The 56,835-nt window shown below is 62.6% G+C and carries 50 protein-coding genes and 5 pseudogenes (1 of these 55 only partly in view); 35 read left to right on the top strand and 20 right to left on the bottom strand.

Features of this window, described 5'->3' with window-relative positions; genetic code table 11:
• The 4 genes from GWG65_RS17390 to GWG65_RS17375 all read left to right on the top strand — a co-directional run.
• Positions 1-1,317 carry the final stretch of a winged helix-turn-helix domain-containing protein gene (locus GWG65_RS17390; RefSeq protein WP_275196902.1) on the top strand. It extends 1,515 nt beyond the left edge of the window, so only the last 1,317 of its 2,832 coding nucleotides appear in the window; its start codon lies off the left edge, out of view; it ends in the stop codon at positions 1,315-1,317.
• Positions 1,318-1,602: 285 nt separating this feature from the next.
• Positions 1,603-2,142 carry a hypothetical protein gene (locus GWG65_RS17385; protein WP_275196776.1) on the top strand — a complete coding sequence of 180 codons (540 nt, stop codon included), beginning with the start codon at positions 1,603-1,605 and terminating at the stop codon, positions 2,140-2,142.
• A 155-nt stretch (positions 2,143-2,297) separates the two neighbouring features.
• Positions 2,298-3,515 (top strand): HlyD family secretion protein, encoded by a 1,218-nt coding sequence (locus tag GWG65_RS17380; RefSeq protein ID WP_275196775.1) that lies wholly within the window; start codon positions 2,298-2,300, stop codon positions 3,513-3,515.
• A 4-nt stretch (positions 3,516-3,519) separates the two neighbouring features.
• Positions 3,520-5,139 carry a DHA2 family efflux MFS transporter permease subunit gene (locus GWG65_RS17375; RefSeq protein WP_275196774.1) on the top strand — a complete coding sequence of 540 codons (1,620 nt, stop codon included), beginning with the start codon at positions 3,520-3,522 and terminating at the stop codon, positions 5,137-5,139.
• Positions 5,140-5,169: 30 nt separating this feature from the next.
• Here GWG65_RS17375 and GWG65_RS17370 read toward each other — a convergent pair whose 3' ends face one another.
• A complete protein-coding gene (locus GWG65_RS17370; protein ID WP_275196773.1) occupies positions 5,170-6,063 on the bottom strand; it encodes a LysR family transcriptional regulator in 894 nt (297 codons plus the stop codon).
• A 251-nt stretch (positions 6,064-6,314) separates the two neighbouring features.
• Here GWG65_RS17370 and GWG65_RS17365 point away from each other — a divergent pair, with 251 nt between their 5' ends.
• The 4 genes from GWG65_RS17365 (at position 6,315) to GWG65_RS17350 (ending at position 9,806) form a co-directional block, all read left to right on the top strand.
• The gene (locus GWG65_RS17365; RefSeq protein ID WP_275196772.1) at positions 6,315-7,295 is read left to right on the top strand and encodes a carbon-nitrogen hydrolase family protein; all 981 of its coding nucleotides are present in this window, start codon (positions 6,315-6,317) and stop codon (positions 7,293-7,295) included.
• Positions 7,296-7,324: 29 nt separating this feature from the next.
• Entirely contained in the window at positions 7,325-8,242 is a 918-nt protein-coding gene (locus GWG65_RS17360) for an NAD(P)H-binding protein (protein WP_275196771.1), read from the top strand.
• Positions 8,243-8,409: 167 nt separating this feature from the next.
• Complete coding sequence (locus GWG65_RS17355; protein WP_275196770.1) at positions 8,410-8,811, top strand: hypothetical protein; 402 nt, start codon at positions 8,410-8,412, stop codon at positions 8,809-8,811.
• Positions 8,812-8,837: 26 nt separating this feature from the next.
• The gene (locus GWG65_RS17350; RefSeq protein WP_275196769.1) at positions 8,838-9,806 is read left to right on the top strand and encodes an MBL fold metallo-hydrolase; all 969 of its coding nucleotides are present in this window, start codon (positions 8,838-8,840) and stop codon (positions 9,804-9,806) included.
• A gap of 343 nt (positions 9,807-10,149) precedes the next feature.
• On the opposite strand, the pseudogene GWG65_RS17345 reads toward GWG65_RS17350, so the two are convergent.
• The 3 genes and pseudogenes from GWG65_RS17345 to GWG65_RS17335 all read right to left on the bottom strand — a co-directional run.
• Positions 10,150-10,343: pseudogene (locus GWG65_RS17345) on the bottom strand (Ku protein); the annotation flags it as partial.
• A 295-nt stretch (positions 10,344-10,638) separates the two neighbouring features.
• A pseudogene (locus GWG65_RS17340) lies at positions 10,639-10,764 on the bottom strand (hypothetical protein); the annotation flags it as partial.
• A 99-nt stretch (positions 10,765-10,863) separates the two neighbouring features.
• Positions 10,864-12,378 carry a CYTH and CHAD domain-containing protein gene (locus tag GWG65_RS17335; protein WP_275196768.1) on the bottom strand — a complete coding sequence of 505 codons (1,515 nt, stop codon included), beginning with the start codon at positions 12,376-12,378 and terminating at the stop codon, positions 10,864-10,866.
• A 619-nt stretch (positions 12,379-12,997) separates the two neighbouring features.
• On the opposite strand from GWG65_RS17335, the gene GWG65_RS17330 reads away from it, so the two are divergent.
• Together GWG65_RS17330 and GWG65_RS17325 are read left to right on the top strand one after the other, a co-directional pair.
• Positions 12,998-13,594, top strand: a complete 597-nt coding sequence (locus GWG65_RS17330) for a DUF308 domain-containing protein (RefSeq protein ID WP_275196767.1) — start codon at positions 12,998-13,000, stop codon at positions 13,592-13,594.
• A gap of 146 nt (positions 13,595-13,740) precedes the next feature.
• Positions 13,741-14,187, top strand: coding sequence for a hypothetical protein (locus GWG65_RS17325; protein ID WP_275196766.1), 447 nt, complete (start codon positions 13,741-13,743; stop codon positions 14,185-14,187).
• Here the strand turns inward: GWG65_RS17325 and GWG65_RS17320 are convergent.
• Positions 14,184-14,363, bottom strand: coding sequence for a hypothetical protein (locus tag GWG65_RS17320; protein ID WP_275196765.1), 180 nt, complete (start codon positions 14,361-14,363; stop codon positions 14,184-14,186). The two genes, GWG65_RS17325 and GWG65_RS17320, sit on opposite strands and share 4 nt — an antisense overlap.
• 254 nt (positions 14,364-14,617) lie before the next feature.
• Here GWG65_RS17320 and GWG65_RS17315 point away from each other — a divergent pair, with 254 nt between their 5' ends.
• Entirely contained in the window at positions 14,618-14,785 is a 168-nt protein-coding gene (locus tag GWG65_RS17315) for a hypothetical protein (protein WP_275196764.1), read from the top strand.
• A 135-nt stretch (positions 14,786-14,920) separates the two neighbouring features.
• On the opposite strand, the gene arsH is transcribed toward GWG65_RS17315, so the two are convergent.
• The 3 genes from arsH to pstS all read right to left on the bottom strand — a co-directional run bounded on the left by arsH (position 14,921) and on the right by pstS (position 17,206).
• The gene (gene arsH / locus GWG65_RS17310) at positions 14,921-15,637 is read right to left on the bottom strand and encodes an arsenical resistance protein ArsH (protein WP_275196901.1); all 717 of its coding nucleotides are present in this window, start codon (positions 15,635-15,637) and stop codon (positions 14,921-14,923) included.
• A gap of 16 nt (positions 15,638-15,653) precedes the next feature.
• Positions 15,654-16,007, bottom strand: coding sequence for a metalloregulator ArsR/SmtB family transcription factor (locus tag GWG65_RS17305; protein ID WP_275196763.1), 354 nt, complete (start codon positions 16,005-16,007; stop codon positions 15,654-15,656).
• A gap of 185 nt (positions 16,008-16,192) precedes the next feature.
• Entirely contained in the window at positions 16,193-17,206 is a 1,014-nt protein-coding gene (gene pstS, locus GWG65_RS17300) for a phosphate ABC transporter substrate-binding protein PstS (protein WP_275196762.1), read from the bottom strand.
• Between the two features lie 141 nt (positions 17,207-17,347).
• Between pstS and GWG65_RS17295 the strand changes: the two genes are divergently transcribed.
• The 4 genes from GWG65_RS17295 (at position 17,348) to arsC (ending at position 19,941) form a co-directional block, all read left to right on the top strand.
• Entirely contained in the window at positions 17,348-18,217 is an 870-nt protein-coding gene (locus GWG65_RS17295) for a helix-turn-helix domain-containing protein (RefSeq protein ID WP_275196761.1), read from the top strand.
• A 97-nt stretch (positions 18,218-18,314) separates the two neighbouring features.
• Positions 18,315-18,842, top strand: a complete 528-nt coding sequence (locus GWG65_RS17290; protein WP_275196760.1) for an arsenate reductase ArsC — start codon at positions 18,315-18,317, stop codon at positions 18,840-18,842.
• Positions 18,842-19,543, top strand: a complete 702-nt coding sequence (locus tag GWG65_RS17285; RefSeq protein ID WP_275196759.1) for an MIP/aquaporin family protein — start codon at positions 18,842-18,844, stop codon at positions 19,541-19,543. Before GWG65_RS17290 ends, GWG65_RS17285 begins: the two co-directional genes overlap by 1 nt.
• Complete coding sequence (gene arsC / locus GWG65_RS17280) at positions 19,540-19,941, top strand: arsenate reductase (glutaredoxin) (protein WP_275196758.1); 402 nt, start codon at positions 19,540-19,542, stop codon at positions 19,939-19,941. Before GWG65_RS17285 ends, arsC begins: the two co-directional genes overlap by 4 nt.
• A gap of 912 nt (positions 19,942-20,853) precedes the next feature.
• On the opposite strand, the gene GWG65_RS17275 is transcribed toward arsC, so the two are convergent.
• On the bottom strand, positions 20,854-23,466 hold the full coding sequence (locus tag GWG65_RS17275) for an arsenate reductase (azurin) large subunit (RefSeq protein WP_275196757.1): 2,613 nt from the start codon (positions 23,464-23,466) through the stop codon (positions 20,854-20,856).
• 15 nt (positions 23,467-23,481) lie between these two features.
• Entirely contained in the window at positions 23,482-24,003 is a 522-nt protein-coding gene (locus tag GWG65_RS17270) for an arsenate reductase (azurin) small subunit (RefSeq protein ID WP_275196756.1), read from the bottom strand.
• Positions 24,004-24,232: 229 nt separating this feature from the next.
• Here GWG65_RS17270 and GWG65_RS17265 point away from each other — a divergent pair, with 229 nt between their 5' ends.
• Both GWG65_RS17265 and GWG65_RS17260 read left to right on the top strand, forming a co-directional pair.
• Complete coding sequence (locus GWG65_RS17265) at positions 24,233-24,679, top strand: metalloregulator ArsR/SmtB family transcription factor (RefSeq protein WP_275196755.1); 447 nt, start codon at positions 24,233-24,235, stop codon at positions 24,677-24,679.
• Positions 24,680-24,683: 4 nt separating this feature from the next.
• Entirely contained in the window at positions 24,684-25,004 is a 321-nt protein-coding gene (locus tag GWG65_RS17260; RefSeq protein ID WP_275196754.1) for a hypothetical protein, read from the top strand.
• Between the two features lie 1,177 nt (positions 25,005-26,181).
• On the opposite strand, the pseudogene GWG65_RS17255 reads toward GWG65_RS17260, so the two are convergent.
• Together GWG65_RS17255 and GWG65_RS17250 are read right to left on the bottom strand one after the other, a co-directional pair.
• A pseudogene (locus GWG65_RS17255) lies at positions 26,182-26,684 on the bottom strand (DUF1775 domain-containing protein).
• A 64-nt stretch (positions 26,685-26,748) separates the two neighbouring features.
• A complete protein-coding gene (locus GWG65_RS17250) occupies positions 26,749-27,138 on the bottom strand; it encodes a TonB-dependent receptor (protein WP_275196753.1) in 390 nt (129 codons plus the stop codon).
• A 1,024-nt stretch (positions 27,139-28,162) separates the two neighbouring features.
• Between GWG65_RS17250 and GWG65_RS17245 the strand changes: the two genes are divergently transcribed.
• The 9 genes from GWG65_RS17245 to GWG65_RS17205 all read left to right on the top strand — a co-directional run bounded on the left by GWG65_RS17245 (position 28,163) and on the right by GWG65_RS17205 (position 40,360).
• On the top strand, positions 28,163-28,339 hold the full coding sequence (locus GWG65_RS17245; RefSeq protein ID WP_275196752.1) for a hypothetical protein: 177 nt from the start codon (positions 28,163-28,165) through the stop codon (positions 28,337-28,339).
• Positions 28,340-28,545: 206 nt separating this feature from the next.
• The gene (locus tag GWG65_RS17240) at positions 28,546-29,505 is read left to right on the top strand and encodes a DUF3991 and toprim domain-containing protein (RefSeq protein WP_275196751.1); all 960 of its coding nucleotides are present in this window, start codon (positions 28,546-28,548) and stop codon (positions 29,503-29,505) included.
• Positions 29,506-29,702: 197 nt separating this feature from the next.
• Entirely contained in the window at positions 29,703-30,308 is a 606-nt protein-coding gene (locus GWG65_RS17235; protein WP_275196750.1) for a DUF1419 domain-containing protein, read from the top strand.
• 168 nt (positions 30,309-30,476) lie between these two features.
• Positions 30,477-35,579: an N-6 DNA methylase gene (locus tag GWG65_RS17230; protein WP_275196749.1), complete on the top strand. Its 5,103-nt coding sequence runs from the start codon at positions 30,477-30,479 to the stop codon at positions 35,577-35,579.
• Positions 35,580-35,826: 247 nt separating this feature from the next.
• The gene (locus GWG65_RS17225; protein ID WP_275196748.1) at positions 35,827-37,512 is read left to right on the top strand and encodes a ParB/RepB/Spo0J family partition protein; all 1,686 of its coding nucleotides are present in this window, start codon (positions 35,827-35,829) and stop codon (positions 37,510-37,512) included.
• An 89-nt stretch (positions 37,513-37,601) separates the two neighbouring features.
• Complete coding sequence (locus GWG65_RS17220) at positions 37,602-38,078, top strand: hypothetical protein (protein WP_275196747.1); 477 nt, start codon at positions 37,602-37,604, stop codon at positions 38,076-38,078.
• A complete protein-coding gene (locus GWG65_RS17215) occupies positions 38,075-38,968 on the top strand; it encodes a hypothetical protein (protein ID WP_275196746.1) in 894 nt (297 codons plus the stop codon). The genes GWG65_RS17220 and GWG65_RS17215 overlap by 4 nt, the downstream gene beginning before the upstream one ends.
• Positions 38,965-39,378, top strand: coding sequence for a hypothetical protein (locus GWG65_RS17210; RefSeq protein WP_275196745.1), 414 nt, complete (start codon positions 38,965-38,967; stop codon positions 39,376-39,378). The genes GWG65_RS17215 and GWG65_RS17210 overlap by 4 nt, the downstream gene beginning before the upstream one ends.
• A 394-nt stretch (positions 39,379-39,772) precedes the next feature.
• Complete coding sequence (locus GWG65_RS17205; RefSeq protein WP_275196744.1) at positions 39,773-40,360, top strand: hypothetical protein; 588 nt, start codon at positions 39,773-39,775, stop codon at positions 40,358-40,360.
• Positions 40,361-40,393: 33 nt separating this feature from the next.
• Here GWG65_RS17205 and GWG65_RS17200 read toward each other — a convergent pair whose 3' ends face one another.
• A complete protein-coding gene (locus GWG65_RS17200) occupies positions 40,394-40,615 on the bottom strand; it encodes a hypothetical protein (RefSeq protein WP_275196743.1) in 222 nt (73 codons plus the stop codon).
• A gap of 82 nt (positions 40,616-40,697) precedes the next feature.
• On the opposite strand from GWG65_RS17200, the gene GWG65_RS17195 reads away from it, so the two are divergent.
• Positions 40,698-41,624 carry a zincin-like metallopeptidase domain-containing protein gene (locus GWG65_RS17195; protein ID WP_275196742.1) on the top strand — a complete coding sequence of 309 codons (927 nt, stop codon included), beginning with the start codon at positions 40,698-40,700 and terminating at the stop codon, positions 41,622-41,624.
• A 655-nt stretch (positions 41,625-42,279) separates the two neighbouring features.
• A complete protein-coding gene (locus tag GWG65_RS17190; RefSeq protein ID WP_009859453.1) occupies positions 42,280-42,597 on the top strand; it encodes a DUF736 domain-containing protein in 318 nt (105 codons plus the stop codon).
• A gap of 206 nt (positions 42,598-42,803) precedes the next feature.
• Here the strand turns inward: GWG65_RS17190 and GWG65_RS17185 are convergent, their stop codons facing one another.
• Together GWG65_RS17185 and GWG65_RS17180 are read right to left on the bottom strand one after the other, a co-directional pair.
• Complete coding sequence (locus tag GWG65_RS17185; RefSeq protein WP_275196741.1) at positions 42,804-43,718, bottom strand: nucleotidyl transferase AbiEii/AbiGii toxin family protein; 915 nt, start codon at positions 43,716-43,718, stop codon at positions 42,804-42,806.
• On the bottom strand, positions 43,715-44,452 hold the full coding sequence (locus tag GWG65_RS17180; RefSeq protein ID WP_275196740.1) for a type IV toxin-antitoxin system AbiEi family antitoxin domain-containing protein: 738 nt from the start codon (positions 44,450-44,452) through the stop codon (positions 43,715-43,717). The genes GWG65_RS17185 and GWG65_RS17180 overlap by 4 nt, the downstream gene beginning before the upstream one ends.
• 246 nt (positions 44,453-44,698) lie before the next feature.
• Between GWG65_RS17180 and GWG65_RS17175 the strand changes: the two are divergent.
• Positions 44,699-44,965: pseudogene (locus GWG65_RS17175) on the top strand (DUF2285 domain-containing protein); the annotation flags it as partial.
• A 17-nt stretch (positions 44,966-44,982) separates the two neighbouring features.
• Here GWG65_RS17175 and GWG65_RS17170 read toward each other — a convergent pair.
• The 3 genes from GWG65_RS17170 to GWG65_RS17160 form a co-directional block, all read right to left on the bottom strand.
• Positions 44,983-46,122 carry an RHE_PE00001 family protein gene (locus tag GWG65_RS17170; protein WP_342760647.1) on the bottom strand — a complete coding sequence of 380 codons (1,140 nt, stop codon included), beginning with the start codon at positions 46,120-46,122 and terminating at the stop codon, positions 44,983-44,985.
• A gap of 235 nt (positions 46,123-46,357) precedes the next feature.
• The gene (locus GWG65_RS17165) at positions 46,358-46,753 is read right to left on the bottom strand and encodes a type II toxin-antitoxin system VapC family toxin (protein ID WP_275196739.1); all 396 of its coding nucleotides are present in this window, start codon (positions 46,751-46,753) and stop codon (positions 46,358-46,360) included.
• Positions 46,753-46,998, bottom strand: coding sequence for a type II toxin-antitoxin system VapB family antitoxin (locus GWG65_RS17160; RefSeq protein WP_028152781.1), 246 nt, complete (start codon positions 46,996-46,998; stop codon positions 46,753-46,755). Before GWG65_RS17160 ends, GWG65_RS17165 begins: the two co-directional genes overlap by 1 nt.
• 1,747 nt (positions 46,999-48,745) lie before the next feature.
• On the opposite strand from GWG65_RS17160, the gene repA reads away from it, so the two are divergent.
• From repA to GWG65_RS17140, 4 genes are all read left to right on the top strand, one after another.
• The gene (gene repA, locus GWG65_RS17155; protein ID WP_009859460.1) at positions 48,746-49,960 is read left to right on the top strand and encodes a plasmid partitioning protein RepA; all 1,215 of its coding nucleotides are present in this window, start codon (positions 48,746-48,748) and stop codon (positions 49,958-49,960) included.
• The gene (repB, locus tag GWG65_RS17150; RefSeq protein ID WP_275196738.1) at positions 49,957-50,976 is read left to right on the top strand and encodes a plasmid partitioning protein RepB; all 1,020 of its coding nucleotides are present in this window, start codon (positions 49,957-49,959) and stop codon (positions 50,974-50,976) included. The genes repA and repB overlap by 4 nt, the downstream gene beginning before the upstream one ends.
• A gap of 197 nt (positions 50,977-51,173) precedes the next feature.
• Positions 51,174-52,406, top strand: a complete 1,233-nt coding sequence (repC, locus tag GWG65_RS17145) for a plasmid replication protein RepC (protein WP_275196737.1) — start codon at positions 51,174-51,176, stop codon at positions 52,404-52,406.
• A gap of 109 nt (positions 52,407-52,515) precedes the next feature.
• Positions 52,516-52,935, top strand: coding sequence for a hypothetical protein (locus GWG65_RS17140; protein WP_275196736.1), 420 nt, complete (start codon positions 52,516-52,518; stop codon positions 52,933-52,935).
• 141 nt (positions 52,936-53,076) lie between these two features.
• Here the strand turns inward: GWG65_RS17140 and GWG65_RS17135 are convergent, their stop codons facing one another.
• Positions 53,077-53,277, bottom strand: coding sequence for a hypothetical protein (locus GWG65_RS17135; RefSeq protein WP_085398278.1), 201 nt, complete (start codon positions 53,275-53,277; stop codon positions 53,077-53,079).
• 134 nt (positions 53,278-53,411) lie between these two features.
• Here GWG65_RS17135 and GWG65_RS17130 point away from each other — a divergent pair, with 134 nt between their 5' ends.
• The gene (locus GWG65_RS17130) at positions 53,412-53,594 is read left to right on the top strand and encodes a hypothetical protein (RefSeq protein WP_275196735.1); all 183 of its coding nucleotides are present in this window, start codon (positions 53,412-53,414) and stop codon (positions 53,592-53,594) included.
• 817 nt (positions 53,595-54,411) lie between these two features.
• On the opposite strand, the gene ltrA is transcribed toward GWG65_RS17130, so the two are convergent.
• Positions 54,412-55,938, bottom strand: a complete 1,527-nt coding sequence (gene ltrA / locus GWG65_RS17125; protein WP_275196734.1) for a group II intron reverse transcriptase/maturase — start codon at positions 55,936-55,938, stop codon at positions 54,412-54,414.
• Between the two features lie 625 nt (positions 55,939-56,563).
• Between ltrA and GWG65_RS17120 the strand changes: the two are divergent.
• Positions 56,564-56,713, top strand: a pseudogene (locus GWG65_RS17120) (DUF736 family protein); the annotation flags it as partial.
• Between the last annotated feature and the right edge of the window lie 122 nt (positions 56,714-56,835).

The following is a 56,835-nucleotide window of genomic DNA, read 5'->3' as shown; positions in this document are numbered from 1 at the left end:
CTGCCCAATGTGCGGGCCGCACTGGAGTGGAGTTTCTCCAATCACGGCGATCAAACGATCGGCGTAGACCTCGCCGCGTCGGCAGCGCCATTCTTTCTCGAGCTTTCGCTGCTGACGGAGTGTCACCACTGGACGCAGCGAGCCATCACGTCGCTTGATGCAACATCGATCGGCGGCCGGCTGGAGATGGAGTTGCAGGCTGCGCTTGGCGTCTCCGTGATGTTTGCGCAGGGCAACGTGGAGGCGGTCCGATCTACCTTTGCGCGCAGCCTGCTCCTTGCCGAACAGCTCAACGACTTGCATTGGCAATTCTGGTTGCTCCGGGCATTTTACATCTATGACATCCGCATTGCAGACTTTAAAGGCGCGTTACGCACCGCCGAGCGGGGAGAAATCGTTGCAAAGGCGCTGGCCGATCCTGCAAGCAGGCTATATGCCGAATGGATGCTCGGCGGGGTGCATCACCTGATCGGCAATCAGGGCAAGTCCGTTCATCTTTGCGAAAGCGCCATGGTGCAGAATCCAGGCTCTGAGCTACCCAGTATTCTTCACCTTGGATTTGACGATCGCCTCCTCGGCATCATTGGATTTTCGCGGGCTCTCTGGCTCACTGGCCGGCCGGACTGTGCCGTCGATGCGGCAAGATATACCATCAGCGAAGCGGAGCGTCTTCGCACGCCACTGAGCCTCAGTCTCGCGATGCTCTGGACAATCCCTGTCTTTCTCTGGATTGGTGACTGGGTTGACGCCGAAAATATGATCGAAAGGTTCATCGACCACACGGCGAGGCACTTCCTACGCCCTCATCATGCCGTCGGCGTTGGCCTGAAGGGAGTGTTGTTGATGAGCCGCGGGGACCTCGCTGGCGGTATGGACCATCTTGACCGCTGTCAAGCCACGTTATCCGCAACTCGCTATCGGCCGATGATGACAGTGTTCGCAACAGCACAGGCTGAAGCCCGAGCGCAGTTGATGCAGCTTGACGAGGCGCTGCGTCTGATCGACGAAGCCATCGCTCAGATCGACGAATCTTTCGACATGCCGGAAATGTTGCGGATCAAGGGACACATTCTGGCTTCTTCTGGCCGCGCTGCGGAGGCCGAAATCTGTCTCCAGCAGTCGCTAGATCTATCGCGCAAGCAGTGCGCTCTCGGCTGGGAGTTGCGCGCTGCGATCACGCTTGGACGCCTTTGGCAGGAGGCCGGTCTCCGAGAAGACGCGCGCGCTCTGATCGAGCCGCTCTACGGAAGGTACGAAGAAGGCCTCGACAGCATCGACCTCGTCGCTGCAAGGTGTCTCCTCAACGCCCTGAATTGACAGCATCTTCAATATCATGCCGCCGAGAGACCGTCTCGCAACGACTAACAACTCCTAACAAGCCAAGCCATGAATATACCGTCATGGTGGAGGGACCTCATGACGACCGGATGAAGCATGGCACTCCTTGATGAAGCGATTGAAGCCAGCGGAGGCTTGGCGCTCTGGAATAGGTTGACGCGATTCACGCTCCAGCTTTCGGTCGACGGAGCGCTCCTGACCCAGGTCAGTGAGGCTGCTCGATTCAAGGACATTGTCGCGGAAGGGTGCTTCCGGAGGCGGATCGTGCGATTAACCGGGTTTGCCGATGCCGGCAGAAGCGGTGTGTATCGGCCGGACTACGTCGCCATTGAAAATTCCGAGGGCGAAGTTCTGCGGTCCTGGAACAACCCGCACCAGGCATTTCAGCAGGAGGCCGAGGAAACATTCCATGAAGAGCCGTATCTCGTCTTCCTTTGTGGCTTTTCCATCTGGGACTATTTGACCACGCCATTCCTCCTGGCGCATCCTGGTGTCCAGATCGAGGAATTGCCGCCTTGGCATGAACATGATCAGCCGTGGCGCCGACTTCAGGCCGTGTTTCCGCCGGACCTTGTGGCGCATTCTCCTGCACGGACCTTCTATTTCGACGCGGCGGGCCTACTGCGCCGGACGGACCATCATCTCTTCGGCATGAAGGTCGCGAACTATTCGTCGGCGCATCAATCGTTTTGCGGCATCGTGATTCCAACTCTTCGTCGGTCGTTGACCCGCGAGGCCGACGGCACCGTAATGGCAAAGCCATCGCTCCTCGACGTGGAGATCTTCGACGCTGCGTTCGAGTAGCGCACGCGTTCCCGCTCGGGACTGGATTCCCATCGATCATCGCTCGCAACGTCTAACAACGCCTAACGGGCTAACAGGCCGGCTCGGGTGCAGAGTATGGCTGCACACCTCGATTCCACAGGGGACCGAAAGGGTCGGCTCAAGGAGCGTCCGCTATGATCCAACAACTAAATTCCATCGAAGCAGAGTCGCCACTTCCGGCCAATGTCCAGGAGTTGCGCCCCTCCACCGATCGCGCCAGCGTCATCGAGCCCACACCAGTTTCGGCCAGCCCGATCGCGTGGCGGTCGCGGCTGCGGCGCTGGGCGGCGATAGGTGCAGCCGTGGCGCTGTTGGCCGGGACCGGCTGGTACGGCTGGAATTATTGGACCGTCGGCCGGTTTCTCGTCTCTACCGACGATGCGTACGTGAAGGCCGACAACACCACTATAGCGCCGAAAGTGTCGGGCTACCTGACTGACGTCTTGGTTGCCGACAACGAACACGTGACGGCAGGACACGTGCTGGCGCGGATCGACGATCGGGATTTTAGGGTTGCGCTCGACCAGGCCAAGGCAGATGTTGCCGCGGCGCAGGCCGTCATTGAGGGCAAGCAGGCGCAGCTAGACGTGCAGCAGGCTGTGATCGAGGCGGCGAAGGCGACGATCGATGTGGACACCGCGACCAAGACCTTCGCGAGCCAGGAGAACAAGCGTTACACTGACCTCGCGGCTACCGGCTACGGCAGCGTGCAAAACGCGCAGGCCGCGCAATCGCGCAACGCCGGCGCGGAAAGGATCATCCAGCGGGACCACGCCAACCTCGTTTCCGCTCTGAAGCGGGTCGACCTGCTCAAAGCCGAGCTTGCGCAGGCCATCGCTGCCTCCGCGCACGCCGCCGACTTGCAGCGGCAGGCTGAACTCAATCTCGGCTACACGACAATCACCGCTCCGATCGACGGTGTGGTCGGCGACCGCACCCTCCGGACCGGCCAGTTCGTCCAGGCCGGCACACAATTGATGTCACTCGTACCGGCGACCGGCGCCTACATTATCGCCAACTACAAAGAAACCCAACTCACCAACGTGCACGCGGGCCAATCGGTCAACGTCGCCGTCGACATGTTCCCCGGCCAAATCGTGCATGGCCGCGTCGATAGCCTTGCGCCGGCGAGCGGTCAGGAGTTCGCACTACTGCCGCCGGACAATGCCACCGGCAACTTCACCAAAGTGGTTCAGCGCATCCCGGTTAAGATCGTGCTTGATGGGGGCGCGCCGATCGAGCTCCGCCCCGGCATGTCGGCCATCCCGACCATAGAGACGCAGCCCCACTCGCCAGCCCTCGGAAAGGCGTCCCGAAACTCTGAGATCGCCGACGTCACTCGTCGCAGGTGATATCATGTCCACCCTCGCCCCTTCAGTTTCGACACCTGTGTCCCAGGCCGCGCCGGAAGCAGCCCGGCAAGACCTCGATAGCGCCAGCCCGATCGTGTGGATCTCGCTGCTCGCCGCGATGATCGGCGCCTTCATGGCGATCCTGAATATCCAGATCACCAACGCTTCTCTGCTCAACATCGAAGGCGGCATCGGTACTGGCGTTGACAACGGCTCCTGGATATCGACCTCCTATCTGATCGGCGAGATCGTCGTGATCCCGCTCACCGACTATCTCAGCCGGGTATTCTCCTTTCGCAACATCATCCTCGCACACGCCACGTTGTTCGGGGCATTTTCGGTTGCCTGCGCTTTCGCCCATGACCTGCCAACGATGATCGCGATGCGCGCCCTCCAGGGCTATTTCGGTGGCGTCCTGATCCCGATGGCGTTCACGCTGGTCTTCACCAAACTGCCGAAGGGCCAGCAGCCGATCGGGCTTGCGATGTTCTCGCTCGCGGTGACCTTTGCGCCCGCAATCGGTCCTACCATCGGCGGCTATCTCACCGAGAACTATGGCTGGCAGACCATTTTCTTCGTCAACGTCATTCCGACAGCGGTGATGGTAACAACGCTCTATTTCACGTTGGAGCGGCAGCCGATCCAGCTCAGCCTCCTGAAAGAAGGCGACTGGTTCGGCATCGCCACCATGGCAATCGGGCTCTCGGCGCTGCAGACCGTGCTGGAGGAAGGTAACAAGGATGATTGGTTCGGCTCGCCCTTCATTGTAAAGCTCGCCATCATCTCCGCGATCAGCCTATCGCTTTTTATCGCCAACGAGCTGATCGTGGAAAAGCCGCTGCTGCGCTTGCGGCTGTTAACCAACCGAAATTTCGGGTTGGGAACGATCGCCGCGGTCTTCCTTGGCTTCGGGCTGTTCGGCTCGATCTATTTGCTGCCCGCCTATCTCGGCCAGGTCCAACACTACAACGCAGAGCAGATCGGGAACGTGCTCGCCTGGACCGGCCTGCCGCAACTGATCCTGATCCCGCTCGTGCCAAAGCTGATGCAGCGGATCGATGCGCGCTATCTCGCCGCATTCGGCCTGCTGCTGTTCGCCTACAGCTCCTTCATGAACACCACGATGTCGCCGGACTATTCCGGCGACCAGTTCTGGATTCCCAATATCGTGCGCGCCATCGGCCAGGCGCTGACGTTGGCTCCCCTGAGTAACGTCTCGCTCGGCAGCATTGCGCCGCAGGACGCCGCGGCGGCCTCCGGTATCTCCAACATGATGCGCAACCTCGGCGGCGCGATCGGCACCGCGGTGCTGGCGACCATCGTTACCAAGCGCGAGCAGTTTCATTCCAACATCATCGGCCAATCGGTTGATCTCGGCCGCGAAGAAGTGCGCAGCCGGATCGCAGGACTGACCAACTACTTCCTGAACCACGGCGTGGCTGATACCGCCGCCGCGCACCAGCAGGCCATCATCGCGCTGGGCAAAGTCGTGAAACAGCAGGCGCTGGTGCAGGGCTTTAGCGACACCTTTATGGTGCTCGGCGTGGTTCTCGTTCTGGCCGGTCTCGCTATTCTGGCCACAAGCAAGTCGAAGGCTGCGACAAATGGTGCCGCCGGCCACTAGCCATTCTGAACATGGAGAGATGATGGCTGCTTAGAGCTGCTCCTTTTGCAAACGCGCGGCCAAGAATTCAACAAACAGCTGAGTCTTGGCCGGCAGTACCTTGGTCGCGGGCCAAACCGCATGAATTGGCACGGGCGGCGGCTCGAAGCGCGTGAGCAACAGCTCGACATCGCCGCGGTCAACTAGCGACCGGACTTGCCAAAGTGGCCCGACGGCAATGCCGAGACCCTGCACGGCGGCTGCATTCGCGGTGGCTGCTCCGCTGGTTCGAACCCGCCCCGCAACCTTGATGGCCTTCATCCGTCCCTTCGCTGGGAACGGCCAGTCATTGCCGAATCGGGTTGTGGTGCGGACGATGCACTGGTGACGCTTGAGGTCGTCGGGACTTCGCGGCCGGCCGAACTTGGCGAGGTAGCTTGGGGCGGCAAAGACAACACGCCGCGAACTTGCCAGCCGCCTTGCCTTCAGGCCTGAGTCCGGCAGGTCGCCGATTCTGATCGCGAGGTCTATTCCTTCGCCGACAAGATCGACAAAGCCATCCGACAGTTCGAGCTCGACTTCGACTCCGGGATACCTTGCAAGAAACTCCGGCAGCACCGGAACAATGTGAAGCGGCACGAAGCTCGTCGAGCCGGAAATGCGCAAGAGCCCGGTGGCTTCGGCCCGGCGGTTGGAAGTCTCAAGCTTGGCGGCTTCGATCTCGGAAAGCGCCGCGTTCAGCCTTCGATAGAACGCAAGCCCGGCGTCAGTCGGATTCGAACGGCGCGTCGTGCGGCGGATGAGCTCGACACCGACCTCCTGCTCCAAAGCAGCCAGGGAGCGGCTCACCGATTGCAGCGAACGCCCGAGATGACGAGCAGCCGCGGTGAGGCTCTGCTTTTCGACAATCGCTGTAAGCGCTTGATAGTCTTCCAGCCGGTTCATCGATATTCTCCCGTTCAGCGGAAGACTATATCGCGTTTGCCGCGCATTCTCACGCGGTGATCTGTCTCCTATCTGGACGATGGGAGCCGTTTAACCGCAGCCCACAACAGCTAACGTCTCCTAACATTGCCTAACTGGGAGTTGTCCAGCTTGTGCGCGAATGTCATCCGCGACGGGTCTCGGCCCGGTCACCACCGTCGCATCCGTCCCAATTGAACGCCTTCGGAGCGTCAAGCTGAAAGAAACATGCCATGAGCACCATCGTGAAGGCTGCCGCCGTGCAGATCAGCCCCGTGCTGTACAGCCGCCAGGGGACCGTCGAGAAGGTCGTGAAGAAGATCCACGCGTTGGGCCAGAAGGGCGTGCAGTTCGCCACCTTCCCCGAGACCGTGGTGCCGTACTACCCGTACTTTTCGGCCGTCCAGACCCCGATGACCCAACTGTTCGGTGATGAGTATCTGAGGCTGCTTGATCAGGCCGTGACGGTGCCGTCCGTGGCTACCGACGCAGTTGGCGAGGCTGCTCGGAAGGCCGGCATGGTGGTCTCGATCGGCGTCAACGAGCGTGACGGCGGCACCATCTACAACACACAGTTGCTCTTCGATGCCGATGGCACCTTGATCCAGCGTCGCCGCAAGATCACGCCCACCCATTTCGAGCGCATGATCTGGGGCCAGGGTGACGGGTCGGGTCTGCGCGCCGTCGACAGCAAGGTCGGCCGCATTGGCCAACTCGCATGCTTTGAGCACAACAACCCCCTGGCGCGCTACGCGCTGATGGCCGACGGCGAACAGATCCATTCGGCCATGTACCCGGGCTCCGCCTTCGGCGACGGATTTGCCATGAGGATGGAAATCAACATCCGTCAGCATGCCCTTGAGTCCGGCGCCTTCGTCGTCAACGCGACCGCCTGGCTTGACGCCGATCAGCAAGCGCAGATCATGAAGGACACGGGCTGCCAGATCGGCCCGATCTCCGGCGGTTGCTTCACCGCCATCGTGGCACCCGACGGTACGCTGGTGGGCGAACCGCTCCGGTCCGGCGAAGGTGAAGTCATTGCCGACCTCGATTTCAAGCTGATCTATAAGCGCAAGCAGCAAATGGACTCGCGCGGCCACTACGCCCGTCCGGAACTGCTCAGCCTGTTGATCGACCGGACACCGACGGCGCACGTCCACGATCGCGCAGCGCATCCGGTCACCGTTGCTGGGCGCATCAGCGAACTTCTGTAGTCACACTTGCCTATCTAAGGGAGATACACATGAGCGTTTCCAACGACAGCCCCATCCTTGTCACTGGCGCAGCCGGCGAAATCGGCTCTATCGGCCGTCATCTCACGGCAATGCTGATCGCCAAGGGCCACAAAGTGCGCGCCATGGTCCGTCGCGAAGACGAGCGCGCAGCGGCCTTGCGTCAGCTCGGCGCCGAAACCGTCATCGGCGACCTCACCGATCTGCAATCGGTACATCGCGCCATCGAAGGCTGCAGGCGCATTTACTTCAGTATGTCGGTGTCGGCCGCCTATCTGGAAGCAACGGTGAACTTCGCTGCAGTCGCGCGTCATCACGGCGTCGAAGCCATCGTGAACATGTCGCAGATGACCGTGACGGGGATGAGCATCACCGAGACCACTGACAGTCCGCAGCACAAGCTGCACTGGCTCGCGGAGCAGGCGTTGACGTGGTCGGGCCTGCCCGTCGTAACGGTGCGGCCCACCGCATTCATGGAGAGCTTCTTCCTGCGCCTCGCGGTCAACGGCGTACGCGAAGCCGACGAGCTGGTGCTGCCGCTGGGCAATGCCAAGTCCTCGCCGATCGCGGCAGTCGACGTGGCACGCGTCGTGGCCGCAATTTTAGACAATCCTGCGCCACACATCGGCCAGATCTACAACCTGACAGGCCCGGAGTCTGCCGATCTGGATCACTATGCGCGCGCCTTCTCCGAAGCGCTCGGCCGTACCATTCGTTACCGCAATGTGCCGATCTCGGCATGGTCGGAAAAGCTTCGTGAACTGGGCGTAACGGAGCACCTGATCAAGCACCTTGCGGTGTTGGCTGAGCTTCACCGACAGGGGCGCTTCGACCGCATGACCGATGACGTGCTTAAGGTCACCGGCCAGAAGCCAATGAGCATGCGCGAATTCGTAAAGGAGCATGCCGCCGAGCTCACGCGGAGCTGAAACTGCGATTTGATGATGCATTGACGAGTATGCCCCGCCGAATCATCTTGTTAACTCAGACCGGAGTTGAGCGATAATGATTGTCGTTACAATCCGGCTGCCTTGCAGGCGATGCTCTCCCAACGGGTTCACCCGGTCGCCTGAGCGACACACAGAGGGGAGATAACATGAAATTCGTTTCTGCCGCCGCATTGGCACTCATTGGCTGCCTTGTCGGCTTTAATTCCGCAAACGCACAAGGAGCTGCTATGAAAACCACGCCGACGACCAAGATTCTCGCCATCGGGACCATCAATCCCGGTTTTGAACAAGCGCAAGTGTTTGCTGTCCTACCGGAGGAAGTTCGGGAAACTGTCGACCTCTATCTCGATGGCAAGATCGAGCAGTGGTACTCGCTGCAGGGAAAGCGGGGCGTGGCGTTCATCATCAACGTCACCGATCCGGCCGTCGCTCACGAAATGCTCGAAAATCTGCCATTGGGAAAAGCACATATGATGAGCTTCGAACTGATCCCCATTGGCCCGCTCAACCCGCTTCGCCTTTTGCAGGGAATGCAGCAGAAACCTTGAGTTCCGAGACGCGAGGCGCATCAGCGATGATCCAGCCGGTCGAGAGCCTCGAGATCACCATCCTGGTGGACAACGGCACCGACAGCTTGTCGACCAATCCTGGGTTTGTTGAAACCGAGATGGCCGGCGCATGGCGGCGGGGGATGAAATGGCTCAGCGGACGGTGCCTTTGCTGCGCCGCCCATGGCCTGTCCTGCCTGATCACCACCCGGACCCCGTCGTTACAACACACGCTTCTGTTCGACACGGGTCCGGACGAAACCATCTTCGAGCGCAACGTTATCAGGCTCGGCGTCGATATGGGCGGCGTCGACGCGATGATGCTCTCGCATGGCCACTGGGACCACGCGGGAGCGATGCCGCGCGCAGTGCAGATGATGACCCTGGCGAACGGGGGCCGGCGCGTGCCGACCTACATGCACCCCGACATGTTCGCCTCCCGTGCAATGAAGGCCCAGGATGGCCGTCTGATGCCCATGGAGGACATTCCCAGCCAGCATGTCCTGGCGGCGAATGGGGCTGATCTCATCATCACCCGTGACGAGCAATCGGTCCTATCGAACACCGTCTTCATCAGCGGCGAGATCCCGCGGGTGACGTCCTTCGAAAAGGGCATGCCCGGCCAGCACAGGCTGGACGCCGCCGGCGAGTGGACCCCCGATGAGCTCTTGGTGGATGAGCGGTTCGTCGCCGTCCATTTGGCGAACAAGGGCCTGTTCGTCTTCACGGCCTGTTCGCACGCCGGCCTGATCAATGTTCTCACGCACGCTGCGGAGCGATTTCCCGGCATCCCCCTCTTTGGCGTCTTGGGCGGTTTCCACCTGGCTGGCCCGACCGAGGCGATCATTCCGGAGACCGTCGACGCGCTAGAGGCCTTCGACCTCCAACTGATCGCCCCGGCGCACTGCACCGGCTGGCGGGCGTTGGGACAATTGGCCCAGCGGTTCGGGGCTCGCGTCGTCCCGTCGGCGGTCGGAAAGCGCTTTGTGCCGTAGGAACACGTGGAAGGCGTAGTCGCCCACTCCCGGCCGTTGCCGCTCTGCCTGCCGCGTCCTTCAACAGCAACCCGCGACGAATTCCACCGCCGTGTGGGAAAGATCGCGTGTCCCGACGCCGGGGAAGCCGGCATAGGTGATGCCCGTGCCGGCAGGAGGAGGCGGAGGCCATCACGAGTGCAGCCCGCGATGGGGCACCCGCTCGATCGAGGAGATCTCGGGCGCGGAAATGCGAACGTGCGATATCGATCGCCGGATCGATGTCGATGCATCGCGCGTCCCAATCGAGCGCGATCGAAACTCCGCTCTTGCCCCCAAGGCGCAGCGTCGCCTCACCGCGTTCGATGGCGACCTTGTCCATCTCGCGGATGGTCCCCCGGATGACAGCGAAGGCGTCGTGCCCGACCTTTCCATCTGGTCGCAGATAATAGGGGCGGATCAGGTAGCGCGGACGATCTCGCGGTCTACGAATTCATCGATCTCGATCGTGCGCGTGGACTCAAGCGCGATGTGCTCAAGCTCCTCCTTCGTTACCTCGCCACCAGCAATCCGTCGAACCCCGAGGCCCATCGCCCCAGCTCTGGCCTCGGCTGCACCAACCGCTCGTACTCGAACGAGGTCTCTCCCGACCTCAGCACCTTCCGAACCGTGTTCCGTGACATCCTCAGGTCACGAGCAATTCCCTTGATCGTCTTGCCCTTGCCCATGATGAAGGCCGATTACGACGTAGCAAGTCTCCCGCCAACCGATGGTTTCGAGCCCGAGCGAAGTCAACGACCTGCCGATGGTGCTGGCGAAGCCGGCGATCAGCGTGTTGCCGGTGATCGATGGCCGGGCCCATGACGAGATGAAGATCGCGGGCGTGAAAGCGGTAGGTGATCTTCCCACTGGGCTTGTTCAGTGCGGAGGCATCCTTCCGGACCGTCCCGTCGCCAGAAAGCGCCCATTCATTCAGGCCAAAGCGCCAGTCCTATCCCCGCGTCGTACGCAGCTTCTCCATGTCCTGTAGCGCCCGTGGATGAATGACCAGACACTGGCCATCATGTGACATCTAAAGTCACGCCGCCTTCTGCAACCGCTTCCCTGCCGCAAGTGCCTTCGTCAGCACGTCGCTTGCGGAAGTCTCCTCGCAGCCGGTGAGACAGCCAATCGCGAAAGCCTTTTTTGCCGCTTTGCCAGCGCAGGCGAACTCCCGTGCCTGCTCTAGATGCACGCGCATGTCGTTGAGTGTGCCGAGCTCGCTCTGAAGTTCTCTCAGGGCGCGCTCGAGCTTACGACCGGCTTTGCGGCCATCGCAACGGAGCGCCGCGAAGAATTCACGACCATATCGTACCTTTTTCACCGCGATCCGAAATTTGTGACGCTTGCGCCAATCGAGCCGCTCAAGCTTGAGCCCCTGCTTGCTAATCTTGCGGATGCGGCGGGCGAGCTCGTCCTGCGCGAACGCACGCGCCGGGCGCGTCCTCAGCGCTTGCGTCAACGCATCGGTCTCGTTGCGCCAGTCGCCATCAAGCAGCCACAACGCGCAATCTAGCAATACGCTACGGAAACGCTCGCTTCCAGCCGCCGCTCTTGCAGTCGCAAAACCAGCGTTGCGTGTTCTCTCGAGATCGTGCTCCAGGATCTCGAACTCTTGCCGGTCCGGATGCTTGGCACGATACGGCGTTAGCGTCTCACTGACGAATACATCGAAGTCGCGCGCAGGACCGAGCTGTTCGGTAAGCCATTTCAGCTCTCGTTTCAGTCCCTTCACATTGCGGTCATGCAGCATATCGTTGAACAGCGATAGCGCTGCGCGCATCCGTCTCAAGCCCACCCGCATCTGGTGGATGCCTTCAGGATCACCGTTCCGCACCGCGCCCTCGTTGCCCGCGATCTGGCGGAGGCAGGCGAAGCCGACCGTGGCAAAGGCATCTGCAACCGTGACCTCTCGCGCCATCATGACCGGCTCAGCAAAGACGGGAGCATCCAGCGCGCCGTCGAGCAACGCATAGCCCAGCTCCGCCTTGGAGCGAACGGACAACGTGATGGGGGCGATGCGCACGAGCTTTTTCGCAAGCCGCGCGACTTCGCTGCGATCACCATGTTTCAATTCGATCTCGATCTCGGCGAGGTCGAGCTTCGCACCCGCCGTGGCCACGCAGCCTTGATCGAAGGCTAACTCGATATCACTGTCGCCAATATGCAAGGGAATGACGACGCGCTCCACGCGCGTCTCGAACATGGGTTTCAGCTGTTTCGTCAGCCTGGCCGTCAGGAGCGGCGCGAGCGCGGTGTCGCGGGCCAACTCCAGTTTGGGCTCGTCGCGGTCAATCTCCGTTTCCCATTCCTCGCGGGTGACCAGCGCGCTGGAGTTGGCTTTAATGGTCTGCAGCCGCTGTGCACCGGCCTTACGTACCCGCAGGCTGATGCCATGTTTGCGGAGCACGAAATCATCGGTATCAAAATACACCGAGGTGAGCTCTTGCTTGCGGCTGACATCGTTGGCCTGCTTCTTCAGCCACGACAGCGCCATCGCCTGCTGCAGACCGCGTTTCGACGTGGCGAGCTTGAGTTCAATCTCCGCGACCACGGTTCCTTCTCCACGATGTGTCCCAACTTAAACGGTCATAATCTCTCAGCTGGACCCGTCAACCGCCAAAGGCGGCCTCCGGGCTAGTGAATTTTGATTTCCTCCAGTGGAAGTCGCAGCTCTGCGGCGCGCTCCTCTCGGTCCCTCTTACGGAACTCATTTTCTGGACGCTCGAAATCGAGCAATTCCTTTCGAGCCTCCTCTAAAAGGCGGTGACGCAGTACGCGGGTCGTTTGCGTGCGTTCAGTCATTGCTTACCCCGTCCAATAGTGCGCCAGCGTATTGCAAAACTGGAACTGCAGAAAGGTTCGTTGGCGTAAGATTACGTATTTATGACGGCACCACCAGTCGAATGGCGCGCCTTTGATTTGCCCTAGTGGCGCGTCGGTTGACCTGGGCGAGTGACCTAAGCATCGTTTGGTTTCCAAAAATGGGTCTGTCCGCAGCGCGGACATGTGAGAGGGATTGCAATATCGGGCAAGGTTTCAAAAACGACAGTCTCAGTGGCCAATCCGGTCGGTACAGCCTGGCCTGTGATGGATCAAAATATCTGGCATCAACGCGGAGCCGGAATTGACCAAGATCAAGGGCAAAAATCCGTGACTGCGGCACGCTCGCGGTGGACATCTATGTGGGCTGGATTTTCTTGCTCAGCGGCTTCGTGGGGCTTGTCACGATGTTCTTCGCGCCGACCGTGCCGGCGTTCTTATGGGCCTTGCTGACCGCGGCGCTTTCCCTGTTCTGCGGTATCTTGCTGCTCTGGCATCCGGTTGAAGGCGCGATCTCGCTGACGCTGGTGCTGATCGCCTTCTTCGTCGCTGAAGGCGTGTTTCAGATCGCAGCCGCGATCAGGTACCGCGATGCATTTCCCGGGTCCTGGGGATGGATGGTGATGAGCGGTCTTTCGGATCTGCTTTTGGCCGGACTGATCATCAGCGGCTGGCCCGGCTCCGCCGCGTGGGCGCTCGGCCTCATCGTCGGCATCAATCTCATCACCTCGGGCATCGCGGTCACGATGGTTGCGATCGGTTGCCGTTTTCGAAACCGAAGCGTCGGCATTCGAAGGCCTGAGTGCCTTGCGGGAGCTGCACGAGGAGGGGCTCACTCTCTACGCCTCGGCAGTGGTGGTGAAGGAAGGCAGGCAAGAACGAGGTCAAGCAGGCCGCCGACCAGGGCGCGGTGGGTACGGCTGTCGGCCTGGTCACGGGCAGCTTGATCGGGCTCCTCGCCGGGCCGGCGGGGCTGGCATCGGGGCTTCGCTGGGCGGCCTCAGCGGACTCGTTTTCGATTTGGACAGCAGCGGCGTCAACGTGGCTTTTCTGGACGACGTCTCGAAAGAGCTTTCGCCGGGGGAAGGCGGCTGTGCTGGCAGAGATCGAGGAAACATGGATGACGCCGGTGGACGCACGGCTGCACAAGTTGGGCGCAACGGTCTTCCGGCGCCTGCGCTCGGAGGTCGTCGAAGATCAGCTAGTGCGGGAAAGTGCCGCCTTCGAGGCGGAGTTGAAGGCGCTGCAGGACGACCTCAAACACACCGCCGCCGAGAATCGGGCCGCGGTGCAAAAGGATATCGAACAGGTCAAGATGCAGATCAAGACGGTGCAAGAGCAGGCTAAGAAACGGCTTGATCACGCCAAGGCTGAAACGGATGCGAGAGAGCAGTCGCTAACGGACCAGGCGAAGCAAGCAAGCGATCGGGCCAAGCGCCGTATCGACAAGCGCATCACCGAGGTGAAGGCCGATTTCGATCTCCGTGCCAAGAAGCTCAACCAGGCTTGGGCGTTGACGAAGGAGGCGCTTGCCGCCTAGGCGAGTAGGTGCTGCTCAGGGGCGCTCGGCAAGGCCGAGCGTCCTTCGCGGCCTCTGGCCGCCTCATTTTTTAATACGATCCGGCCGATCGCTTCGCCTGCTGTGAATAAGCGTCCAACATTGACCCCTCTGCTGTCGGACAGGTAGTCGAACTTGATCATTCCGAGCTCGATCATCTCGTCCTTCTGCTAGTCTAGGCCGGTCGTCTCTACATCGAGCAGGATGGCTGTCTTGGTGCTTTCCCAACTAAAGGGTCCGTTCCGATACAAAATCGTGGTAAGTCCCTGCAAAGATTGGTGGGCGCACCATGGCTCGAACCTGGGACCCGCTGATTAAGAGACAGCCACGGGTTAAGAACGATCAAACACTGAACCTTTCCGGTGCCCCAGACCTCCTATATGGCTGGGGCGTCGCAAGACGGGAGTAAGTAATGACGGACCGCACTCAGTCAGCCCTACTACCGCGCGACCGCCGGCTAGAGGTGGCGAAAAAGGAACTGGTTGATTTCGAGAGGCGCGAAAATGAGTTCCGCAAGAAGGATCGCGAGGAGCGAGCCGCAGAGCTGCGGCTTCCCCTTAAGGAGATCAAAATCCAGTAACGCAAGGTCGCCCAAGTTGGCGATCTGGTATCGCTTGCAGGTCCTTCGCTGACCTTGAGTCTTTTAGCCAACGAGGCTCACCCCCGAGAGACAATAGGAATGCTAGGTCGCCAGCCAGAAGGGATTAGAACCACCCTAGATGGCTTCGTCCAGATGCATACGCTCCGCGAGCTTTGCAGCGGCTTCCTTCCGCTCGCTGTATCGGTCCGTCAGGTACGAGGAAGCGCCGCGCGTCAGAAGCGTAAACTTCACCAGTTCTTCCGTTACATCGACGATCCGGTCGTAATATGCCGACGGTTTCATCCGGCCGTCCTCGTCAAACTGCTCATAGGCTTTTGCGACCGACGACTGGTTTGGGATCGTGATCATGCGCATCCAGCGTCCCAGAACACGAAGCTGGTTCACCGCATTGAACGACTGCGAACCACCACTGACCTGCATCACCGCCAGCGTCTTTCCCTGCGTGGGACGAATGGCGCCGAGCGACAGGGGAATCCAATCGATTTGCGCCTTCATTATGCCAGTCATCGCCCCGTGACGTTCCGGGCTGCACCACACCTGACCTTCCGACCAGGCGGAGAGTTCGCGCAGTTCCTTGACTTTCGGGTGATCGATCGGCTGGTCGTCGGGAAGCGGCAAGCCCGACGGATTGAAGATGCGAGTTTCGGCTCCGAAGGCCTCCAGCAGACGAGCGGCCTCCTCGGTGGCAAACCGGCTGAACGAGCGCTCGCGTAGCGACCCATACAGCAGCAGGATGCGGGGGCGATGCTCAATCACCGATGGCCGCAACAATGCCGCCGGTTCCGGAATGTGGAAGGTGGTCGGATCGACGTTCGGAAGTTCATCCGCCATCGACAGCGCCGGCGTCTTATTTTGCACGGGATTTCCTTTTGTGAGGGGTCCCCAGGCTTTCGAGCAGCGGGGCGCACAGTTGCGGACTGCCGCTACAGCAATCCTGAACCATGAACATCATCAGGTCCTGGAACGTCTTCAGATTGGCGCGATAGATGATCGAGCGGCTGTGGCGCTCGCCAACGATCAGGTCGGCCCGCGAGAGGATGGAGAGGTGCGCTGACATCGTGTTCTGCGGGACCCCGACCGAGCGGGCCAATTCCCCGGCAGGAACACCTTCGGGCTCGCTTTTCACCAAAAGCCGAAAGGTTTCGAGGCGGGTAATTTGTGCCAATGCGCCCAAAGCGAGGATTGCGCTTTCTTGTTCCATACATCCGGATATATGGATGCAAGATCCTCTGTCAACCGGTAGACTAGGCCGTCTCAGCTGCAGCTTCCGCATTCGCCTTTGCTGGAAGCAAATCAGGGCGACCAGCGCCGCCAGACTCAGGAGCGCCGACTTGGCAACGACGCCCCGGCCGAGCGGCTCGATCCTGGGTCGGCTCTGCCCCCGTCCTAACCTCCGAACTCGGAATTCCAGTAGCTTTCGATCTGTCTGACGAGAGAAGGCGGAAGCGGAACGTAGCCTAGCTCCGCCGCTTGCGGCTGTCCGTTTTCCAAAGACCACATGAAGAAGTCTCTTGCGCGTTTCGCCCGCCCAAAATCTTTTGGTTGCTTGTACATGATGATGAACGCAGTCGCGGTGATGGGGTAAGCGTTTTCCCCTGGAGCATCGGTCATGACAAGGAAGAAATCCTTTGCTCCCGCCCAGTTCGCGTTCTCGGCCGCGGCCTGGAACGCCTCTGCGCCGGGTTGAACGAACCGTCCCGCCCTGTTCTGCACCAATCCGTAGGCCAGCTTGTTCTTGATGGCGTAGGCATACTCCACGTAGCCGATGGAGTTCTTTGCCAGCGCAACAAATGCGGCAACTCCTTCATTGCCTTTTCCGCCCGCGCCGATCGGCCATTCGATGGACGTGCCTTCACCTACCTGTTGCTTCCATTCAGGACTGACCTTCGAAAGGTAATTTGCCCAGTTGAATGTGGTCCCTGACCCGTCCAAGCGGTGTATGACCGAAATGGGGGCTGCGGGCAGATTGACGTCTGGATTGAGTGCGCGGATCGCCGGATCATTCCAGTTCTTGATTTTACCGAGAAAGATGTCCGCGAGGATCGGGCCTGTGAAGCGAATGCCGCCCGGGCCGACACCGTCAATGTTGACGACGGGCGCCACGCCGCCGATCACGAGCGGAAACTGACCGAGGCCTCTTTTTTCCAGCTCTTCAGTCCGCAACGGCATGTCCGAAGCGCCAAAGTCGACGGCTGCCGCCTTGATCTGAGTAATGCCCGCTCCGGATCCAATCGATTCATAGCGGATCTTGTCGCCGGTCTTGGCTTCGTACGCCGCGGCCCATTTTTCGAGAATGGGGAACACGAAAGTCGATCCGGCCCCAGCGCTCTCGGCAGCTTGGGCAGCTCCGATCGACAAGGACAGCGATGTGAGAAGGACACCCAATAAGCGCTTGATCATTCGAGTCTCCCCGACTATATGTCCATTTGTCCCGACATATATAGATCGCGTATTAGACTAGAGGCAACGATTTTTCTTCGTATCGCGTACTGCCTCGCTTAATATGTCGAAAAATACCGACACAAAAGTGTTGAGAAGGTCATGGATCAGGCGAGCTTCACCGAGACGGCGATCGAGGGATTCGCGTCCCTTGGACAGCCCACACGGTTGGAGGCATTGCGGCGGCTGCTGTCAGTCTATCCGGACAGCCTTCTTGCGGGAGAGATCGCGCGTCACTGCAATGTGCCGCACAACACGATGTCGAACCACTTGACCGTACTCGCCCGCGCCGGCCTGGTCGTCGCGGAGAAAAACGGCCGAACAGTCAGCTACCGCGCCGACGTCGCCGGTTTTCGCGGATTAATCGACTTTCTCGCTCACGATTGCTGCGGTGGAAAACCCGAGCTCTGCGCTCATCTTCCAGTGGTGCCTGCCGCGCCAGCCCCCGAGCCCTCGCCCGATATTGTGGCGCCTGCATTCAACGTCCTGTTCTTGTGCACGCAGAATTCTGCCCGCTCGATTATGGCCGAAGCGCTCCTCCAGAAGATCGGGGGCGGACGATTTCACGCCTATTCCGCCGGATCCCACCCTGCCGAGTCTCCGCTTCCAGATGTGATCGATCGCCTGAAGCACTTGGGACACGACGTCACCCATTTGCGCTGCAAGTCGTGGAACGAGTTCACCAGTCCCGAGGCGCCGCGCATGGATTTCGTGATTGCACTTTGCGACACGCCGCAGGGACAGTTTTGTCCGGATCTCGGGACAAAATTCGTGAGCGGCGCGTGGCCGGTGCCAGATCCCACCCAGTTCACCGGGTCAGCCTCCGAACGGACGACATTGCTGAACGAGCTCTACGCGATGATACGGCGGCGGCTCGAAATCTTCATCAGCCTCCCATTCGCATCGCTTGACCGCATCGTGTTGAAGGCGCGTCTGGACGAGATCGGCGACACCAACCGCGTTTCGCCATGAACGTCCCGGTGGTGAATATGTGAATATGCAGACTGATCGCGCTTTTGTTGACCGCTGAACGACATTCAATAACTCTAGAAAGCTTGGGTGATGCTTCATGATCGACCGCATCTACAACGTCCTCTTCCTCTGCACCGGCAACACCGCCCGGTCAGTCATCGCCGAGTCCATCCTGCGCAAGGATGGCGACGGGCGCTTCCGATCCTTTTCGGCCGGCAGCCAACCCAAGGGCCGGATCAATCCCTTCGCCCTCAAGGTGCTGGAGAAGTTCGGTTATCCGACTGACGGGATGCGCTCGAAGAGCTGGACGGAATTTGTGGCGCCCGACGCGCCAATGATGGATTTCATATTCACTGTCTGCGACAGCGCCGCCGGCGAAAGCTGCCCGATATGGCCCGGCCAGCCGACGACCGAACATTGGGGCATCGAGGATCCGGCTGCCGTCGAAGGCACCGACCTTGAAAAGGAGGCGGCCTTCGAATTCGCGTTCCGATATCTAAAGCACCGAATTGGCGAATTCACGAATCTGCCGCTGCACGGCATCGACAAGCTCTCGCTAGGTACCAGGTTGCGCGAAATCGGCCGCCTCGACGGCGCGACCCACTCGCAACCAAAGGCCAGCTGATGGATACGTTTGATCTCCCGCGGCGCTTGGCGGCGGAAGCGCTCGGCACCGGAATTCTGGTCGCCACCGTGGTCGGATCCGGCATCATGGCCGAGACGCTGACCAAGGACGTCGCCCTGGCGCTGCTGTGCAACACGTTGCCGACCGGAGCCATTCTCGTCGTGCTGATCACGGTGTTGGGGCCTATCTCCGGCGCGCATTTCAATCCCGCAGTCACGCTGGTCTTCACCGGCAAACGCGAGCTGACGCCGCAGGAGGCCGTGCTTTACGTGATCGCCCAGATCGCCGGCGGTATCGCCGGCACCATGGCCGCGCATCTCATGTTCGCGCTGCCTGTCATCGACTTCTCGATGAAGACCCGTACCGGCGGCGCCCAATGGTTCGCCGAGTTCGTCGCAGCCTTCGGCCTGGTCGCGACCATCCTGGCCGGAATCCGCTTCCAGCGCACGGCGGTGCCGTGGCTCGTCGGCCTCTACATCACGGCGGCTTACTGGTTCACCGCCTCGACCTCGTTCGCGAATCCGGCGGTCGCAATCGCGCGTTCGCTGACGAACACGTTCGCGGGAATCCGTCCCATGGACCTGCCAGGCTTCATCGTCGCCGAACTCTGCGGCGCCTTCGTAGGCATGCTGTTGATGAATTGGCTGCTCGGAAGACCCGAAGTGAGGGGCCCTGTCAAAATCGCGGAGACATCTCGATGAGCGTCACGATCTATCACAATCCAGACTGCGGCACCTCCCGCAACACGCTCGCCATGATCCGCCAGAGCGGCGTCGAACCGACCATCATCGAATATCTGAAGACGCCTCCCTCGCGGGAAAGACTCAAGGAGTTGGTAGCTGCCATGGACATCCCCGTCCGCGCCCTGCTACGCGAGAAGGGTACCCCCCACAAGAAACTTGCCCTCGACGATCCCAAGTGGACTGACGAACAGCTCTTCGACCAGATGCTGGCTCATCCGATCCTGATCAACCGGCCCATCGTCGTCACGCCGAAGGGCGTCAGACTCTGCCGCCCCTCGGAAGCGGTGCTCGACCTCCTGCCCAATCCCCACATCGGACGCTTCGTCAAGGAAGACGGTGAGGTCATTGAGAGCTGATCTAAGGGCGCGCGCTCATAAATCGAACTCGATCGGTACATTTTGATCGATGTCCGCTATGCCCCGATAGCGACCGAATTCCGCATCGCAGCTGGGTACGAAGGACGGCAACGCCATGACCGTGACAGTTATGTGAAGCTATTTACTAGTCCCGAATGCCCTTTACAGAGGGTTGGATCGTGAGGCGATAGGCGACTAACGCGCTTCCGTCGAACTTTTCCAAGACCTCGCCGCAGGCCGGACAACGGTATTCGCCCTTGGTGCCTAGTTGTGACGTAAGTTCAAGCCGCCGAAAGCCAGCTCCGCACTCCGGACACGTCGCGTCGCCCTTTTTCATAAAACCCCCGTAAAATCCCAGTGCGACACTCATAGCACTGGTTAGGGCGCTTTAGTGGCTACCTGCCAAATAGCAATATTATTGAGACCCATAGAACCGCAACGCCAATCGCGGGCACGACGATCCACAGGCCTCATTTCTCATGCCCTAGCATATGACGGGAACTCAGACCGCTTCGATAGCTATACGTAGGGATGTTTCGGGGCCCTAAAGCGTCCGGTGCGATCATTCGCGACTGAGGTGAACTAGCAGCAAATTTGGCCATATCCACTATGCTCCCGAAAGCGGAATTCGGAAGATCGGCGGCCCCGCGGAGCGCCATAGGGCCGTAGATGTGATTAAAGCTCCGAGGCTGGAATCATGCGCTATGAACTCGGCGACTACGAATTGACCGCCCTCAAACCGATGAACAAGCAACGTGGCGTCGGCATGCAAATGATCGTCGTGTGAACACAATGGGCCTCTGCCTGGAGCGCCAGTCAACAATGTCGATTGTGATCAGGTAGGGCCTGGAACGTATCTCCGCCGCTTGAACGGTGGCTATGGCCCCGACCTTGGCGGTCGGGGCCCAAACCTCAGGCCGTGTAGTCGAGCGACTTGAAGCTGAGATGCTTCACACCCTCGGGCGCATCCGCGAGCTTACGGATGCTCGCCCACGTCTGCTTGTAATTCGGGATGATGAATTCGTTCACGCCGGGTGAGACGACGTTCCCTTGCACGCCGTTTGCTTGGGCGAAGACCATGAACGTCTGTTTTGGCTTGGCTGTCGGCGTCGGATAGACCATGGCCTGGGTCGAGCCGTTGTCGTTGTAAACTTCGACGAGATCACCCTGCTTAAGCCGCAGCTCGTCCATGTCTTGCGGATTCATCTGGAGGTAGGGATACGGCGTCCGATCGGTCACAAACTCGTTGTCCTGGTCGAGGTAGGAACTCTGCCAGGTGATGTTGGCCCGGCCATTGTTGATCAGGAACGGGAATTTCTTCATCTCGGCTTCTTTGCCGGGCGCCTGCAGGCCGCGCCACTGCGTCTCCATAAATTTGGCCTTCCCGTCCTTGCTATTGAACTTGCCGTCGGCATAGAGCCGCTTGGTGCCGAGGATCCGCTCGGCGCCGCCCGACGCCGGCGACACCGCCCCTGATGTTGGGGCCCCCTTTTTCTGGACAGGCTCCTTTCCGCGGGCGCCTTCGATGGCCGGTCCCTTTAAAACCTCTCCCGTCGTTGTGCCGGTCGACGTGCCGGCGGCGACAGGGCCGGTGGTCTCGAGCCCGACCGCGGGCTCCTGGAAGCCGTTCGTCCCCATGACGCGCAACCGGGCATAGGTGACGAACTCGCCGCCCTTCTCATGCTGGTGATAGCCGTCCATGAAGGCGTCTTCTTCGGTCTTCCAGTCGAAGCCCTTGAAGCGGTCGGCAACCTCGGGCTTGCCCTGTTCGCGCAGCACCCGCTCCATGTGATTGGCGATGCGCGCGGCGATCAGGCAATCGGGCATCGCCTGCCCGGGCGGATCCATGTACTTCTCGGTCAGGCGCATGCGGCGTTCGCCGTTCATCGAGGTGAGGTTCGCCTCCCCCGAGGTCGCAGCCGGCAGCCAAACGTGGCAGGCCTCGCCGATCTTGGTCGGGACGATGTCGACGTCGACCGCAAACAGTCCGCCTTTCTTGATGGCATCGGCGATCGCGTTGATCATCGCAGGCCGATCGCCATAGGGCGCGGTCATCATGGCGTCCTTCACCATGTCGGTGCGCTTCTTGTAGGCCTGCTTGAACTTGAATGCGTTCAGCGTGGTCTTGTAGTGGTCGCATCCCCAGATGTGATGGACACCGCCCTTGCCTTCGATCAGAAGTTGGTCGACGTACGCGGCGGGCCGTCCCACATGCGCATCGGACGGCCGTGAGTAGCCTTCCTGGTGTCCGCCCATGCGGACGCAACCGCCGCCGGGCCGACCAATATTGCCCGTTGCAAGCGCGACATTCACCAGGGCGCCGTTGGTGCGGTAGTTGTCGTTGCCCCAAATCAGGCCCTTTTCGTAGGCGAACATCGCTCGACGACGTGCATTGCCCGCTTTTGGCTGCGCGATCCATTCAGCGGATTTGCTAATTTGATCGGCAGTAAGACCCGTGATCTTCGCTGCGTCTTCCAAGCTGAGTTTGTTGGCGGCCTTCATCTGATCGAAATTGGTCGTCGAGGCGTCAACGTACGCTTTGTCGACCCAGCCCTTGTCCGCAATGCGCGTCATCCACGCATTGAACAACGCGAGATCCGTGCCGGGATTGATCGCCAGATGCATGACGTTCTCTTTGCCGGCTTCGACCTCGCAGGCGTTGACCGTTACCGTTCGACGCGGGTCGACAATGATGACCTTGGCGCGCTCCACCGGTTCGGAGCCGAACTCGGCCTTCTTCTTGTCGAGCGAAGTTCCGCGCAGGTTGGGGACCCAATGATTCAGGAAGTAATTGGTCTGGGTCTCGAGCGCGTTGGTACCCACTGCAATGATTGTGTCGGCGAGCTCGGCATCCTCGTAGCAGTTGTTGAGCTCGCCCACACCCATGTCCCGCGTGGCGTGGACTTCCGAGTTGTACGCCGGGCGATTGTGAATCCGGATATTCTTCACCTTCATGGCGCCGAAGTAGAGCTTGCCGGTGCCCCAGGTGTTTTCGTAGCCGCCGCCGGCGCCGCCATGGTCGAAGGCCGAGACGAACACGCCATCTTCGCCCATGTCGTTCATCACCGCGACCGTCACTTGTGCGACGAGGTCGAGCGCATCGTCCCAGCTCGTCGGCTGCATCTGCCCATAGCGCCAGACCATGGGGTCCGTGAGGCGCTGCAGTTGCGTATTGCGCTGCTGCGAGTAGCTCATCTCCGCCATGCGGGCGCCGCGGACCGACCCCAGGCCCGAATTCACGACGCAGTCCTTGTCGGGCTTGATGACGATGTGCACATCCTGGCCGTTCTGGCGAACGATGTTGTACATCGACGGCGAATACCAGGCCGCGGTCTCCGCACCCTGCTGCTTGCTCAGATCCACACCGAACTTATTCTGATTGGGCGCCGTACCGCCCTGTGTGCTGGCGGACCAGGTATAGGCCTTGTAGCCGCAGCCGACGATGCAGTAGTGGCAGGTTACGTTGGATTCCTTGGCGTCCGCGGGGATGATCGGGAGCCGATCGATTTGACGCTTGTAGGCCACGGTCGTTCCTCCGCCTTAGAGCACGTTGGAAAGGCGGCCGTAGAGCAACTCATCCACGCCTTCGGCGTAGATGTCGCCCTTGTCGTCGACACGGAGCACGTACTGAGGGAGATTTTGTGTCGCCTGACCCCAGATCTGCTGGCCGCCCGCCTCGCAGTCGAAGCGGGAATAATGGCCGGGACAATTCATGGTCCGGTCACCCGCGCCGTAATTGAGGGTGAAGCCCTTGTGCGGGCAGATCGTCGTGAACCCGACGATATCGCTTTCGGCTCCTACCCCGCCTGGCACTAGCTTACCGAGCTTCAAAAGCACGCCAGGAGCATTTGCGTCCGGATAGGAGACGTTCAGCGGCTCGTTGAGCTTGAGATCCCGAACGTTGGCCAGACGATTGACGGGGTAGTCTACCCTTGCGGCTCCCGTCGCAGCCTGAGCCGGAATAGGTGTGATTGAGGTGACGGCAACTCCGGCAGCGGCAAGACCCGCCCCGCTCATGAAACGGCGGCGGCCGACGTCGACCATGCGATCGCAGCGCGACATGGCAAATGCTCCTCGGGTTCGCCAGTACGCCTACTGGCGGGTGTTTCCTCGAGATCGGACCGATACGCCTACCGGCCGGAGCGCTCGTTATTGTCGCACGCCCTTCACATCCGGGGGCTACGATCTGTCGAGACGTCTCGACACATTTAATAATGGAAATGTTCTGGCTTGTCACCTTCCTCGTGGGGTAAACATGACGCACCTAGATGACTCGCGCGGAGACTACGGAATGCGGAAATCGATGCTGGCCGTTGCCAGCCACGCCAGCACCCGGCCAGTCCAAGGAGAGTTGTCCGAGCCGCACGCGATTTCAACTCTTGCCGCACTTGCTCAGCCCACGCGCCTAGCGATCTTCAGGCTGCTCATCAAGCATGAGCCGGTCGGCATCACCGCCGGCGTGATCGCCGACACCATTGGCGCGCCGCACAACACGCTTTCCTCCCACCTGGCCATCCTGGTCCGGGCAGGCCTGCTCCGCAGCACCCGCGAAGGGCGGACCATCATCTATAGCACGAACGTTGAGGGAATGCGGGCGCTGATAGGGTTTCTGGTCAGCGAGTGCTGCGATGGACATCCGGAGCTGTGCAATTTGGTCGCGGCCGACGCCGCGGCGTGTTGCGGGCCGGCGCCGGCCAAGACGCGGCCGGCGAAGAAGGCCGTCAAGCGCAAGGGCTGATCGCATGACGTGGACGCTCTGGGGACTGGCGGTCCAGACGGTCGCGGGCTTCTTCGGTGCCCATGCGGCCGCGAGTGCGGCCCACGAACATCGCTTCGGCTTCATCGGCCACAGCCTCACCGGCCTCGTCGGCGGCGCCCTGAGCGGCGCGTTCCTGCAGGAGGCCGCCGTCACCATCGTGACGGGCAGCGGCAGCCAGAATCCGTCAACGGTAGCGGAATTCGTGGTCATCCAGGTGCTCACCGGCGCCGTGGCGGGCGCGATCCTCACGCTGGCGATCGGCTTCCTGATAGCGGCGCGCTCGGGCGGAACGCCGAAATCCTGAAATCTGATCGGGTCACCGAGCTTCGGCACCACAGATCGCGACCTCGCCGCCCACATCCGCGGAGTATAACCGCTTGTGTCTCGATCAGGCCGGCGCATCATCGATGCATAGGCTCGAAGTCGCGAGAACACATACTCGGCGCGACAGTTCACGCAGCGCCATAGCGCGCGGAAGCAGCAAAATTACTGGTCAGGATCGACATGTTGTCCGCGGCAATGGAGAAGGATTTCGACGTGTAGCGCCGACAGTGAGTGAGATTTCTTTGAGGTTGGTTGCCGGGAGGCGCATCCACCGATACCGACATTCGCTGGCCGTGGCCGTCTGACGAGGGCGAGTCCTGCGTCCCGAACGCAGTGAGCATCTTCTAAGTTATTGATCTTTCTCAGGGCGACGGTCGTTCCCATCCCGTTTTGTTCACGCTCGTTTCACCCAATTCGTTGCGTTGCGGAGTTCTGAGAGAGAACGGCCGTCACTATCTTGGAGGCTCACGTTCTCTATGTCAGCGGATCCAACGAAAGAGATGATAACTGGCGCTCAAGACCTGTCCGATGATGACCAGCTAAGGCCGCGTACGGCGAAAATGCCCCCTGTACGTTAAGGAAATTCCGACAGAGCCGGTGATTAAGAGTCCCATCTCAAGTGCAAATTCCGCGCGATCCCCCACGAGCAGCAATCTCCTAGGGACGTTTCGGTTGTCGACGCCGCGAGTGCCCGTGGGAGTTATTTGCGGGCCGCCAACGTTTTACATGCCGCAGCCTTGCCAATTCCGAATCCCCTGCCCTGCGCTAACCGCCCGGAAACGAGCGCGCGCAGAAAGATTCGTCCCGACCGGAGCGATTTAAATGCTGACAACAAAGGAGAGGCGGCCGGCGATCGGGCGGTGCGCAAATGAGCGAATCCTTCTTCACAGTCGCCCAGGTTGGCCGGCCGTCTTCACTAACCGCCTTGGCATCATCAATTGCGTCGACCAAGTAAACCGCGGCGCAAAAGCATAGCGTCTCCCCTCAACGAGGCTTTCGTCTGCGAGACCCTTGCACAGCGCGGTCACTCTCTTCAACATCAGTGCCTTCCTTACTATGTGCAAGAAGCCTGATCGGCGGCGCCGATGGTGAAGAACTCCCTACGCCGCATTGGATCCCTCTTTATGTGACCGTCTTTATGTGACCGATTTCCGTCCCTATTGTTTCGGCAGCAGCTTCACGCCCGGCGCCGGCTCCTTGTAGTCCGCCGCCGACTTGCCTTCTTGGGGAATCTCGATCCAGCGATGCGTACCACCGCCCTCGCATTCCTGCACCACGGGGAAGTAGAGCATGCGCCCGGGCACGAGATCATCGGTCAGATAGACGGAAATGACGAACTCCTCGTAATAGTCGTCCGGCACGACACCTCCTTGACGCCCTCGGTGACGTTGTTGTGATACATCGCATAGGGCTTGTAGTAGGCGCCTTTGACGAGGTCGATCTGCCAGCCGGCTTTCGGCATTGGCTCGACGCCGACGACGCCAACCGGAATTTGGACGCGGACCTTCAGGGTCGGCGAGTTGCCGCAACCATGCGGAACGCGAAACGTGGCGCGGTAGCCGGCCCCGATCGGAGCCTCCGTCTGTCCGAGCGTCACATGCGCCTGCGCCGCCGCGGTGAAGCCAAGCAGGGCCGAGATTGCGATCAGAGCGCTTCGCATTTGGGGCGAGCCTTTTCTGGTGATGAGCCTGTAGGTGATTGGCGAAGTCATCTTTTATTCCTTCCTACATCCTGTAGCGCACGCCGCCGTAGATCGCGCGGCCGGTGCCGGGATTGAACAGCCCCATGGTCGGGTCGGCCCTTCCGACCGTGACCGTGCTGGAGATGTAGCGGGTGTCGAGCAGGTTGCGCGCCTTGATGTAGCCGGACCAGCCCGTGCCCTTGTCGTAACCGACCTTGAAGTTCAGAAGGGCGTACGGATCCACCGTGAGCGTATTGGCGTTGTCGGCGAAGAATGCCTGCGGCATCCATTCCACATTTGGCCCGATATAGAAGCCATTCGCATTCCTGTAGAGAATTTCGGCACGGAGATAATGCGGCGGCGCGCCCGGCAGGCGGTTATTGCCCCACTTGGCATCATTGTCGAAGCGGAATTCGCTGTAGGTGTATGTCACATTAACTGCGGAATTCTCGCAGTGGCGGAAACGCCCAAGCCCGCGCTCCCCCTTCGAACTCCTGACTTTTCCAAAATCGCCAGATCGGTGCGGCCGCTTGGCCGTCGTCGATGACGTTGTCGACTATTGGCGGGCGGTTGCGCTCGAGTTGGAGAGTATCCGATGTTTCGTTTTCATGCCTTGGGAGGCGTGAGCGTCCTTGCGCTTCTCGCCATCCCCGAAATCGCCCATGCCCAATCTACACAACTGCCCAGCGTGACGGTGCGGGCCCCGGACCAAACCCGTCCGGTCACAGCGACTGTCGCCGGAAACAGGTCAGGCGCCAAGCGCGTCAAACGCGCAAGCGCGGAGCCGGCGGAGCCAACCGCGGCGGTCAAGCCACTCGCAAACGCTCTCGGAACTTATAATCCCGCACTTGATTTGCCGGATCTCAGACTCCCCTCGGGAACCACTGTGACGACCGCGGGCCCCGTTGACGGCTATCGGGCATTGTCGGCGAGACGAATCAGGGTGTCTCCCTGCGGGGTCGGGCTGGGGGCTACGCTGAAGCCCCGTCGGCGGGTCTTCCCCCTCACGGGCCGCCATCCCTGACGCAACGCTCGAGCTGGCAGCGGCTCATGCAGGTCGTTTCAGGACGCTACGCGTTCAGGTGCACAGTCGGTCGCGTCCGCAGGGCCTGTTGTTTACCTGCGACGCAATGCGCTTCGTACACATCGACCAATAATCCTGGTCGACTTCGAGGCGAGCCGTGACCCATTGTTCGCTCATCTCGATGAGAGTGGCACAGGCTTCTCGATGCAAAATGTGCGATCCCGCAAATCCACGCTTCCGGGAAAGGACCACCCCGCTCTCGAATGGGCTTTCCTTGGTTCCGGCGCGGCCTTCTACGATCAACCCGCAAGGGGTTCGCTACGCAAGCGTGCGACCTCTTCGGCTTCGCCTCTCGAGGTGACCGCGGCCGCCCCCGAACACATCGGCGCCTGTCGAGCGGGGATGGTCCCCGCCTCAACACGGGAGCCTTTCGATGTCGCACAATCTCACCCTCGCCCAGAACCACGCCTTCGACCTGGCCCGCACGCTCATGGTGCCCGTCATCCTCTTCCAGGTCGATGACGAATTCGGCGTCATGGTCTCCAGCGAATACGACGGTGAGCACGACGCCATCGTTCACGAATACGATCCTTGGTCCCCGGCTCATTGAGCCGGGTGACCGGCTGCCGCTGGCGCCAGGCCGCCTGCAAGGGAAGCTTCGCCGCGGGTGCGATCCGGTGATTGACGACCTGTCACCGCGCCCTTGCATCCGGCCGGCTTCGCGGCCGGTCGAGGGTGTCCCGCAAAGGGTCGGAACAAGCAAAACAACCAAAGGAAAGGGTCGGGCCTCGCCTGGGCGAGCCCCGGCGTAGGCATATGGACAAAAGAGAAATCGAAGTGCTGCGCGAACAGGTCGGCTGTTCGGCGCTGCTCGAGCAGCACGGGTGGAAGGTCGACATCAAGGAGAGCACCCGCCGGGCGATCAAGTATCGCCGTAACGAGGGGATCGTCATCGTCATCCACGATGGTCGCGGCTGGTTCGATCCGCTCTCGACGGCGAAGGGGGACGTGTTTTCGCTCGCCCAACATCTGGGTGCCGTTGGATTCGCTGACGCGTGTGATCGCGTTTCCGGCGTCGTCGGCTTTGTGCCCAGCGCGCCCGCCTGGCGGCCTATCGCAAAGCCAAAACCCCTTGCCTCGATTGCGCAGCGTTGGCGCCATCGCACCGAACCTCGGCCCGGCTCCGCGACCTGGCGCTACCTGGCGATCGACCGGCATATCCCCGAAGGGATCATCGCCGCCGCCGTTACCGGAGGACGGCTCCGCGAGGGGTCGCAAGGCAGCATGTGGGCGGCGCACAGCGACTCGGTCGGCATCATCACTGGCTGGGAGGAGCGTGGCCGGAACTGGCGCGGGTTTGCGACGGGCGGTGCGAAGGAGCTGTTCCGCCTGGGCGCTGCCGATGGCGTGCGCATCTGTGTGACGGAAGCGGCGGTCGATGCGATGAGCCTTGCCGCTCTCGAACAGTTACGTGATGACACGCTGTATCTCAGCACCGGCGGAGGATGGGCGACGGCAACCGAGACGGCGATCCGTGCTTTGGCCGGGCGCGCCAATGCGGTCATTGTCGCCGCGACCGATAACAATCGGCAGGGCGAAATCTACGCCCGTCGGATTCGGGAGATCGCGGACGAGGCCGGCTCTCGTTTCCTGCGGTCGCAGCCGCGCACCGACGATTGGAACGAAGACCTCAGCGCCGCCCGAATCGGGGGTGGACACGAAGGCACGGCATGGTCCCGTGCTGTATGTCGTCCGCGCGAAGGCGAACGAATATGAGGAATGAGAAAAAGCGAGGATCGCTGCCGCATGCCCGGCCGGCGCGTCAAGGGTGAAGCTTCGCCCGCGTGCCGCGGCCCTTGACCCGCCGGACCGGAGAGGCGGCTGCCGAGGAGGTGTGACGAAGGACTGGAGTGATGAGGAGATCAGGCGGATCGCTCGCGCTTCAGCCCGGTCAGGCTGAAAAGGAGCCGCCGATGCACACCTTACTGACCATCCGCAAAGTCTTCGAAGGCGTCGCCACGCGCCACGAGATGTACCGTATGTTCCACCGCCATCGCGGCGATCCGGCAATGGCCGAAGGTGACGCCCCGCATCTCTTTGCGGGCGAGTGGTTCGAGATCGCAGAATGCGATCATGATTATATGCTCGAGATCCTGCCGCCGCTATGGATGCGCGCCGACATGTTCGCGATGCGCGAATTCATGACCCGCGGCGTCACCAGCATCTTCTTCGCGCTCACCATCGACGGCAGGCTCCGCTGGTTCCACGGCTATTGCGACTTATCGGCCCCGGGTTCGCCGGAGCGGATGAAGGCAGAGATCATCGAGCGCGAATCGCGGCCGGTCCGCGCCATGACTCGCGACGAGCGGCTTGAGCACATCTGGTCGAGCACGCATGACGACTATCGCGGCTATGCCGGCGAGTGCTGGCCCGCGCCCATGCGCGGTCGCCGCACCGTGCTCGTCTACGCGGGCCAGCGCGGCACCGTCCTGAAGCTTCTCGACGACCTCACGGAGGCGGAGATCGCGGCCAAGCTGCCGGTGCACCTGCGCCATCTGCCGGAGACGGTCGCGGCCTAGCCTGACCCTTCCCTTCCCGCCCTGCGAACAGCCCGGCCACGCGCCGGGCTTCGCATTTCCGCACCGGCCCTGGCGCCGGCTCTCCGTCGATCCCGCAAGCGCCCATGCCGTCCGTCGCAGCTGGCGGCGGCGGACGGCTGCACGCGCGCAGCAGAAGGACCTTTCCAAATGGCGCATGACGATCCTTTCACCCTCGATCTCTTCGACAACACCGCCCTTTCGTCGGACCTCGGCCTTGGCGTTACCGCGTTGGGCCTCGATTCCAGCGGCGTCGACGATCATGATGACGATCCGCCGCCGTCGGCGCCGGCCCCAGTAGGGCCGGCCGTCACGTCGGCGCAGCCCTCCCCGGCCGGCTCGCGCAAGCGCGGCGACAATTTCTACCTTGCCGATGCGCGCGGCCTCGCAAGGAACTGGAAGCAGCGCGCCCGCGACAATGTCGCGGCGGTCCGGCTCGCCGCGCAGATCGCGGCCGAGCAGCGGGCCGCGACTCTCGACGAGCAGCGGCGACTGATCCGTTTCACCGGCTTCGGGGCGTCGGAGCTTGCCAATGGCATCTTCCGCCGCCCTGGCGAAACCGAGTTCGCGAAGGGCTGGGACGCGATTGGGGCCGATCTGCAGGAGGCAGTTGACGATGCTGACTACGCCTCGCTCGCGCGCTGCACCCAGTACGCCCATTTCACGCCGGAGTTCATCGTGCGGGCGATCTGGGCGGCATTGCTGCGGCTTGGCTGGCGCGGCGGACGTGTGCTCGAGCCCGGGATCGGCACCGGCCTGTTTCCGGCACTGATGCCCGAACCGCTACGCCATGTCTCGCACGTCACGGGCGTCGAGCTCGATCCCGTCACCGCGCGCATCGCCGGGCTGCTGCAGCCGCGGGCGCGGATCGTCACCGGCGATTTCGCGCGCGCCGATCTACTGGCGAGGTTCGACCTTGCGATCGGCAATCCGCCCTTCTCCGATCGCACCGTCCGCTCGGATCGTGCGTTGCGCTCGCAAGGCCTGCGCCTGCACGATTATTTCATCGTCAAGGCAATCAAGCTGCTGAAGCCGGGCGGGCTTGCCGCCTTCGTCACTTCCCACGGCACGATGGACAAGGCGGATGGCTCCGCGCGCGAACTGATCGCTGAGCATGCCGATCTCCTCAGTGCGATCCGCTTGCCGGAAGGCAGCTTCCGCGCCGATGCCGGAACCGACGTCGTGGTCGACATCCTGTTCTTCCGCCGGCGCAAGCACGGCGAGCCGGAAGGCAACCTGTCCTGGCTCGAGCTCGAGGAGGTGCGCCCGGCGACCGAGGACGAAGGCGCCATTCGCGTCAACCGCTGGTTTGCGCGCCATCCCGGGCTGGTGCTCGGCGCGCACGCGCTGACCTCCGGTCCGTTCGGAGAGACCTACACCTGTGTTTCCAAGGCCGGCGAGGACCTCGCGCCCATGCTGGCCGAGGCGATCACCCTTCTTCCGGACGGCCTCTATGACGGCGAACCGGAGCCCATCGACCCTGACGGCGAGGACGAGGCCGTGCCGGCGAAGTCGGATCGCGCCGCGAGCCTCTCGGCGCGCGAGGGCAGCTATCTCCTCGATCACCGGCTTGGCCTGATGCAGATCCTCGACGGGGAGCCGGTCGCTGTTGCGGTGCGCAAGGGCCGCAGCGCCGACGGCATTCCGGAAAAGCATGCCCGGATCATCCAGAAGCTGATCCCGATCCGCGATGCGGTGCGCGAGGTGCTGAAATGCCAGGAGCTTGATCGGCCGTGGAAGGATGCGCAGGTCCGCTTACGCATCGCCTGGTCGAATTTCGTCCGCGCCTTCGGCCCGATCAACACGACCGTCGTCTCGACGACGGAAGACCCGGAAACCAGCGAGGTCCGCGAGACCCACCGTCGGCCGAACCTCCAGCCCTTTCTCGATGATCCCGATTGCTGGCTCGTCGCGTCGATCGAGGACTACGACCTCGAATCCGACACGGCGAGGCCGGGTCCGATCTTCACCGAGCGGGTGATCGCCCCGCCGGCGCCGCCGATCATCACCAGCGCCGCTGACGCGCTGGCCGTCGTGCTCAACGAGCGCGGCCATGTCGATCCCGATCACATCGCCGAGCTCGTGCATCGCGATGCGGTCGACGTGATCGCCGAACTCGGCAGCGCCATCTTCCGCGATCCGGCCGATGGGTCGTGGCAGACCGCCGACGCCTATCTCTCAGGCGCGGTCCGATCGAAGCTCGCGGCGGCGGAGGCCGCGGCCGCGCTCGACCCCGAATATGAGCGCAATGTGGCGGCCCTGCGGGAGGTGCAACCCGCCGATCTCCGTCCCTCCGACATCACCGCGCGGCTCGGTGCACCGTGGATTCCCGCCGCCGATATCATCGCTTTCGTCAAGGAGACGATAGGCGCGGAGATCAAGATCCACCACGTGCCGGAACTGGCATCGTGGACCGTGGAAGCCCGCCAGCTCGGCTGGATGGCCGCCGGCACCTCCGAATGGGGCACCGAGCGGCGGCACGCCGGACAGCTTCTCTCCGATGCGCTTAATTCCTCGGTGCCCCAAATCTTCGACACCATCAAGGACGGCGATAGCGAGCGTCGCGTCCTCAACGTCGTCGCTACCGAGGCGGCGAAGGAGAAGTTGCACAAGATCAAGACCGCTTTCCAGAACTGGATCTGGTCCGATCCTGACCGGACCGATCGCCTGGCGCGGGTCTACAACGACCGCTTCAACAATATCGTGCCGCGCGCCTTCGACGGCTCGCATCTGAAGTTGCCGGGCGCCTCGGGCGCATTCGTCCTTTACGGACATCAGAAGCGCGGCATCTGGCGCATCATCGCCTCGGGCGCGACCTATCTCGCCCACGCCGTCGGTGCCGGCAAGACGATGACCATGGCCGCTGCCATCATGGAGCAGCGCCGGCTCGGCTTGATCGCCAAGGCGATGCTCGTCGTTCCCGGCCACTGCCTGGCGCAGGCGGCGCGCGAGTTCCTGGCGCTCTATCCGGGCGCGCGAATCCTGGTCGCCGACGAGACCAACTTTACCAAGGACAAGCGGCATCGCTTCCTGTCGCGCGCCGCGACCGCGACGTGGGATGCGATCATCATCACCCATTCCGCGTTCCGCTTCATCGGCGTGCCGTCCGCGTTCGAGCAGCAGATGATCCAGGACGAGCTCGAACTCTACGAGCAACTGTTGACCAAGGTCGAGAGCGACGACCGCGTCTCGCGCAAGCGGCTTGAGCGGCTGAAGGAGGGATTGAAGGAACGGCTCGAAGCGCTCGCCACACGCAAGGACGACCTCCTGACCATCTCGGAGATCGGCGTCGATCAGATCATCGTCGACGAGGCGCAGGAGTTCCGCAAGCTGTCCTTCGCCACCAACATGTCGACGCTGAAGGGCGTCGATCCCAACGGCTCGCAGCGCGCCTGGGACCTCTACGTAAAGTCCCGCTTCATCGCGACAAAGAACCCCGGCCGGGCGCTGGTGCTCGCCTCCGGCACGCCGATCACCAACACGCTCGGCGAGATGTTCTCGGTGCAGCGCTATCTCGGCTACGCGGCGCTTCTGGATCGCGGGCTGCACGAGTTCGACGCCTGGGCCTCGACCTTCGGCGACGTCTCGACCGAGCTCGAGCTTCAGCCGTCCGGCAAGTACAAGCCGGTCACACGCTTCGCGACCTTCGTCAACGTCCCCGAGCTGATCGCCATGTTCCGGTCCTTCGCCGACGTGGTGATGCCGGAGGACCTGCGGCAGCACGTGACAGTCCCGGCGATCTCGACGGGTAAGCGGCAGATCCTGACCGCAAGGCCAACCCCGGCCTTCAGGCGCTACCAGTCCCTGCTCGACGCGCGGATCAAGGCCATCGAGATGCGCGATCGGCCGCCCGAGCCGGGCGACGACATCCTGCTTTCCGTCATCACCGATGGCCGCCATGCGGCAATCGATTTGCGTCTGGTCGATCCAGGTAGCGCGAACGAGCCGGACAACAAGCTGAACCTGCTGGTCGCCAACGCCTTCCGCATCTGGAAGGAGACATCGGAAAACAGCTACGTGCGGGCCGACGGCAAGCCCTACGAGCTGCCGGGCGCCGCGCAGATGATCTTCTCCGATCTAGGCACCATCAGCGTGGAGAAGACACGCGGCTTCTCGGCCTATCGCTGGATCAGAGACGAGCTTGTCCGCATGGGCGTGCCGGCGTCCGAGATCGCCTTCATGCAGGACTTTAGGAAGTCTGAGGCCAAGCAGCGCCTGTTCGGCGACGTGCGCGCCGGCAAGGTCCGCTTCCTGATCGGCTCGTCCGACACGATGGGAACTGGCGTCAACGCGCAGCTTCGGCTCAAGGCGCTCCACCATCTCGACGTGCCGTGGCTGCCGTCGCAGATCGCGCAGCGCGAGGGCCGGATCGAGCGCCAGGGCAATCAGCACGATGTCATCGACATCTTTGCCTATGCCACGGAGGGTTCGCTCGACGCGAGCATGTGGCAGAATAACGAACGCAAGGCCCGCTTCATCGCCGCGGCGCTCTCCGGCGACACGTCGATCCGCCGTCTCGAGGACCTCGGCGAAGGTCAGGCCAACCAGTTCGCGATGGCCAAGGCGATCGCCAGCGGCGACCAGCGCCTGATGCAGAAGGCCGGGCTTGAGGCCGACATCGCCCGGCTCGAACGTCTGCGCGCCGCGCATGTCGACGATCAGCATGCCGTCCGCCGGCAAGTCCGTGACGCGGAGCGCGAGATCGAGTTCTGCACGCAGCGCATCGTAGATGTCGGCAAGGATATTGAACGCCGCGTTGCGACGGCCGCTGACGCCTTCGCCGCGAGCGTGGCCGGCAAGCGCTATGTCGAGCGCAAGGAGGCCGGCCGCGCGCTGATGAAGGAAATCCTGACCCTCGTGCAGCTGCAGCAGGAGGGCGAGACCATCATCGCCACGATCGGCGGCTTCGACCTCGCATATTCCGGCGAACGCTTCGGCGGCGACGGTTACCGCTACACCACCGTGCTGCTACGCACCGGCGCGGGAGCCGAGATCGAGCTGCCCGTCACGGTCACGCCGCTCGGCGCGATCTCGCGACTGGAGCACGGGTTGGAAAATTTCGAGGGCGAGATCGAGCGCTATCGCCAGCGTCTCGCCGACGCCTGCCGCAGGCTCGCCTCGTATCAGGCGCGCGAGGACGGCGACTTCGCCTTCGCCGCCGAGCTTACCGAGAAGCGCCGGCAGTTGGCGGAGGTGGAGAAGGCCCTTGCGAGCGATGTGGAGGGGAGTGGGGAGAACGCCATCGCGGCGTGACGAGGAAGGAAAGAAAGCCCGCTCGCAGATCGGTCAGGCCGGCAACGCTGACGCTCAACCGCGGCCTGCGCGATCCCGGCCCGTCGTCCTTCGCAGGGCTTAAGAGCCCTGCTTGTCCGGCCGGACAGGGATGCTCGGCCGCTGTTGTGCCGGCCCGGCCGCTCCGCGGGCCGGGGGATGTCTTCGGAAAGAAGACGGAAAAGGACGCGCGAGCCGCGGTCCGCGAACCCCGAACAGGAGAAATCCCATGCAACTCATCAAGGTCGATCCGCGTGCGCTGAAGGAGAGTCCGGACCGCATGCGCCAGACGAAGTCGACGCCGCAGGCTGACGCCCTGCTGCTGGCGACGATCAAGGCCGTCGGCATCGTCCAGCCGCCCGTCATCACGCCCGAGACTGGCGGTGGCAACGGCTATGTCATCAACGCCGGTCATCGCCGGGTGAAGCAGGCGATCGCCGCCGGCCTCGAGGAGATCGACGTGCTCGTCGACGAGGCGGCGAACGACAACGGCGCCATGCGCGCGATGATCGAGAACATCGCCCGCGAAGCGCTCAATCCCGTCGACCAGTGGCGCGCGATCGAACGCCTCGTCGCGCTCGGCTGGACCGAGGAGGCCATCGGCGTCGCCTTGGCGCTGCCGGTGCGACAGATCAGAAAGCTCCGCCTGCTCGCGAACGTGCTGCCCGCCATGCTCGATCACATGGCCAAGGGCGACATGCCCGACGAGCGGCAGCTCCGCACCATCGCCTCCGCCTCGCTGGATGAGCAGAAGGAGGTCTGGAAGAAGCACAAGCCCTCCAAGGCCGATCCGCAGGTGTCGTGGTTTAGCGCGGCGCAGGCTATGACCAAGGCCCGCATGTACGCACGTGATGCCAGCTTCGGCGACGACCTCGCCCAGGCTTACGGAATCCAATGGGCAGAGGATCTGTTCGCGCCAGCAGATGAGGACAGCCGCTATACCACGGATGTCGAGGCCTTCCTCGGCGCCCAGCAGGAATGGATGACGAACAACCTGCCGAAGCGCGGCATCATCGCTGAGACGACGAACTGGGGCGAGGTCAAGCTGCCGCCGAAGGCGGAGCGCGTCTACGGCAAGTCGTCAAAGAGCGATTGCACCGCGATGTATCTGGACCGTGACGGCCGGGTGCAGAGCGTGCATTACCGCATGCCCGCGGCCAAGAAGGCGACGGGCAAGGGTGCGGCGGCCGACAGCGACGCTGCGGATGAGTCCGCAACAGTTTCGAAGCCGCGTCCCGACGTGACGCGCAAGGGCCTCGAAATGATCGGCGACTTCCGAACGGACGCGCTGCACGAGGCGCTGGCCCGCGCGCCGATCGAGGATGACACGCTGATGGCTTTGTTGATCCTCGCCTTCGCCAGCCAGAACGTCTCGGTCGATTCGGGAAGCAACGGGACCTACTACGGCAACCGGCGCATCGCCCGCCATGCCGCCGCGCTATTCGATCAGGATAGCAAGCTCGTCCTCGACATCGACACGCTCCGCGTCGCGGCGCGCTCAACCCTCATGGAAGTCCTGTCGTGCCGGGAGAACCGCACCGCCAGCGGCATCGTCGCCCGCGTCGCCGGTGACGTGGTCGGCGCGGATAACTTCCTGCCGAACATGGGCACCGACGACTTCTTGTCGTGCCTGTCGCGGGCTGCGCTCGAAGGCTCGTGCAAGGACACGCCGGTTCTCCCGCGCCAGAAGGTGAAGGACACCCGCATCGCCCTGGTCGAGCACTTCAGGGAAGGACGCTTCGTGCATCCGGCTGCGCTGTTCGCTCCCGACAAGGCTGCCGTGTCGTCGTGGCTGGCGAAGAACGCCGTCGCAGCAGATGACGAGGCCGACGACCAGGTCGAGGACCCGGAAGCCGCGGACAGCGATGGCGACCAGCCCTCGGACGCCGAGGCGTTCCGCGAGGCGGCGGAATAGCCGGTCCCCACCCAACGATCCGAATGACACCCCGCCGCCGGCTCAGCTGGCGGCGGCTTCGTTTCCACCGCCATGAACAGGAGGACGTCATGTCCGCACAATTGATCTTCGACCTCGTCCCACTCGGCGCGATCGTCCGGTTTTTCGACGGCACGCCGCGGCCGCCGGAGCGCCACCGCAAGAAGCTCGCGGCCTGGGAATACCGCAATAGCGGCGGCCGGCTGATCCGCAAGCAACCCGAACGCCGCGTCGGCAACACCGTCATCAGTGCGAGCATCACGCTGCACACCGGCGATTATGGCGGCGACGGTGTCGTGGTGCTTCGCGTCCACCGCTCGTTCTCGGTCGACAGCGACCTTAAATTCGCTGTGACCGAGCGCCCGAAGGCCGGCGCGGTGCGCGTGCTCGACCGGCCCGGCGAGGATGCCGAGTTGGTCTATCTCGCCGGCAGCCGCGCCGATGCCGAAACCTGGCTGCAGAGCCACCGCTATCCAAATGCCGTTCTCGAAGAGGTGACGGCCGATGCGGTCGCCGCCGACGTTGCGGAAGGGAGGACTGCCGCATGACCGCGTCCGCACTCCCTACCACCATGACCGACGACTCGGCCGCCGGATACCCCGAGGTCGAGTTTGGTCGCAGCGGCGATGGCTTCCTCGCGGCGCGCGTTGCCGACACCGCCTTCGCCATGCTGCCGGCACGCGAGGGCCGCCACTATCTCGCAACCGGCTGGCGCATCGGCCGGCCGATCGCCGAATGGAAGCACTCCGACTTCTACGGCCATTCGGGCGAGCTCGCCGACGAGGCCGCCTTCCGCGCGAAGATCGCGGAGAATGCCGAGCACCAGCGCGAGGCGCGTGCGCTCGGCCGCCGCGACATCGCCTCCACGGCGAACACGCCTTGGGGCCCATCTCAGGGCGCGACCGTCTATGCGGAAGGCGTCGTCTGCCATTCGACGGCAGGACACGGCGGCTTTCATCTTTCCGCCGAACGCAACCGCAGCGTCCATTCGATGCTGCGCGCCCGGGGTGGCTGGTACGAGGAGGACGAGGGCTGGGCGATCGTGGCGATCACCTTCCCGAATCTGTTCACCAGCTACGAGCGGCGCTGCGCGGAGCGCACGATTAGGGATAGCTGGCCCGATGCCTGGGAGGTGATTTTCGGGACCCTGCTCCAGCCCGGCGAATCCCGGGAGAAGGATCGGCGCGCCTTCGAGACCGAGCACGCCTACGATTGGATCGTCGTGTCGGCGAACGCGTCGGATCAGCATCCCGGCTTTGTCGAAGTCGTCGCCACGCCGGGCGGCCGACGTGGCGCAGGCACCGAGGAGCGGCGCTTCCTGGTCCCGTCCGACGAGTACCGAATGGGTCGCTTCGGCTTCGTCGTCGATGAGACCCGCCACTCGGTCTATTCCGGGCCATCGAGCTTCGTCACCTGGCAAGGGAGGACGTCCCCATGAAGATCTCCCCCGAGCGCCTCGCCCAGCTTTCGCGCATGGAGGAGGCGCGCCGCCAGACGCAGCGCCAACTCGACATGATCGACCGGCAGATCATCCGTCGCATGACGGCGCTGATACCACAGCTCGGTCGCAAGCGGTCGGGATACCGCCGCGGCAAGCCGCCCGACCCGAGTGCGTTCTTGGAACGCTACCGCTGGAATCTTGCGGCGATCACGGCAGCGCGCCAGCCGGAGATCGACGCGTTATCGCGCAAGCTCGCCCGGCAGGATACCGCGATCGAGATGCTGCGGGCTCGGTGCGCGCCGGAGTCTCGACACGCTCGTGACGACCCGGAGCGCGCACATCGCAAGGACGAATGTCGCAGTCCGGCCGAGTGTCGTCCAGGGAAGCGGCATGGCGCTGCGGCATAGCGGACCACGCAGGTGCATACTTCGCGGCATTCCCGGCCACACGTTGCGAGCACAGAAGCGGCGGAGGCCAGATCGAACCTTTCCGGTATCGCCAACCCGGCCCGTATTCTGTCGCCTCTCCCCTCGGGTTTGCTGCGGTCTGCGCCCCCGGCGGTCCGCTTCAAGGCCAAGTCGCAAGCGACCGGAGACCGCCGATCTCGGCAAGGCCCGGCCGCGTCCGGCGCAGGGCCCAGCAGCCTGGGACCCCGCTTGTCCGCAACCGGACCTTGCTCGCCTGGCGGTGCCCGGACCTTGAAGCGGCCCTCATCCCGGCGGCGCTGGGCGACCGCACCCGAGGGGAGAGCCGGCAGGGGCCGGACCGAACCCGACGGCGAAACCAGAAAAGGAGTTCACCATGACCAAGACCGCTCGCGCACCCCGCACCAACGCCCGCGTCGTCCCGCTTCGCCGCGGCACCACCGTCGAAATGGTCCGGCTCGTTTGCCCGGACGCAGCCCAGGCCACCCGCATCGCCGAGAGCTTCGGCCTCCCCGTCCTCGACAGCGACGCCATCCGCGACCTGCATCAGCGGCTCATCAGCGAGACCGCCGACGCGCTCGGCGAAGGCGTCAACGAACGCGCCATGCAGATTCACCTGCAGCGCATCGTCGGCTCCTATGTCGGCTCGGCCCACGGCGCTGGGCAGTTCTACAGCCGCGCGGTCACCGAAGCACGCGAGGCGACGGCAAAGCTCGCCAACGACACGCGCGACGAAGACCTCGATGGACCGGTCGGGTTCGAATCCGCGGCCCAGCGCAAGCGCGAATTCGCCGCCGAGGTCGCCGTTCAGGCACACGCACTGCGCATGGCGGCTGAAGGCGCCGTCGCCGCCTACGAGCACGTTGTCGGCGAGAGCTGGAAGCCGTTCGAACGCCAGCCCGACCAGCCGGGCGAAACCGTCAGCCGCAAGGCGGCCGAGGTTCAGATGGCGGCGTTCGGGTGATGCCGCCGGCGGGGCTTCGGCCCCGCCTCTCGCTCACGATCCGATATCGGCCGGTCCTTCGGGACCGGCCTTTTTCATGTCGCACATCGCGACGGCGCAAACGAGCAAAGAGAAATGACCCGGGATCGAGCGCACGTCGCGGCCCGTACCGGCTTTCGGTCGATGCTCCGGCCGGCGCGGCAGCGCAACGGCTTTGCCGTCCTCCACTGCGTTCCGGTCCGGCGTCTCTCCCCTCACCCCGACCACCAGCGTCACCGGATGCGCGACCCCGCAGGCCTTCGCAGCGGACCGCCGTGACGGGCCGCGACAGGCGCGGCCTCCAACGGAGGTTAGAATCATGACTGGTAAGGAAACCAAACCCCGCGCCGACATCTATGCGCGGATCACCGATCGCATCGTCGCAGACCTTGAGCGCGGTGTGCGTCCGTGGGTCAAGCCATGGAATGCGGCCAACGCGGCTGGGCGCATCACGCGTCCACTGCGTCACAACGGCATGCCCTACCAGGGCATTAACGTCGTGCTGCTGTGGTCGGAAGCGGTCGCGCGCGGCTTCACGTCATCGGTCTGGATGACGTTCAAGCAGGCGCTCGAACTCGGCGGCCATATCCGCAAGGGCGAGAGCGGAACGATGGTGGTCTACGCCAACAAGATCACCAAGACCGAGACCGACGAGCATGGCGATGAAGTCGAACGGGCCGTTCCGTTCCTGCGCGCCTATACCGTGTTTTGCGTCGACCAGATCGAGGACCTGCCGGATCACTACTATGAGCGCCGCGCACCAACCGTCGCGCCGGCGCAACGCATCGCTCATGTAGATACCTTCTTCGCCAACACCGGTGCGAACATCCGGCACGGCGGCGACAAGGCATACTTCGCGCCGGCGCTCGACCTCATCCAAATGCCGCCGTTCGAGAGTTTCCGTGACGCCGAGAGCTATGCCGCCACGCTCGCGCATGAATGCGGTCATTGGACTGCGCCGGCGCATCGCGTCAATCGCGATCTCAGCCGCTACGCAAAGGATCGCAGCGAGCGCGCCCGTGAAGAGCTGGTTGCGGAACTTGGCGCGTGCTTCCTCAGCGCGGACCTTGGTATCGTGCCCGAACTCGAGCCGCGTGCCGATCACGCAAGTTATCTTGCGTCGTGGTTGGAGGTGCTGGCCAACGACAGGCGTTTCATCTTCAGCGCGGCCGCCCACGCTCAGCGGGCAGTCACCTATCTGCACGATCTTCAACCCAAGCCGGCCGAGATCGACCAAGCGGCATGAGGCGCAACGATCCGTGTCTCGGCCGCTTGCGCTCATCGTTCACCTTTCTAGGACAATGACGAAGGCCTCGTCTCACGGCGGGGGCCTTTCTTTTGTGCGTCGTCATGCCTGTGCCGGCGACTGGAGAGGCGGTGCTTCCCATCCCGACGGCGTAGGCGAGATGCACCGGGCGGGTTCTTCGTGCTTCCGAGATGCCCGTCTGTTTCTGGGCGCGCGTCTTTCCGAAGCCGCAGAAGGCTGGTGTCATCACAATACGACAGTCCGGAGTTGTTATTGCGTCCGCTGGACTGGCGGAAAGCTTACGCGGCGCGCGCGAGTGCCTTTCACCAATGAGCCCGTCGTCGTGCGGTGTGGCTTGCCTGTCGCTCAGCCGTATCCTCATCGTTCGGCCTGTCGCGCCCAATGCGTCCTCGATTTGGCATGTCTAACCGAAGGCCGTCGTCGCTGCGCTCCGCCTCGATCAAAAGACCGCAACGGCCGTTCTCGGCTTTCTTCCCCTGGCCGCTGCGCGCCCATTCCTCGCGAGACAAGAAAGCCTCGCCCTGGCCGCCCTCTACTGCGTGGCGGCCCTTCGGGTGCGGCCCGATCGCCTCCGGTCAACGACAGCCATCGAGGTCGCGATGGTCGCGGCCCGAGAACGAAAGAGGACACGAACATGGCTACCATCGGCAACTTCACCGTCAACGGCAACGGCTTCGTCGGCACCGTCAAGACGCTCGCTCTAGGCACCGTCAAGACCAAGATCGTTCCGGCCGAACGCACTTCAGACAAGGCCCCGGACTACCGCATCTTCGCGGGCGCGAACATCGAGTTCGGCGCCATGTGGAAGAAGAAGTCCCAGGACACGGGCCGCGAGTACCACTCGGTCAAGCTGGACGACCCGAGCTTCCCGGCTCCGATCTACGCGACGCTGGTCGAGGTCGAAGGCGAGGAAGGCCACTCGCTCATCTGGTCTCGCCCGAGTCGCGACTGAGACGCCGCGCAGGTGGCCCCGCCGCGAGGCGGGGCCTTCACCCGTAGGCGGAAAGGAGAAACGATTTTGAACGCGCGCGTAAAGTCGACAAGCGCTGCCTCATCGTGCCGCCTATCCCTTCATGGATAGCTGATGGGGAGGCCGGAAGGGCCTCGTCGGCAGTCACACCGCATCACCTGCGGCCCGTGGCGACGGCCCACCTACGCTCATCCAAATAGCCGGGCCAGCGCATTCGATTGCTCGGCGAATTTTCGGGCGTTGGTCTTCCGAAGCCGTTCCAAGTTTTGCAGCTTCCATCGCAGGCCGGGAAGCTGCTCCAAGTGCGGCACGCCCAGTAGCGACCATTCGGGCTCTGCGGCAACCAGCGACAGCAGGAAGCGGCGCTCATCGCCGTTCAGACCTTGCTGCAGTTCGCGCATCATTCGCTCGCGCGCTGCCAAGAGCGCGTCGAGTTCAACGGGCTCGGTGGTCATGCCCGCGAAATTGTGTTCGAACTCCTGGCGGAGATCCCGCAGCGATGGAAACAGGACCTCGTGCACCGGCCGGTTATGGCTCGCAAGATAGACGACGAAAGCGCGGCGAATGCCCGCCGTGATTCCCTCGTGCGCAAAAAGCTGCGTGACATCGAACAGATCGCGGGGATGCTGCCGGTCCATCGCCGCAACCAGTTTGCCGCCATATACGTCTTCGAACGACACCACCGAGATTTCGAGATCCGCCTGCAGCGTGTCACGCGCGGCCTCTGTCAGCGACGCCATGTGCACCGGATGGACGGTGCCGCGCATGACGAAGTTGACCTCGATCTTGACCTCAATGCCTCCTCGCCGCACCATCAGCTTGGTCTCGCCGGATTCCGTCGCGGCCGGCGCATGGGTCAGAAATCCCTGCTTCTGCAGGCGCGCGGCCGACTGACGGATGGCCTCGTTGATGCGCCGCAGCGCCTGCTCGCGCGGCAGTGTGTGGTCGGGAAACACCAGATCAAGATCGACCGAGAGCCGCGGCATGTCGCGCACGAACAGGTTGATCGCCGTGCCGCCCTTAAGTGCGAACGTATCGTCGACGAGCACCAGCGGCGCCACGCGCGTCAGCAACCGCGCGCTGTCGAGGTAGACCTGGTTCATGGCTTCAGGACCAGGAGCCCATCAGCGGAGCGGGACACCCAGGCCCTGTCGCTGCCCTTGGGCAGTTGAGACGGATCGAGCTTGCTGGCCCAGGGCTGAGAGAGTTCGCGGCCAAGCTGCAGGCACAGACGCACGGTCTTGATGCTGGTGCAGCGCTTGAGCAGGTCTCGCAGCAGATCGGCACGCAGGCTGTAAGTGCTTTCGACCAGCTCGCGCGCTTCTTGCAGCGGCTGCCGGACGCCGACTTCGCTCAGCACCTCCAGCAATGCGCGTTCCGGCGCCGAGACGAGCGGGCCGCCCTTGCGGCTCTCGAAGGGCCTGACATGAAGCAGCGCGCCGGGTTCTTCCTTGAAGAGTCGCTTGCGGTGGTACTCGGCCGGGAAGCGCTGGGTGAACCACTCCGGAAGGCGTCCCGCTTTCCAGCCGTACAGATGGAGGACGGGCCGCTGGGGGACGTACTGGCGGATGCCGTGCCAGTCGAAGGCCGACTTCCCGCCGACATGCAATCCTTCGAAGCTCCGCTGCAGCAGGACGAGGCTCGGGTGCAAAGTGGGCGGATCGTTTGGCCGGCAATAGACGCCGCGTGCCAACCGTTGCAACCAGCCGGCACGGACATAGTGGACGGCAAGGTCAGCCGATATCCCGAGGGCGGCGAGGTCACCGGAGGTCAGCGGCGCCCCCGGCGCCATGCGGGTATAGAGCGTGTTTAGCTTGTTTCTGTGGGTCGGAGCCATGCTACGATAATAAGAATATTGTCAAATTCTGCAAGCTTGAGTTGGAAGTCAAAGTCGTAGTCAGGCTACGATAACCCGCATTAAGCTAAGAAAACCCCAAGATCGGCCAGGAACTCGTCAGCTGCCGTTGCGCTGCGCTCGGCGATACCCGCCAAGCACCACGTGGTGTGCAATTCGGGTCTACCCATCGGTGCACGAACGCGTCGACTCTCCGCTGACAAGAAACCTTGCCGGCGAATACACCGGATGCAGAAGTCACCACCCGATCCTAATGTCGCCGATGCCGCGCCGACCGCGCCAATTCTGACCGGCTATGACAAGCAGCACCTGGTCACCTATCTCCGTCTGCTCGACGCCGCAGCCGATGGCGCCGACTGGAAAGAAGTCGCGCGGACCGTGCTGCATATTGACTTCGCGCGCGAGCCGGATCGGGCGCGCCGGGCGTGGGAAACCCATCTCGCCCGTGCCCGCTGGATCATCGAGCATGGCTACCGGGATCTGCTGCGGGGCGGGCACCGCACTGAGGGCGCCTACAGAATCCCCCAGGCCCGATATCGTCCCCTGCCGGTCACCTCCCGCAGGTCAAGCTCGCCGACCAGGTCCTGAGCGGCGCGCGGCGTGATCTTAAGCTCCTTCGCGATCATACCGGCCGAGGCGATCGGCCGGGTCAGCATATAGTCGAGCAGCGCCGGCAGTTTTGACGTGGCGCGACGGCCGGCGAGTTTTCGGGCGAGCAGGGTTCGCTGGTTAAGCCAGCGGTCGTGGTCCTTGAGACCGGCCGCCGCGGCAGCGGTGATGGCCTCGAGTTGCACGGCGAGTCGCGCCGCCGCGTCGCGCGGCCGCCGGCGTTCGCGGGGGATGGCCTTCAACCCGTCATGCAGGCAGGGCAGATGCCAGCGGGTCTTGGCGCGCGCGCGCAACACGCTGGCTGCCAGCAGCCGGCCGAGCCAGGGCGTGTGCTGCAGCGGGGCGATGGCGTCCCAAGCCTCAGTCGCAAGCGCGGCCGCGAGCGTCGGCGGCAATATGCGGGTCTGCTCGACCACGGCGCGCCAGTCGTCGAGACGCGCGTGCTCGTCCCAGTCGGGGTCGTAGACCAGCGGGTCCCGCTCGGACTGGGTGCGACTCCCGCCGGCGAGTGTCCGCTCCGCCTTGGCATTCGCGGCGTCGACCGCGGCGAAGGCGGCGGCCAGGTGCGGGTCGGACTCGGTGCCGCCAAGCGGCGTGTCGAGATCAGCGTCTCCGCTATCGTAGCCGCCGACGAAGCTTCGCTCCCCTTCCTTTCGGATGCCCCTGCCCTCCTCCCACTCGCCCTGCCCGGTGCGGCCGCGCAGGCTGTCGAGCCCCGCCGGCGATGGCGCCCAATCCGGCTTCGCCTCGGCGATGCGGCGCCGGGTCCGTAGCACGGCGTGGGCGCGGGTGAGTTCGTGGGTCGGGGCACGGATGTCCATGCCGGCGTCGTGGAGAACCAGATCTTCGAGGTGGACCAATTCGCCTTCCAGCCACAGACTGGCGCAGGCGTCAGTATAATGTGTGCGCGCAATCCAGCCGTCGCGGATCGGGCTCTTGGCCAGGCGTTCGTCGAGCCGGGCAAGCGCGTCCTCGGCGATGGCGAGTGGGCCGGCTAGCTGAGCCCAAGGCAGTGGATCGGGAATTGAGTAACCGTTTTGCAAGGTCTTGATAACTTTAACAGGAATCGTTCAAACGGAAGCTATCACGGGAATAACTTCGGTCATAGCGACAGGCTGGTTCCCCGTGGCGCTCGCTGTCAATAACCACTGCTTATCGATTGAGCAGGCCGTTAAAGCGCATCAGCGATCCGAGGGCCGCTGCCCGGTAAACTCCCCTGCCCCTGGTCCGGACAAGCCCCCTTCTTTCCGCGCGCCGCGGCCGCCCCAGCCGGGTCGCCTAGGCGGCTTCGATATCGGTTTGCGGAAAGTCACCGCCCTTGAACATCAAGGGCTGCCCTAGATGCCGGGCGCAAGCGTAGGCAAAACAGTCCCCGAAATTGAGGCTCGCCGGATGCCGGCCCTTGCCGAATCGGTCGAAGGCGTCGAGAGCGAGCCTTGCCGTTTCAGCCGGCACCGCGACAACGGCGATCTCCATCAGCGCCAAATACTCTTCGACCGCTTCGGCGGCGGCGCTGACCGAAAGATCCAGCACGCGCGCGACCGCGACCGCCGCCTCCCATACCACCAACGGTGACGTCAGACGCGTTCCGGTCTGCTGCAGGCGAGCCAAAAGCTCTCGTGCCTCCTCCTCGTCGGTCAGGAGCGCGGTCAAAGCCGAAGCGTCGATGAACATCAGGTGTCCTCATACAAACTGTCGCGGAACGCCTTATCGGCGGGCTGTCCCTTGGCGGCGTCGCCCCTCGCGCGTAGATCCCGGCAGAACTGGACGCCAAGGTCGACCAAAGACGGCTTGCCCTGCTCGCGCTCGAGTTCATGGGCGAGCGCCACGTGCACTGCTTCGGTGAGGCCGAGTTTTTTTAGCGAGGCCACCTTGCGAGCGAGCGCGTCGGTCTCAGGGTTCTTGATGTGGAAGGCCATGGCGCGCTCCTCTAGACTGCATCGTGTATACCTGTATATCATCACGGATACACCAATGGGAAGGGCCGGCCTCGTCGTTTGCGCCCCGAAGACGTGCGGCTTTCGTGACGTGTGAGGGCAACTTTTATGGTTAGTTGTCTATGAACACCTGCCCTCTCCCTCTCCCGGATGCTGCTTCCCTCAGGGCTGTCCTCGCAGATCATCTGGCCGTCGGGACAATAACGGCCATCCCACCCTCGCCCGCTCCTTCCTCGCTTTGAATTCTGCGCGGCGCGGATCGACGTCGACTACCGATGGGGATACCATCGGGACTCGACTGGTGCGACGCGCCCTGGCGAATTGAAGCGAGGGACGACCGCAGGTCCCAAATTGTTGTCAGCTGACAACATCCATCCTTGGTAGGGCCCTGTTGTCAGCTGACAACAATCGCCCAGGCGGGTCGCTGCTGTGTGCCATGATCCAATGGCGTCCATGGGGCAGATCGGCTTCGTTCGAGAGCCACGCAGCTCGATATCCGCGCCAGCACCCATCATCGAGAGATCGTATTCATTCGGCGGCCTTGCCGCCTCGCCAAAGGAGCACCCCCACGCCGGGCGCCTTCGGTCAACCTCCCGTTAAACGGCCTTCAACCGCGAGCTCGGCCTGGACCTCGCCCAAAGGTCCTGAATGCGTTCGCCTGCTTAGCCCCTCAGGCCGGTCCATTGTTGCGCCGGTCGAAACGAGTCAACAGGAGGTTCCTGCGTGGCGATAAGATGCAGACTTTCGAGGAAAACCGTTCCTATCTGGAACCCGGGCGATCTCGGCGAGCGTTCCCGCGAATGGAGCTGAAGGCCCGGCGTCGAGCTCCCCGCTCAAGATTGGATCCGTCCCATGGCGGCCAGTTGCCGTTCCTTCGTCGGATCGCACGCGCCCGGGATGAAGCGATGATCGACGCGCTGCGGCACTCCTGCATCGTTGAAAAGGGCAGGAGGGTCTTCGTTGCAGCGCCGAGCCCTGAGGTCGATGTCGCGCCTGGCGATCCGTCGGTGTGGCCACACGGAAGTGCAAGAGAAGGGCCAGCGCGGATGACCTGGGATGTGTCTGCTCGGTTGCTTGCGACCTGTTCGTCCGGCCCCGGTGGACCCCCTGCGACAGTGCGGTTCTTCTGCTTACCCTTTTTGGGCGAGCGGCGGCGCAGCGAAGTGACGCGCCAGCCCCCCGATCAACACCCGGGAAGGTCCGGCGCGCTGCCGATCCAAGCGAGACGACATCGTCGCTTTACGGTGTCTTGCCATTCAGCGCGGGCGTCTGAGCCGTTGTCGTGAACGAGGCGGGGAGGGTGCTTCTCGCGGGACCGCGGCGCCAGACGTTGGGCAATGGCGGGCAGGAGCCGACGCTGCCTACATGACCTGAGATCAGAGCCCTGAACTGAGGCTGCAAGCCATGGCGTGTCCCGTCGCCCGGACTCCAGCCGTGGCAGCACCGTTCAGCGCAGCGGTTGGCGAGCTACAAAATGACGCTCTGGGGACTCGTGAAGGCGAGCCGACTCACGCCATAGTCGAGGCTCATCCCATTCGCGCTGAGCCGTTGTTGTCAGCTGACAACAACAGGGCGGTGCACCAAAAAATGGGCCCGCGCGCCGTTTGGCACGTCATCGAGCGTTAATAACTCGTTAACCCTTTAATTCTTGCTCAAATCACAGAATCGTGGCCATCTCTCAAGACGGAGACTAGGCGTCTGACGAGCAGAAACCGTCTTGAGAAGGCAAATGGCGATCTTAGCGGAAGATTCGGCTACCATGAGCGAGACTGCGTCTGCGCGGATCACTCGGCACGCGGGCATTCTTTCCGGCCAGCTTCGCTCGCTCGCGACAACTCTTTTCCCGCCTTCGGCGAGCAAGTCGCTCCGGTCGTTCACCTCTGGAGAGGTTGCGCGAATTGCGGGCGTGTCCGATGGGTACCTTCGGCAGCTCTCTCTTGACGGACTTGGACCAACCCCAGCGACAGGAACCGGGGGGCGACGGTCTTACACTCTGGGTCAGATTCATGAGTTGCGCGAGTATCTAGCCACTGCGCGGCCGCGCGAAGCAATGGAATTCCTTCCGCGCCGGCGCCCAGGCGACAAGCTCCAAATCATCACCGTTGCAAACTTCAAAGGCGGCTCCGCCAAGACGACGACGGCATTGTATCTGTCGCAATACCTCGCCCTTGCCGGCTTTCGGGTCCTCGCGATTGACCTCGATCCGCAAGCTTCGCTTTCAGCAATGTTCGGGTACCAACCCGAGTTTGACATTGGGGCGAACGAAACCCTGTACGGGGCCATCCGATATGACGAACATCGCCGGCCACTGCGCGAGATTGTCCGGCCGACCTATTTTGACGGGATAGGGCTCGTTCCAGGCAATCTCGAGCTTATGGAGTTTGAGCACACTACGCCTCGAGCAATGGTCGAGCGGCGAGAACGCGGACACGACCTGTTCTTTCGCCGCGTCGCCAGTGCCATCGACCAGGTTGCAGACGAATACGACGTCGTTGTTATCGACTGCCCACCCCAACTTGGTTACCTGACCATGGGCGCGCTAAACGCGGCGACCGCTATGCTCGTGACCATCCATCCGCAGATGGTCGATGTCGCATCCATGAGCCAATTTCTTCTCATGACGTCGGATCTCATGTCCGTCATCGAAGAAGCTGGCGGGCGCCTCGATCACGATTTCATCCGGTACGTCATCACGCGTCACGATCCCAATGACGTGCCTGAGGCTCAAATCGTGGCTCTCCTCCGCACCCTCTTTGGTTCAGATGTGCTCCAGGCGACTGTGTGGAAATCGACCGCGATCGCCAATGCTGGTCTCACCAAGCAATCACTTTATGAGCTGGAGCGCGGCGCCGTAGGGCGGGGCGCCTACGACCGGGCATTAGAATCGGTCGACGCGGTCAATGCCGAAATCGCGCAACTTCTTAAGAAGGTGTGGGGTCGATGAGCAAACGTACTGACACTATCAAGAGCCTTTTCACGGCCCCGCAATCAAGTGCGTTGTCAGCTGACAACATGCCGGCTGCCTTGCCGCGGGTCTCGTCGGGCTCGGTTCGCTCGTTGAAAGACTCTTTCTCGGAGGTTGAGAAAGAGAACGAGGAGCTTCGCGAAAGAATTGCATCCGGAGCTGTGATACTTGAAATCGACCCCTCGCTCGTCGATCCGTCACCGCTGGCCGACCGTTTTCGCGATCAGGATGATAGCTCGTTCGAAGCGCTCAAACAGTCGATCGCACAGCGTGGCCAAGAGGTGCCCATTCTCGTTCGGGAGCATCCTGAAGCGAAAGGGCGCTATCAGAGCGCCTATGGTCATCGCCGCGTCCGCGCCACGCGCGAACTAGGTATTTCCGTCAAAGCAATTCTGCGATCGTTGTCAGATGAGGCGCTTGTCGTGGCGCAAGGCCTCGAGAACGCACCGCGCGAAGATTTGAGTTTCATTGAGCGCGCCAGCTTCGCGATGCATATCGAGGATGCCGGGCATAGCCGCTCAGTCGTGCAGGATGCGTTGTCGGTCGATCGGGCGGAGGCCTCGAAACTTCTTGCCGTGGCTCGATCGGTTCCTGCCGAGGTCATTCAAGCAATCGGGAAAGCTCCGAAAGTTGGCCGCGGCCGTTGGCAGTCATTCGCTGAATTGATCAAGGATTCCGCGGCGCTCAAACGGGTCAGAGCGGCGATCGCCGAACCTAAATTTGCAGAGCGCGAAACCGACGCACGATTTCTTGCAGCATTCTCCGCGGCAACCCGTCCATCTCGCGGGGAGCCCTCGAAAGGGTCGGACGAGAAGCCGATCTTTTCCGTGTCCGGGGAAAAGATTGCGCACGTGCGTCAGGCCGAGCGCGAATTGAAGCTTACCATCGACAAGAATGTCTCGACGACATTCGCGGCATTTCTTGTGGACCAACTCCCGGCCCTGTTCGACGCCTTTTCCAAGAAGAGCAGTGGTCAGGAAAGTACCGAGGCCTGACGGTCTCGTCCCGTAAACACGAACCAGGAGCAGACAAGGCAAAAGAAAAAGGCCCCCGAAACGGAGTTCCGGAAGCCCTTCTCTTCAAGTTTGGCGACTGACAGAGAATCACTTTCGCGAATCGCAGTCAAGAGTTTCTACGCGATTTTATCGTCGTTTCGGCGAGCGGATTTTCTTTGCCCAACTGAGGCAAAGACATGCAGTCACACTCTCCAACGACGCCCTTTGGGCGGCGATCGCTGACGCTTGCCCATGTGGCAAGCCAGATGGTCGCAACGGAACGTCCTCCCGAAAAGATCGTGCACAAATGGAAGATCTTCCACGCCATCTGCACGGCACGGCCGCGCCTTGGGGTTTCGGAGCGCGCGCTCTCGGTGCTAAACGCGCTCCTAACCTTCCATCCCGAGACCGCGCTGACAGGAGAGGATGACCTGATCGTCTTCCCCTCGAACCATCAGCTCGCTCGGCGAGCGCACGGCATGCCGGCATCGACGCTGCGACGCCACCTCGCTGTGCTGGTCGACGCGGGGCTAATCGTTCGGCGCGACAGTCCAAATGGCAAGCGATATGCGCGGAAGGACGATGCTGGCAAAATCGAGCTCGCGTTCGGCTTCGATCTGTCACCGCTCGTCGTGCGCTCGGAAGAGTTCGCGAGCCTGGCGGCCGATATCGAAGCCGAGGCCCGCGCACTCAAGCTCGTACGAGAGCGCATCACGCTGTGCCGGCGCGACATCGCGAAGATGATTGCAACTGGCATTGAGGAAGCCGTCCCGACGCGTAGGGGAGGGCAGGGGCCTGCCGATTGGCAGGTCGTGCACGCTGCCTTCCGCGCGATCGTCGATCAGATTCCGCGCACGGCGACGCGCCAGGAGCTCGAGCCGATCGCCGACGAGTTGTCGCAGCTAGCCGACGACGTGCTCAATCTTCTGGAAGCACACATCAAATCCAAGAATCCGAGCGCCAATGAGTCCCATTCTGAGCGCCACATACAGAATTCAAATCCAGAAGCCCCTATTGATCTTGAACCTGTCTTCCGAGAAGGCAGGGCGGCGGGAGCTGAGCCCAAACCTCAACCATCGCGAGTCGGGGAGGGGGCGTATCCATTGGGAATGGTCCTGAGTGCATGCCCGGACATCGTCGATTATGCGAAGGGCGGGATTTCGAACTGGCGCGATTTCCTGGCCACAGCGGCCGTTGTACGATCGATGCTGGGGATCAGTCCGAGCGCCTGGGAGGAGGCGCAAAAGGTTATGGGCGAGGTGCCCGCAGCCATCGTCGTCGCGTGTATCCTGCAGCGCGGGACGGCGATCAATTCCGCCGGCGGTTATCTGCGCGGTCTGACGCGAAAAGCCGAGGTCGGCGAATTTTCGCTTGGCCCGATCCTGATGGCGCAGATCAATTCTCGCCGGCGAGACAAGCAGCGGGCGTGAGGCGATGAGGCGCCGTTCCCAGACCTTGCCTTTTTTCGTGTGATCGAAAGTGTGCGTACTGACCCCGCTGCTGCGCTGTGTCGACGCAAAGCCGTTCGGAGAGATCGTCATGGCAAAATACCCTCCAATCGTCCTCACGCCATTTTTCCAGCCTCGTGATGAAGGCGCCGCGGAGCAACGGATGTACGTGGCGGGGTTCGCGGACGAGGCGGGCGAGGCCTGGGGGACGCTGATTCCGCTGGATGCGGAGATGGTCGAGCACGCCGTTCTGGGACAACACACATTCGGCGTCTGGTGCAATTCCGACGGACGCATCCAACCGCAGCCGACCAGCGATAGCCTTCTTGAGGATCTTCTGGAGAAAGGTCAATTGAAGGAGACGCCCCTCGATGAGCTCGTCGCCGAAGCCATCGAGCAGGGCAAGAATGAACCCAATGATGACATCCTCGATATGTTCGAGACCCTGCATGAGCGGCTGGTGCGGGCGGAGGGCATGGTCGCTGACGAGATCGCGCGGCGCAGGCGATGACTCCTCGCGCCGCAGTCAGCGCGGTTCAGCGCTGTAGGGCCAGCTTGTACTAACGCGAGCACCGCGACCGCGCGCGGCCGACACCCGGACCGGTCGATGAAAACATAGAAAACCGACGACCGGGCCGCGCTCCGACTACTCTTAAGCTTCGCCGGAGCCGGAAAACAGCACCGTCGGTGGCGTCGCGCGCGGCGGCGGGAGAGTCCGACCGCCCGGGGCTCCCGGTTTGCTCTTGAGATCGTATCGCTGGGCTAGGTCGAGCAGCCGCCGCTTGGTGAATGGGTCCGCGTTCTCCGCCAGATCGCGCGCCCGCTGCGCGAAGCCCCTATAAAATTCTTCCACGACGCCACTGAAAATCGGATTTCAACGTGAGACGCGCTCCGCGTCAAGCGGCCTGGTGCATGCGGACAATTTTCGGCGATTTACTTGTGCTCGCGGCGCACGGGGAACTAAGCTGGTCCCGGCAGGCAAAAATCATGACTCCGCTCTACCTCAGCCGGAAGCTGTGCCCGAAGTGCGGTAAGCCGATGACGGCCCTGCCCGACGACGTCGCGCCCGGCCGGCCGCGCTACGTCTGCGTGGTCTGCGAGGACGATCCGCTGCGCGATCCCGCCGCCCGGAAGTGGGCGGAAAGCCCGCTGCGACCGCCGGCCAAATAACGTTCGAGTTGAAATCGAGCCCGGCAGCGGGATTGCTTGCAGAGGGCGATTGTGCTCACAACCCTCCGACGATGTGGAGTTGCAACCCGAACGCCCAGCTTCGTTCCATCGCGCGTGCCGGCGGTCCCGGACTCGGAGGCCGGCACATACAGCGACGTTAGCATCTGTTTTTCGCCTCGCGGGGCGCTCGGTCGCATGGATGCGAAGGGCGGGGTTGCATCCACATGGCGAGTACGTTGCCAGCCTCGTTATCGATCTTGCGATCGCGAGTTCGACACGTGCGCCGACGTTGCTGACAGCGACGATCTCCATTGCGGGTGATGACGCGCCGTCCAGGTGACCTGACTTAAGGTGAGCCGCATTTTGCTGCCACGCCCGTTGCCGAATGGCCGAACGCACTAGGGCCGCCTGTTCTTCATTCCATGTGTTTTCGCGACGGGCGCACCCATCTGCGTCCTCGATAAAGGCTGGTCTGACCGAAGGCCGATCCCGCTTCGCGGGCTCTCGATCTTGTCCCTGCAACGTCCGTCCTCGACTTTCTTCCCCTGGCGCTGCGCACCATTCCTCGCGGTCCAAGAAAGTCGCTGCCGGCCGCCCTCCATTTCATTTCGGCCCTCCGGGTGCAGGTCGATCGCCTCCGGTCGCACGACCGCCATCGAGGTCGCGATCGGCGCGGCCCGAGAAAACCAAGGGTAGAGTAGGGGCACAGCGCCTGTCCGTCTTGCGACGGATGGTTTCTGCGCCCCTCTCGCCGAACCGGGCGTGCAAGTTTCCAAGCCACCGGCTCTCCATGCGCGGCTTACGCCGCGTGTGATCCTCACGCGTCCATGAGGGTGTTGAACGACGCCCAGAAGCGATCGGCTCCTTTGCGGAACTTCTCGCCAGGATCGTTCCATCCGTTCGGTATGCGTATGCCCCGGTGCGGGAAGTGGAGTGATCCGCCTTCCCGGAAGAACCGCAGCGATTTCGGTCCGTCGACCCATCGCCAGCGGCTGTCGGGCGCTGTTGCCTGGAAGCGGCGACGCAGTTCGTGCCACGTCGTCTTAGGGTGCTTCCTGTGCAGCCATCGCCCGATGCGCTCCCACAGCCACCAATCCAGACTGGCAAAGTCCCGCGTGGCCCACGTGGCGTAGCGGTAGTAGTTTCGCCATCCGGTGATGACCGGGTTGAGATCGTCGATGAGATCGGCAAGGGCTTGGCCTGTCGGCGTCGCCTTCACCCTGACCTTGATCTTGTGGCGCAGGTCTTTCAGCTTGCTCTTCGGAATGAAGAGATTACCGACCATACGTCCGGTGCGGCGTGCCTTGGTCTGCACCACCCGATAGCCGAGGAAGTCGAAGCCTTCCCCGACGCCGGTGATCCTGGTCTTTTCCATCGACAGTTCCATGCGCAATTCCGTTTTGAGGAACTGCGCCAACGCAAACTTTTCGGCTTCTGCTTCCTCGCGGGTCCCGTCCGTCAGCACGACGAAGTCGTCGGCGTAACGTACGGCGTAGAATGTCGGCCTGTTTCTCCGGCGATCGTAAAGCCGCCGGTCGGCTGCATTCTGCGGTCGTTCGCGAGGGCGCATCGACCACCGTCCGTATCTCTCGTCGATGGCCGCCAGATAGACGTTGGCCAGCAACGGCGAGATGATGCCGCCCTGCGGGGTGCCCGTAACAGGGTGGCGGACGGTGCCCTCGATCATGACACCGGCTTTTAGGAAGGCGAGCACGAGCCTGAGGACCTTGCGATCCCCGATGCGTCGGCGCACACGCTCCATCAGCACATGATGATCGACGGCATCGAAGCAGCCCTTGATGTCACCCTCGATCACGAAGCGGTACTCGGAAGTGCCGCTGGGTGTGGGGTGCAGTCGTCGCTGGATTTTCGCCAGTGCATCATGGGTGCTCCGGCCGGGCCGGAAGCCATACGAGGTCGGATAGAAGTCCGCCTCGAAGATCGGCTCCAGCACGAGCTTCAAAGCCATTTGCACCAGTCGGTCTTTGAGCGTCGGAATGCCGAGCGGACGCACCTTGCCGGGCTTACCCGGTTTGGGGATCAGCCTTTGCCGGACAGGCTCGGGCCGATAGGTGCCGCTGCGTAGTTCATCGCGGATATCCTCGATGAACCGTACTGCGCCGCCCAGCCGCTCTTCGACCGTCTTCCGCGTGACGCCATCGGTACCCGGTGTGCGGCTGCCTTTGTTACGGGTCAGCCGACGCCAGCTTTCCAAGAGCGTCCTGCGGTCGCATACGATGTTGAACAGATCCGCGAACACCTTTTCGGCATTCGCGACACTCCACCTGTGAAGCTTGCGCTGCATGTCGAGGACGAACGCGGTATTCACCGCGCCGGGCCTCATCGGCCCGCCTCCTGCCGGCTTGCTTCACCCACTGTCTCCCTTCGCCATGTGGACGGCTTTCCCGCCCTCCGACTACTACGAAGACTCCGCCCCCTGCCGCGCCGATAATCGGTCGCCTCGATCATCTCGCGCCATCCGGCGCGAGAGAACACGGCAAGGTTCCCAAGTTCACCTGACGTCCCTTCACCTGCCTTAGGGACCGACTCTACCCCGTGAGGATTCCGGCCAACGGTCACCGCAAGCTGGGCCGCTGGCTGACGTGCGCGATCACGCACGTCCCTGATCCCCGTCCACTCAGCGGAGATCGGCACTCCTCCGGTCTTTCGACCGATCCGCCCACTTCCGGTTCGGCGGATTCCATGTTGCAACGAGGCTTCAAACATCGGTTCGATAACTCTTTCCGTAGCAGGTACGCTCGCCGGACCAGCCTCGGACGGAAGTCCCGGGTCGTCCGACTTTGACGGGTTCTGCTCATTTATGGCTCGCCGGAGGCACCCGGCTTACCTCACCCGTCTGCTTCAACCCCCGTGCTTGCGGCACGTGGGCTGCGGGGTCTCCCACCCCGCAGGGGCAACAAGTGCGCGTGACGGACTCCACCCGTCACTCTTGGCGCACGAATGAGACAATGGCTACCATCGGCACCTTCACCTCCACGGGCAACGGCTTCTCCGGCGCCATCAAGACGCTCAACCTCAACGTCAAAGCCAAGCTGATCCGCGTCGACAACCCTTCCGACAAGGGACCGCACTTCCGCATCTACTCTGGCAACATCGATTATGCGTAGCGCGGGATTATGCGGAGTCGTTGGCTGGTAGCCGCGGTTTTCCCGGGCTTTTGCCGCTGTGTCGCTCCGCATAATGACGGGGCGCTGTCCGCGGCGCCTCGCGTGTTTGCGAG

The sequence above is a fragment of the Bradyrhizobium sp. CSA207 genome (genome assembly GCF_029051685.1).
In the GTDB taxonomy this organism is placed as follows: Bacteria; Pseudomonadota; Alphaproteobacteria; order Rhizobiales; family Xanthobacteraceae; genus Bradyrhizobium.
This window is presented reverse-complemented; position numbering and strand designations above follow the sequence as displayed.

What these genes read in the sequence shown, in the direction of transcription:
- GWG65_RS17380 (WP_275196775.1), top strand. Translation starts at nt 2,298, where the DNA reads ATGATCCAACAACTAAATTCCATCGAAGCAGAGTCGCCACTTCCGGCC.
- GWG65_RS17375 (WP_275196774.1), top strand. Translation starts at nt 3,520, where the DNA reads ATGTCCACCCTCGCCCCTTCAGTTTCGACACCTGTGTCCCAGGCCGCG.
- GWG65_RS17370 (WP_275196773.1), bottom strand. Translation starts at nt 6,063, where the DNA reads ATGAACCGGCTGGAAGACTATCAAGCGCTTACAGCGATTGTCGAAAAG.
- GWG65_RS17365 (WP_275196772.1), top strand. Translation starts at nt 6,315, where the DNA reads ATGAGCACCATCGTGAAGGCTGCCGCCGTGCAGATCAGCCCCGTGCTG.
- GWG65_RS17360 (WP_275196771.1), top strand. Translation starts at nt 7,325, where the DNA reads ATGAGCGTTTCCAACGACAGCCCCATCCTTGTCACTGGCGCAGCCGGC.
- GWG65_RS17355 (WP_275196770.1), top strand. Translation starts at nt 8,410, where the DNA reads ATGAAATTCGTTTCTGCCGCCGCATTGGCACTCATTGGCTGCCTTGTC.
- GWG65_RS17350 (WP_275196769.1), top strand. Translation starts at nt 8,838, where the DNA reads ATGATCCAGCCGGTCGAGAGCCTCGAGATCACCATCCTGGTGGACAAC.
- GWG65_RS17320 (WP_275196765.1), bottom strand. Translation starts at nt 14,363, where the DNA reads ATGATCGAGCTCGGAATGATCAAGTTCGACTACCTGTCCGACAGCAGA.
- GWG65_RS17315 (WP_275196764.1), top strand. Translation starts at nt 14,618, where the DNA reads ATGACGGACCGCACTCAGTCAGCCCTACTACCGCGCGACCGCCGGCTA.
- arsH (WP_275196901.1), bottom strand. Translation starts at nt 15,637, where the DNA reads ATGGCGGATGAACTTCCGAACGTCGATCCGACCACCTTCCACATTCCG.
- GWG65_RS17305 (WP_275196763.1), bottom strand. Translation starts at nt 16,007, where the DNA reads ATGGAACAAGAAAGCGCAATCCTCGCTTTGGGCGCATTGGCACAAATT.
- pstS (WP_275196762.1), bottom strand. Translation starts at nt 17,206, where the DNA reads ATGATCAAGCGCTTATTGGGTGTCCTTCTCACATCGCTGTCCTTGTCG.
- GWG65_RS17295 (WP_275196761.1), top strand. Translation starts at nt 17,348, where the DNA reads ATGGATCAGGCGAGCTTCACCGAGACGGCGATCGAGGGATTCGCGTCC.
- GWG65_RS17290 (WP_275196760.1), top strand. Translation starts at nt 18,315, where the DNA reads ATGATCGACCGCATCTACAACGTCCTCTTCCTCTGCACCGGCAACACC.
- GWG65_RS17285 (WP_275196759.1), top strand. Translation starts at nt 18,842, where the DNA reads ATGGATACGTTTGATCTCCCGCGGCGCTTGGCGGCGGAAGCGCTCGGC.
- arsC (WP_275196758.1), top strand. Translation starts at nt 19,540, where the DNA reads ATGAGCGTCACGATCTATCACAATCCAGACTGCGGCACCTCCCGCAAC.
- GWG65_RS17270 (WP_275196756.1), bottom strand. Translation starts at nt 24,003, where the DNA reads ATGTCGCGCTGCGATCGCATGGTCGACGTCGGCCGCCGCCGTTTCATG.
- GWG65_RS17265 (WP_275196755.1), top strand. Translation starts at nt 24,233, where the DNA reads ATGCGGAAATCGATGCTGGCCGTTGCCAGCCACGCCAGCACCCGGCCA.
- GWG65_RS17260 (WP_275196754.1), top strand. Translation starts at nt 24,684, where the DNA reads ATGACGTGGACGCTCTGGGGACTGGCGGTCCAGACGGTCGCGGGCTTC.
- GWG65_RS17245 (WP_275196752.1), top strand. Translation starts at nt 28,163, where the DNA reads ATGTCGCACAATCTCACCCTCGCCCAGAACCACGCCTTCGACCTGGCC.
- GWG65_RS17240 (WP_275196751.1), top strand. Translation starts at nt 28,546, where the DNA reads ATGGACAAAAGAGAAATCGAAGTGCTGCGCGAACAGGTCGGCTGTTCG.
- GWG65_RS17235 (WP_275196750.1), top strand. Translation starts at nt 29,703, where the DNA reads ATGCACACCTTACTGACCATCCGCAAAGTCTTCGAAGGCGTCGCCACG.
- GWG65_RS17230 (WP_275196749.1), top strand. Translation starts at nt 30,477, where the DNA reads ATGGCGCATGACGATCCTTTCACCCTCGATCTCTTCGACAACACCGCC.
- GWG65_RS17225 (WP_275196748.1), top strand. Translation starts at nt 35,827, where the DNA reads ATGCAACTCATCAAGGTCGATCCGCGTGCGCTGAAGGAGAGTCCGGAC.
- GWG65_RS17220 (WP_275196747.1), top strand. Translation starts at nt 37,602, where the DNA reads ATGTCCGCACAATTGATCTTCGACCTCGTCCCACTCGGCGCGATCGTC.
- GWG65_RS17215 (WP_275196746.1), top strand. Translation starts at nt 38,075, where the DNA reads ATGACCGCGTCCGCACTCCCTACCACCATGACCGACGACTCGGCCGCC.
- GWG65_RS17210 (WP_275196745.1), top strand. Translation starts at nt 38,965, where the DNA reads ATGAAGATCTCCCCCGAGCGCCTCGCCCAGCTTTCGCGCATGGAGGAG.
- GWG65_RS17205 (WP_275196744.1), top strand. Translation starts at nt 39,773, where the DNA reads ATGACCAAGACCGCTCGCGCACCCCGCACCAACGCCCGCGTCGTCCCG.
- GWG65_RS17195 (WP_275196742.1), top strand. Translation starts at nt 40,698, where the DNA reads ATGACTGGTAAGGAAACCAAACCCCGCGCCGACATCTATGCGCGGATC.
- GWG65_RS17190 (WP_009859453.1), top strand. Translation starts at nt 42,280, where the DNA reads ATGGCTACCATCGGCAACTTCACCGTCAACGGCAACGGCTTCGTCGGC.
- GWG65_RS17185 (WP_275196741.1), bottom strand. Translation starts at nt 43,718, where the DNA reads ATGAACCAGGTCTACCTCGACAGCGCGCGGTTGCTGACGCGCGTGGCG.
- GWG65_RS17180 (WP_275196740.1), bottom strand. Translation starts at nt 44,452, where the DNA reads ATGGCTCCGACCCACAGAAACAAGCTAAACACGCTCTATACCCGCATG.
- GWG65_RS17165 (WP_275196739.1), bottom strand. Translation starts at nt 46,753, where the DNA reads ATGTTCATCGACGCTTCGGCTTTGACCGCGCTCCTGACCGACGAGGAG.
- GWG65_RS17160 (WP_028152781.1), bottom strand. Translation starts at nt 46,998, where the DNA reads ATGGCCTTCCACATCAAGAACCCTGAGACCGACGCGCTCGCTCGCAAG.
- repA (WP_009859460.1), top strand. Translation starts at nt 48,746, where the DNA reads ATGGCGATCTTAGCGGAAGATTCGGCTACCATGAGCGAGACTGCGTCT.
- repB (WP_275196738.1), top strand. Translation starts at nt 49,957, where the DNA reads ATGAGCAAACGTACTGACACTATCAAGAGCCTTTTCACGGCCCCGCAA.
- repC (WP_275196737.1), top strand. Translation starts at nt 51,174, where the DNA reads ATGCAGTCACACTCTCCAACGACGCCCTTTGGGCGGCGATCGCTGACG.
- GWG65_RS17140 (WP_275196736.1), top strand. Translation starts at nt 52,516, where the DNA reads ATGGCAAAATACCCTCCAATCGTCCTCACGCCATTTTTCCAGCCTCGT.
- GWG65_RS17130 (WP_275196735.1), top strand. Translation starts at nt 53,412, where the DNA reads ATGACTCCGCTCTACCTCAGCCGGAAGCTGTGCCCGAAGTGCGGTAAG.
- ltrA (WP_275196734.1), bottom strand. Translation starts at nt 55,938, where the DNA reads ATGAGGCCCGGCGCGGTGAATACCGCGTTCGTCCTCGACATGCAGCGC.